The sequence below is a fragment of the Granulicella cerasi genome (assembly GCF_025685575.1).
GTDB classification, from domain to species: Bacteria; Acidobacteriota; Terriglobia; order Terriglobales; family Acidobacteriaceae; genus Granulicella; species Granulicella cerasi.
The window spans coordinates 1-57,671 of the sequence record NZ_JAGSYD010000001.1; the positions used below are offsets into that span (position 1 = coordinate 1).

The 57,671-nt window shown below is 61.0% G+C and carries 37 protein-coding genes, 2 tRNA genes and 3 rRNA genes (1 of these 42 running past the window's edge); 20 read left to right on the forward strand and 22 right to left on the reverse strand.

Translation table 11 applies throughout. From position 1 onward, the window contains the following. Window positions 1–52: 52 nt before the first annotated feature. The 7 genes from rrf to OHL11_RS00035 all read right to left on the reverse strand — a co-directional run bounded on the left by rrf (window position 53) and on the right by OHL11_RS00035 (window position 7,830). A 5S ribosomal RNA gene (gene rrf / locus OHL11_RS00005) occupies window positions 53–169 on the reverse strand. Window positions 170–336: 167 nt separating this feature from the next. Continuing rightward, window positions 337–3,276, reverse strand: a 23S ribosomal RNA gene (locus OHL11_RS00010). A gap of 343 nt (window positions 3,277–3,619) precedes the next feature. Further along, a tRNA-Ala gene (locus OHL11_RS00015) sits at window positions 3,620–3,695 on the reverse strand. A 41-nt stretch (window positions 3,696–3,736) separates the two neighbouring features. Further along, window positions 3,737–3,813 (reverse strand) — tRNA-Ile (locus OHL11_RS00020). 286 nt (window positions 3,814–4,099) lie between these two features. Next, window positions 4,100–5,601 (reverse strand): 16S ribosomal RNA (locus OHL11_RS00025). The 16S, 23S and 5S rRNA genes sit together here with 2 tRNA genes alongside, the layout of an rRNA operon. An 819-nt stretch (window positions 5,602–6,420) precedes the next feature. Further along, a complete protein-coding gene (locus tag OHL11_RS00030; protein ID WP_263369420.1) occupies window positions 6,421–6,975 on the reverse strand; it encodes a hypothetical protein in 555 nt (184 codons plus the stop codon). Between the two features lie 222 nt (window positions 6,976–7,197). After that, a complete protein-coding gene (locus tag OHL11_RS00035; RefSeq protein WP_263369421.1) occupies window positions 7,198–7,830 on the reverse strand; it encodes a MerR family transcriptional regulator in 633 nt (210 codons plus the stop codon). 197 nt (window positions 7,831–8,027) lie between these two features. Between OHL11_RS00035 and OHL11_RS00040 the strand changes: the two genes are divergently transcribed. Next, on the forward strand, window positions 8,028–9,104 hold the full coding sequence (locus OHL11_RS00040; RefSeq protein WP_263369422.1) for a site-2 protease family protein: 1,077 nt from the start codon (window positions 8,028–8,030) through the stop codon (window positions 9,102–9,104). Here OHL11_RS00040 and purN read toward each other — a convergent pair. Beyond that, entirely contained in the window at window positions 9,101–9,823 is a 723-nt protein-coding gene (gene purN, locus OHL11_RS00045) for a phosphoribosylglycinamide formyltransferase (protein ID WP_263369423.1), read from the reverse strand. The two genes, OHL11_RS00040 and purN, sit on opposite strands and share 4 nt — an antisense overlap. A 271-nt stretch (window positions 9,824–10,094) precedes the next feature. Between purN and hemL the strand changes: the two genes are divergently transcribed. Then, complete coding sequence (gene hemL, locus OHL11_RS00050; RefSeq protein WP_263370455.1) at window positions 10,095–11,405, forward strand: glutamate-1-semialdehyde 2,1-aminomutase; 1,311 nt, start codon at window positions 10,095–10,097, stop codon at window positions 11,403–11,405. A 109-nt stretch (window positions 11,406–11,514) separates the two neighbouring features. Here the strand turns inward: hemL and OHL11_RS00055 are convergent, their stop codons facing one another. From OHL11_RS00055 to OHL11_RS00080, 6 genes are all read right to left on the reverse strand, one after another. After that, window positions 11,515–14,820 carry a TonB-dependent receptor gene (locus OHL11_RS00055; RefSeq protein ID WP_263369424.1) on the reverse strand — a complete coding sequence of 1,102 codons (3,306 nt, stop codon included), beginning with the start codon at window positions 14,818–14,820 and terminating at the stop codon, window positions 11,515–11,517. Between the two features lie 410 nt (window positions 14,821–15,230). After that, on the reverse strand, window positions 15,231–15,638 hold the full coding sequence (locus OHL11_RS00060; protein WP_263369425.1) for a DUF2237 family protein: 408 nt from the start codon (window positions 15,636–15,638) through the stop codon (window positions 15,231–15,233). A gap of 56 nt (window positions 15,639–15,694) precedes the next feature. Continuing rightward, window positions 15,695–17,194 (reverse strand): hybrid sensor histidine kinase/response regulator, encoded by a 1,500-nt coding sequence (locus tag OHL11_RS00065; RefSeq protein ID WP_263369426.1) that lies wholly within the window; start codon window positions 17,192–17,194, stop codon window positions 15,695–15,697. 59 nt (window positions 17,195–17,253) lie between these two features. Continuing rightward, window positions 17,254–17,688: a response regulator gene (locus tag OHL11_RS00070; protein ID WP_263369427.1), complete on the reverse strand. Its 435-nt coding sequence runs from the start codon at window positions 17,686–17,688 to the stop codon at window positions 17,254–17,256. 37 nt (window positions 17,689–17,725) lie between these two features. Continuing rightward, a complete protein-coding gene (locus tag OHL11_RS00075; protein ID WP_263369428.1) occupies window positions 17,726–19,156 on the reverse strand; it encodes a sensor histidine kinase in 1,431 nt (476 codons plus the stop codon). A gap of 146 nt (window positions 19,157–19,302) precedes the next feature. After that, window positions 19,303–20,943 (reverse strand): ABC-F family ATP-binding cassette domain-containing protein, encoded by a 1,641-nt coding sequence (locus tag OHL11_RS00080; protein ID WP_263369429.1) that lies wholly within the window; start codon window positions 20,941–20,943, stop codon window positions 19,303–19,305. A gap of 68 nt (window positions 20,944–21,011) precedes the next feature. Between OHL11_RS00080 and OHL11_RS00085 the strand changes: the two genes are divergently transcribed. Continuing rightward, the gene (locus OHL11_RS00085) at window positions 21,012–21,428 is read left to right on the forward strand and encodes a VOC family protein (RefSeq protein WP_263369430.1); all 417 of its coding nucleotides are present in this window, start codon (window positions 21,012–21,014) and stop codon (window positions 21,426–21,428) included. A gap of 23 nt (window positions 21,429–21,451) precedes the next feature. On the opposite strand, the gene aroD is transcribed toward OHL11_RS00085, so the two are convergent. From aroD to OHL11_RS00115, 6 genes are all read right to left on the reverse strand, one after another. Further along, window positions 21,452–22,333, reverse strand: a complete 882-nt coding sequence (gene aroD, locus OHL11_RS00090) for a type I 3-dehydroquinate dehydratase (RefSeq protein WP_263369431.1) — start codon at window positions 22,331–22,333, stop codon at window positions 21,452–21,454. Between the two features lie 8 nt (window positions 22,334–22,341). Continuing rightward, complete coding sequence (locus OHL11_RS00095; RefSeq protein ID WP_263369432.1) at window positions 22,342–23,259, reverse strand: sugar phosphate isomerase/epimerase family protein; 918 nt, start codon at window positions 23,257–23,259, stop codon at window positions 22,342–22,344. 462 nt (window positions 23,260–23,721) lie between these two features. Then, on the reverse strand, window positions 23,722–24,471 hold the full coding sequence (locus OHL11_RS00100) for a glucose 1-dehydrogenase (protein WP_263369433.1): 750 nt from the start codon (window positions 24,469–24,471) through the stop codon (window positions 23,722–23,724). Window positions 24,472–24,688: 217 nt separating this feature from the next. Next, on the reverse strand, window positions 24,689–24,991 hold the full coding sequence (locus tag OHL11_RS00105; RefSeq protein ID WP_263369434.1) for an ArsR/SmtB family transcription factor: 303 nt from the start codon (window positions 24,989–24,991) through the stop codon (window positions 24,689–24,691). A gap of 121 nt (window positions 24,992–25,112) precedes the next feature. Beyond that, window positions 25,113–25,625 carry a VIT1/CCC1 transporter family protein gene (locus OHL11_RS00110; RefSeq protein ID WP_263369435.1) on the reverse strand — a complete coding sequence of 171 codons (513 nt, stop codon included), beginning with the start codon at window positions 25,623–25,625 and terminating at the stop codon, window positions 25,113–25,115. A gap of 312 nt (window positions 25,626–25,937) precedes the next feature. Beyond that, window positions 25,938–28,406: a glycoside hydrolase family 15 protein gene (locus OHL11_RS00115; protein WP_263369436.1), complete on the reverse strand. Its 2,469-nt coding sequence runs from the start codon at window positions 28,404–28,406 to the stop codon at window positions 25,938–25,940. 147 nt (window positions 28,407–28,553) lie between these two features. Between OHL11_RS00115 and OHL11_RS00120 the strand changes: the two genes are divergently transcribed. From OHL11_RS00120 to OHL11_RS00175, 12 genes are all read left to right on the forward strand, one after another. Next, window positions 28,554–31,766 (forward strand): DUF3857 domain-containing protein, encoded by a 3,213-nt coding sequence (locus OHL11_RS00120; RefSeq protein ID WP_263369437.1) that lies wholly within the window; start codon window positions 28,554–28,556, stop codon window positions 31,764–31,766. 198 nt (window positions 31,767–31,964) lie between these two features. Beyond that, on the forward strand, window positions 31,965–32,579 hold the full coding sequence (locus OHL11_RS00125) for a superoxide dismutase (protein ID WP_263369438.1): 615 nt from the start codon (window positions 31,965–31,967) through the stop codon (window positions 32,577–32,579). 143 nt (window positions 32,580–32,722) lie between these two features. After that, entirely contained in the window at window positions 32,723–36,010 is a 3,288-nt protein-coding gene (locus OHL11_RS00130; RefSeq protein WP_263369439.1) for an efflux RND transporter permease subunit, read from the forward strand. Then, window positions 36,010–37,686, forward strand: a complete 1,677-nt coding sequence (locus OHL11_RS00135) for an efflux RND transporter periplasmic adaptor subunit (protein ID WP_263369440.1) — start codon at window positions 36,010–36,012, stop codon at window positions 37,684–37,686. The genes OHL11_RS00130 and OHL11_RS00135 overlap by 1 nt, the downstream gene beginning before the upstream one ends. Next, complete coding sequence (locus tag OHL11_RS00140) at window positions 37,683–39,833, forward strand: TolC family protein (protein ID WP_263369441.1); 2,151 nt, start codon at window positions 37,683–37,685, stop codon at window positions 39,831–39,833. Before OHL11_RS00135 ends, OHL11_RS00140 begins: the two co-directional genes overlap by 4 nt. Window positions 39,834–40,139: 306 nt before the next feature. Next, entirely contained in the window at window positions 40,140–41,597 is a 1,458-nt protein-coding gene (locus OHL11_RS00145; RefSeq protein WP_263369442.1) for an excinuclease ABC subunit UvrC, read from the forward strand. Window positions 41,598–41,651: 54 nt separating this feature from the next. Next, complete coding sequence (locus OHL11_RS00150; protein ID WP_263369443.1) at window positions 41,652–42,398, forward strand: prolipoprotein diacylglyceryl transferase; 747 nt, start codon at window positions 41,652–41,654, stop codon at window positions 42,396–42,398. A 257-nt stretch (window positions 42,399–42,655) separates the two neighbouring features. After that, the gene (locus OHL11_RS00155; protein WP_263369444.1) at window positions 42,656–44,059 is read left to right on the forward strand and encodes a radical SAM protein; all 1,404 of its coding nucleotides are present in this window, start codon (window positions 42,656–42,658) and stop codon (window positions 44,057–44,059) included. A 12-nt stretch (window positions 44,060–44,071) separates the two neighbouring features. After that, window positions 44,072–44,749 carry a hypothetical protein gene (locus OHL11_RS00160; protein WP_263369445.1) on the forward strand — a complete coding sequence of 226 codons (678 nt, stop codon included), beginning with the start codon at window positions 44,072–44,074 and terminating at the stop codon, window positions 44,747–44,749. A 60-nt stretch (window positions 44,750–44,809) separates the two neighbouring features. After that, a complete protein-coding gene (gene rpe / locus OHL11_RS00165; protein WP_263369446.1) occupies window positions 44,810–45,484 on the forward strand; it encodes a ribulose-phosphate 3-epimerase in 675 nt (224 codons plus the stop codon). 128 nt (window positions 45,485–45,612) lie between these two features. Then, window positions 45,613–47,412, forward strand: a complete 1,800-nt coding sequence (gene bamD, locus OHL11_RS00170) for an outer membrane protein assembly factor BamD (RefSeq protein WP_263369447.1) — start codon at window positions 45,613–45,615, stop codon at window positions 47,410–47,412. Between the two features lie 130 nt (window positions 47,413–47,542). After that, complete coding sequence (locus OHL11_RS00175) at window positions 47,543–50,296, forward strand: valine--tRNA ligase (protein WP_263369448.1); 2,754 nt, start codon at window positions 47,543–47,545, stop codon at window positions 50,294–50,296. Between the two features lie 102 nt (window positions 50,297–50,398). On the opposite strand, the gene OHL11_RS00180 is transcribed toward OHL11_RS00175, so the two are convergent. Beyond that, window positions 50,399–50,575 carry a hypothetical protein gene (locus OHL11_RS00180; RefSeq protein WP_263369449.1) on the reverse strand — a complete coding sequence of 59 codons (177 nt, stop codon included), beginning with the start codon at window positions 50,573–50,575 and terminating at the stop codon, window positions 50,399–50,401. 70 nt (window positions 50,576–50,645) lie between these two features. After that, window positions 50,646–51,083 (reverse strand): hypothetical protein, encoded by a 438-nt coding sequence (locus tag OHL11_RS00185; protein WP_263369450.1) that lies wholly within the window; start codon window positions 51,081–51,083, stop codon window positions 50,646–50,648. On the opposite strand from OHL11_RS00185, the gene OHL11_RS00190 reads away from it, so the two are divergent. The 5 genes from OHL11_RS00190 to OHL11_RS00210 all read left to right on the forward strand — a co-directional run. Next, window positions 51,082–51,942: a biotin--[acetyl-CoA-carboxylase] ligase gene (locus OHL11_RS00190; RefSeq protein ID WP_263369451.1), complete on the forward strand. Its 861-nt coding sequence runs from the start codon at window positions 51,082–51,084 to the stop codon at window positions 51,940–51,942. The genes OHL11_RS00185 and OHL11_RS00190 overlap by 2 nt on opposite strands. 38 nt (window positions 51,943–51,980) lie before the next feature. After that, entirely contained in the window at window positions 51,981–52,781 is an 801-nt protein-coding gene (locus OHL11_RS00195; RefSeq protein ID WP_263369452.1) for a type III pantothenate kinase, read from the forward strand. Between the two features lie 95 nt (window positions 52,782–52,876). After that, window positions 52,877–53,599, forward strand: a complete 723-nt coding sequence (locus OHL11_RS00200; protein WP_263369453.1) for a hypothetical protein — start codon at window positions 52,877–52,879, stop codon at window positions 53,597–53,599. Further along, a complete protein-coding gene (locus OHL11_RS00205) occupies window positions 53,596–54,870 on the forward strand; it encodes a class I SAM-dependent RNA methyltransferase (RefSeq protein ID WP_263369454.1) in 1,275 nt (424 codons plus the stop codon). The genes OHL11_RS00200 and OHL11_RS00205 overlap by 4 nt, the downstream gene beginning before the upstream one ends. A gap of 78 nt (window positions 54,871–54,948) precedes the next feature. Then, window positions 54,949–57,671 carry the 5' portion of a ComEC/Rec2 family competence protein gene (locus OHL11_RS00210; RefSeq protein WP_263369455.1) on the forward strand. It continues 7 nt past the right edge of the window, so only the first 2,723 of its 2,730 coding nucleotides appear in the window; it begins with the start codon at window positions 54,949–54,951; its stop codon lies beyond the right edge, outside the window.

Genomic DNA, 57,671 nt, shown 5'->3' on the forward strand with positions numbered 1-57,671 from the left:
ACCTAAACGCACGAAAGCCCACCTTTTGGGTGGGCTTTGCGTTTGATTTTAATGCCGGCGATCACCTAATCTCCCACACACTTGCGCGTGCAGTACCATCGGCCCAACGAGGCTTAACTTCCGTGTTCGAGATGGGAACGGGTGGGACCCTCGCGGTAAACTCACCGGCAAAGTTTAGAAAGAAGAGCGCATCCCGCGCGGTCTTTCACAACTGAATAGATTGAGCAGACATTTCCCTAATTACATTTGCGTATTAGCTATATCTCTATAACTATCAAGGCTCGCCATTGTTGAATGCTCTAGAGCAGCTTTGTGAAGCTGCGCAGAGTAAATTTTATGGACAAGCCGAACGGGCGATTAGTACTGGTAAGCTGCATACATTGCTGCACTTCCACCTCCAGCCTATCAACCTGGTCGTCTTCCAGGGCCCTTCATTTCCCTTACGGGTTGGGAGATCTCATCTTAGAGCGTGCTTCCCGCTTATATGCATTCAGCGGTTATCACAACCGAACTTCGCTACCCAGCCGTGCCATTGGCATGACAACTGGAACACAAGAGGTTCGTCCATCCCGGTCCTCTCGTACTAAGGACAGCCCTCTTCAAATCTCCTACGCCCACAGCAGATAGAGACCGAACTGTCTCGCGACGTTCTGAACCCAGCTCACGTACCGCTTTAATAGGCGAACAGCCTAACCCTTGGAACCTTCTACAGCTCCAGGATGCGATGAGCCGACATCGAGGTGCCAAACCATTGCGTCGATATGAACTCTTGGCAATGATCAGCCTGTTATCCCCGGCGTACCTTTTATCCGTTGAGCGATGGCCCTTCCATACAGAACCACCGGATCACTAAGGCCTGCTTTCGCATCTGCTCGACTTGTAGGTCTCGCAGTTAACCACACTTATGCCTTTGCACTCGACGGTCGATTTCCAAACGACCTGAGTGTAGCTTCGCGCGCCTCCGTTACAATTTAGGAGGCGACCGCCCCAGTCAAACTACCCGTCTTACAGTGTCCCTCTTCCGGATGACGGAAGTAGGTTAGGATCACAACAATCGCAGGGTGGTATCTCACCGTTGGCTCCTCCGAACCCGAGAGTCCGGGATCAAAGCCTCCCACCTATCCTGCGCAGCAATTGCCGTAACCCACTGTAAAAGTATAGTAAAGGTGCACGGGGTCTTTTCGTCTAGCTGCGGGTAACCGGCATCTTCACCGGTACTACAAGTTCGCCGAGCAACTCGTTAAGACAGTCGAACGATCGTTACTCCATTCGTGCAGGTCGGAACTTACCCGACAAGGAATTTCGCTACCTTAGGACCGTTATAGTTACGGCCGCCGTTCACCGGGGCTTCAATTCGAAGCTTCGCATTGCTGCTAACCTCTCCTTTTAACCTTCCGGCACCGGGCAGGAGTCAGCCCCTATACGTCGTTTTAGACTTTGCAGAGACCTGTGTTTTTGTTAAACAGTCGCCGTTCGCATTTCGCTGCGGCCCACCAGAGGTGGGCGACCCTTCTCCCGAAGTTACGGGTCTAATTTGCCGAGTTCCTTAACAAGCCTTCACTCGAGCGCCTTTGGATATTCTCCTCGTCTACCTGTGTCGGTTTGAGGTACGATTCCCAACGTTTCTCCTTAGAGGTTTTTCTTGGCAGCATGAAATCAGCACCTTTCGTCTTTCGACTCTGCTTTACGCCTCATGGTTAATGCTCCAACGGATTTGCCTATCGGAACCCACTTCACGCGTATCAAACCACATAGCCATATGTGGTCGTGCTTATCCTTCTGCGTCACCCCATCGTAATAACGACTCGTTGGGAGGTCCGGAATATTAACCGGATGTCCATCGCTTACGCCTTTCGGCCTCAGCTTAGGATTACGCCTAACCCTGAGCAGATTAACTTTACTCAGGAAACCTTAGACTTTCGGCGGGGAGGGTTCGCACCTCCCTTATCGCTACTTATGCCGGCAGGGTCTCTTCTCTACCGTCCACGTATCTTCTCAGTTACGCTTCAATCGTTAGAGAATGCTCTCCTACCACGCACACTAATGTGTGCATCCGCTGCTTCGGTATACTGTTTTAGCCCCGTTGTATTGTCGGCACCGGACCTCTTGACCAGTGAGCTATTACGCTTTCTTTAAAGGATGGCTGCTTCTAAGCCAACCTCCTGGCTGTCTGAGAGTTCCGACTTCCTTTCCCACTTAACAGTAATTTGGGGACCTTAGCAGGCGGTCTGGACTGTTTTCCTCTCGACTGTGAAGCTTAGCCCCCACAGTCTGACTGCCGTGTATGTTGTGACTGGCATTCGAAGTTTGGTTAGACTCAGTAAGCCGGAAAGCCCCCTTATCTATCCATGTCTCTACCACCAATCCAATTCGCACGACGCTAGCCCTAAAGCTATTTCGGAGAGAACGAGCTATCACGGAATTTGATTAGCCTTTCACCCCTACCCTCAGCTCATCCGAGCTTTTTTCAACAAACACCGGTTCGGTCCTCCATTAGGTGTTACCCCAACTTCAACCTGGCCAAGGGTAGATCATCCCGCTTCGCGTCTATTCCTGCCAACTGAACGCCCTATTCAGACTCGCTTTCGCTGCGGCTCGCTCACGCTTAACCTTGCTGACAAGAATAACTAGCCGGCTCATTATGCAATAGGCACGCGGTCAGACATTCCTCATAAGAGGCATAGTCCTCCCACTGCTTGTAGGCACACGGTTTCAGGTACTATTTCACTCCCCTCTCGGGGTTCTTTTCGCCTTTCCCTCACGGTACTGGTTCACTATCGGTCAGAATCGAGTATTTAGCCTTACGGGATGGTCCCCGTGGATTCAAGCAGGGTTTCTCGTGCCCCGCCTTACTCAGGTATCGACTTCGAGTCTGGATCAATTTCGCCTACGCGCCTGTCACGCTCTGTGGGACGGCTTTCCAACCGTCTTCAGCTATCGACCAGATTGGTAACTCTACTGTTGTCGACCCTACAACCCCCGAGATACCGAAATATCACGGGTTTGGGCTAATTCCGAGTTCGCTCGCCACTACTATCGGAATCGAGGTTTCTTTCTTCTCCTGGAGGTACTGAGATGGTTCACTTCCCTCCGTTCGCTTGCACTCACCTATGTATTCAGTGAGGCATAACATGGGTTTACCATGCTGGGTTTCCCCATTCGGAAATCTCCGGATCAAAACCTGTGTGCGGTTCCCCGAAGCTTATCGCAGCTTGCCACGTCCTTCATCGCCTGATTCTGCCAAGGCATCCACCGTGCGCCCTTAGTAGCTTGACCATAAAATTTACTCGCACCCAGCTTTCACTGATCTGCGGCAAACTTATGTATATTTTAGTCCGCCTTTGTTAGTCACCCCTTCGGAGGATTAGCCCGAAGGAACTAACGAAAATTATCTAAAGACACTCAACAATTCATGAATCAATCAGCTTGTAGCGCGGAAACTACCCACGCATACTGATTGCTCAGCCTTGTAGTTATATTTACCCAATCTATTCAGTTGTCAAAAATCGTCGGGCTTCGCAATTTGCGTCGCCTACGCGCTCTGAAGCGCGCTTGAGACAAGCTCAAGAGCCAACCGCTGTGCGGCTCGTTCTTGAGTTCGTTGTACCTTAGAGAGGAATGGTGGAGCTGACCGGGATCGAACCGATGACATCCTGCTTGCAAAGCAGGCGCTCTCCCAACTGAGCTACAGCCCCATGCCTTCAACCAGTGTATCACTGATTGATCTCTTGAGAAGTGGTGGGCCTGGATAGATTCGAACTATCGACCTCACCCTTATCAGGGGTGCGCTCTAGCCAACTGAGCTACAGGCCCGGCTCGCTAGACTCGCGTCTTAGCAGCTTGCTCTGCANAGCCAAGGTTCCAAAGAACCTGGCGCTTGAGCTCTCTCGAAGGTTTTCGAGGACACAGTTGAACGTGCAAACCAGCTACGCTGGTCTTGACCATCGTTATTGATAAACAGTGATTAAAAGAGGGTTGAGTTCAGAATCTGACCTTCGATCCGAAGATCTCGATCAGTTGTCTGGTCTCGCACTCAACTCAGCCGAAGCTGCCTGCAATCGCAGGACGTTGAGAAGCTTACCAGAGCGTTCTCTTTTAGAAAGGAGGTGATCCAGCCGCAGGTTCTCCTACGGCTACCTTGTTACGACTTCACCCCAATCATGAATTACACCTTGGGCGGCTACTCCCTTGCGGTTAGCTCACCGACTTCTAGTGCAACCCACTTTCGTGATGTGACGGGCGGTGTGTACAAGGCCCGGGAACGTATTCACCGTGGCATGCTGATCCACGATTACTAGCGATTCCAGCTTCATGGAGTCGAGTTGCAGACTCCAATCCGAACTGAGGCCGGCTTTTTCCGATTAGCTCCCCCTCACGGGTTTGCAGCGGTTTGTACCGGCCATTGTAGCACGTGTGTAGCCCTGGACATAAAGGCCATGAGGACTTGACGTCATCCCCGCCTTCCTCCCCGTTATCCGAGGCGGTTCCGCTAGAGTGCTCAACTAAATGGTAGCAACTAGAGGTAAGGGTTGCGCTCGTTGCGGGACTTAACCCAACATCTCACGACACGAGCTGACGACAGCCATGCAGCACCTATATACAGACCCATTGCTGGGAGAACGTATTTCTACGCGTGTCCTGTACATTTCGAGCCCAGGTAAGGTTCTTCGCGTTGCGTCGAATTAAACCACATGCTCCACCGCTTGTGCGGGCCCCCGTCAATTCCTTTGAGTTTCAGCCTTGCGACCGTACTCCCCAGGCGGATTGCTTATCGCGTTAGCTTCGACACAGCAGGATTGGGTACCCGCTACATCAAGCAATCATCGTTTAGGGCTAGGACTACCAGGGTATCTAATCCTGTTTGCTCCCCTAGCTTTCGCGCCTCAGCGTCAGTAATGGTCCAGTGAGCCGCTTTCGCCTCAGGTGTTCCTTCCGATATCTACGCATTTCACCGCTACACCGGAAATTCCACTCACCTCTCCCATACTCAAGCCCGACAGTTTTCGATGCAGGCTATGGGTTGAGCCCATAGATTTCACATCAAACTTGTCAAACCGCCTACGCGCCCTTTACGCCCAATAATTCCGAACAACGCTTGCCCCCCTCGTATTACCGCGGCTGCTGGCACGAAGTTAGCCGGGGCTTCTTCTCTCGGTACCGTCATTATCGTCCCGATCGAAAGGAGTTTACATACCAAGATATTTCTTCCTCCACGCGGCGTTGCTGCGTCAGGGTTTCCCCCATTGCGCAAAATTCCCCACTGCTGCCTCCCGTAGGAGTCTGGACCGTGTTTCAGTTCCAGTGTGTCCGTGCGCCCTCTCAGGCCGGATACAGATCATCGTCTTGGTGGGCCATTACCCCGCCAACTAACTAATCTGCCGCGAACTCCTCTTCAAGCGCATTGCTGCTTTGACCCGTAGGTATTATGCGGTATTAGCCTCGGTTTCCCGAAGTTATTCCCCACTCGAAGGTAGATGATTCACGTGTTACTCACCCGTGCGCCACTTTACTCACAGACCGAAGTCCGCTTTCTCGTGCGACTTGCATGTGTTAGGCACGCCGCCAGCGTTGATTCTGAGCCAGGATCAAACTCTCGTTTAATCTTGGGTTGCATAGCCACCAGGACGGAGGTCCGATGGTTTCTACTATGCGCCTTACTCGCTCGAAACGAGTAAGGATATAACTAGTGAGATTGACTCAACCAAAGTCACGTCATCTCACGACTGGCACGTTCAACCATGTTGTCAAAGATCCTAAGTACTCTCGCCTAAGCGGGCACTTTTGGATCAAGGACGAAATCCGGGCAAAGCCACAGGATCGTGTCCTCGAACTTGATGCGCTGTTTTGTTGACTGTGGGAGAGACTTTATCGCTACTTGCGGGCTACTTCACCGCTTCGCTTCATCTCGTCGCTTCGTCTTGCGCGAACTTTCTAAGAGTATCGAACTCTCGTTCGCTTGTCAACCGCTTATTTTCTCAACCCCTTCAACCAACCTCCGGGCCAGCTCCTGCTGGTTTCTACCCGGCCATCATGGCCTCCTCAAGGCTGCAAAATCTCGCAGCAACAACAGCACAAAAACCTAAAGATCGCACTGCCGACAAGCGACAGCGGAGCACTCAGCTCCCTTAGCTATAAAACCTGCAGTGACTTGGGTTTGGTAAGGGTGGCTCGAAAGCTCTTATCCCACAAACACTTGGACTGCGCTCCGACTGGCCAATACTACACGGCGCGAAGCTCATCGCCGTCTCATACGCTCGCGCGCTTCAACGACTTTTTGAGAGTATCGCAAGCTGCACAACTTTGCAAGCTCACTACTTTCTCACCGTGTTCACTCGTCGTTGCCGACCTCGTGACCACTTGATCTAAGTTATCAGCGAGATCGGCTTTCGGCAAGTTTTGTCAGATTCCGCCCAAATTCACTCACATTCCCGGCATATTCATGCCTTCGCGGCCTCTGTGTGACGTAGTTATGCTCCGGCGATCCACAGGGCCTGAAGCCATCTGAATGCCATCCATCATGGACGGCATCCTTTGTTTCATCCAGATTCGCGCCTCAGCCCGCGTCACTTCCCTGCCATCCGGCAATCGCATCTTCCCACTGGCGAGCTGCAAAGGCATAGTGCAACCGAACCGCTTCATCTGCGCAGAGAGCGTCGCACTCACCGTCCCCGTATAGCAGTTCATGGACGACTGCTTCGTTTTCACGGGGTTTCCGCTGGCGTCCAGCGGAAGCACGTAGTGGTACGCCCCGCCCGGAAACTCCGGCGTAGCGCTGGTGATGCCATTACATGCGTCCAGAGTCACGTCGACGATGTTGCCGTTCACGTCGCGACCGCCGTAGATCGGGAACCCATCGAGCGCGATGCCAATGATGTGCGACGCACCGTAGTGCTCGTCGACGAACCGCCGCAGCTGGTAAAAGCCAAGGCGATGGCGGAAAGCGCAAGCGTCGTAACTACGCGACGAAGGACGCACAGCAACGATGACGCAGAGTGCATGGAAGCAGACCTCTTAAGAAGCTCAATAGACAGGCCCGATGTGGATGCTGCAACTCCTAAACGCTGAACCCACGCGGTTGATTACAGCCATACAGTCGTTGCAAGTGATTTCTGCAGAGGAGCTTAGTGCAGTGGACCCGCAAAGAACAATCGGCCCGAAGAGAAATCTTCGAGCCGACGGAGAATAGGTTCGCTTGCGTTAGCTGGCGACAGGATCGTCGTCGTTGCCAAAGCCGCCGAAGAGATCAGCCTGCGCCAGCAAACGCGGCTTCAGTACCGGCTCGAGCTTCGGCGCAACGGGTTTCTCCAGTACCAGTCGCGGGCGCATCGCCTGCACCTTGCTTTCGCTCGCCGCGGGTCCCACAGGCTTCGAGAGCATCTTCACCAGTTCGCGCATCTCGTCACGCAGCGCCGTCAAAGCACGCAGGCGATCGAGGTCTGTGATCGGTGTCTTCGGAGCAGCGGGAACAACAGGTGCTGTAACGGCAACAGGTTCTGCACTGGCGATCGGCGAAGGCGCAGGAGCCATCGCGGTTTCGGCAACGCGGGCATCGTTCTTGAATGCCTGGCGCGCGCCAGCGATCGTGTAGCCCTGGTCGTAGAGCAGGCCCTTGATGCGCAGCGCCATCTCTACATCCTTGCGGCGATACAGACGCTGGCCGGTGCCGCCCTTGTTGGGCTTCAGTTGCGGGAACTCAGTCTCCCAGAAGCGCAACACATACGCCGGAACCTGGCAGAGCTTCGCCACATCGCCGATGCGGAAGTACAGCTTGTCCGGGATCTCGGGAGTAGCGGGCGTGACCTGCTTGCGGATTGGATGATGCGTGGCCATAGAGCGACTTGAGGCCAGTATAGGCGGGCTACTTGCCGTAGCAACAGTATTTTCCAGGGTTCCCCGGCCAAATAGCTGCCTCCCGGGTGAACCAAGGGAGTAAACATCCCGGTGAAGCGTTACTTGAGGTTTCGCCCCCGAGCGCGCACAGACCATGCGCGGCAACACTGCCTCTTCGCCCTACAATGGAGCAGACCATGGCAGACGAAGTACTCAACGCAGAGGCAGCAGAAAACGGCATTACAGACCCGGCGGCGATCCATAATTGCCCTTCCTGTGAAGTATGGCTCGGCGACGGCGAAACGCTCGCTTGTCCCGAGTGCCAGACGCTCGTCTACGGCCAGCACGTGGCAACGCTTGCACAGGCCGCACACACCGAGCAGCAGCAAGGCCACTTCGCCGCCGCGCGCGAGCTCTGGCTGCGCGCTCTGCAGTGGCTTCCGCCGGAAACGCAGCAGGCTGCAACCCTGCGCACTCACGTCGAACAGCTCACCCAGCGGATGGAACTTGAGCAGCAGCGCGAGGCGAAGTGGAAGAAGCGCCTCGGTCCCTTGGCGCCGGTCGCTCTCTTTCTGTTCAAGGCCAAGTCCGCGATCTTCATCCTCTTCAAGGCGAAGTTCCTGCTCGGCTTCCTTAGCTTCTTCGGCTTCTACTGGCTGCTCTTCGGATGGAAGTTCGCGCTCGGCTTTGCGATCTCGCTGCTCATCCACGAGATGGGCCACTTCATCACGCTCAAGCGCCGCGGCTACCAGCCTGAACTGCCGATCCTCATCCCGTTTGTGGGCGGATATGTTCGCTGGTTTTCGAACGGTGTGTCGCGCGAAGAACTTGCTGCCGTCTCACTCGCGGGCCCGCTCTACGGCCTCTTTGCGGCGATCGCCTGCCTGCTGCTCTGGAAGCTCTTCGGTTTACCGGTATTCCTTGTACTCGCCAACGTCGGCGCGTGGATCAACCTGTTCAACTTGCTGCCCATCGGCGGTTTGGACGGCTCCAAGGCCGTCTATGCACTCGGCTACCTCCAGCGACTGCTGCTGGCATCGATCTGCTTCCTCTTCTTCGGGCTGACGGTGTATGCGTCCGGCGGACATTTCTTCTCGCCAACGACACAATGGATGTTCGCCATCGTAGGCGCGGGCCTGCTCTGGCGCTGCTACACGCACGATGCGCCGGAAGAACCACACACGGGCACGATGATCTATTTCGCGGGCCTGCTGCTTGCGCTCGGTATCATGCTGCTCGTGACGCTCGCGCCGGTCAACCTGCTGACGAGCTAAGCCTGCATCGGCGCAGACTCCTGTTCGAACCCGGGCACAGCGCCTTCATGCGCTTCATGCTCCTGCAAGGCGCGGCGACGGAACTTGCGTCCGACGATCTCATACTCGCCGGAGAGCATGTTGCCGATCGCGTTGATGTAGGCTTCGTGCTCCTCCACCAAAAGGCGCTCCGTAACGCTCTGCACCGTGTCGTCGTCTTCGATCGGCACGGCGCGCTGCGCGAGAATGACGCCACCGTCCAGCGCATCTGTCATCAGGCTGACGGTGCAGCCTGTCACCTGTGCACCGTACTCCAGCGCCTGCGCCACCGGCTGCGAACGTGGAAACGCCGGTAGCAGCGAGGAGTGGATGCTTAGGACGCGATCCGGCCACTTGCGAAGGAAGGCCCCGCTCAGCGTGCGCAGATATCCTGCCAGGCAGATCAGGTCCACGCGCATTCTGCGCAGCAATGCGTCAATCGCTTCTTCGTGATCGCGCTGCTCACGCCCGCGCCCTTCCATGGTGACGGTCTGCAACCCTGCCGCGCGGGTCGCCTCGGCGCCATGAGCGCCAGGAATGTTGCAGAGAATGATGGCAACTTCACAGTGCGGAAGGCGCCCCTGGCGCACCGCCTCTGCGACAGCGAGCACATGCGAGGCTCCAGAAGAAATGAGAAACGCCAGACGGACAGGACGGTCCGCACTGCCTTCTGCATCGTGTTCGTTCATCAACGAGTTCACAGGCCTCCTCTTGCTTGCAAGACCGCGGAGAAGAAATGCAATGACAGAGCCCGCTACTCCCAGGCCGCTTCATTGGCGGCCGGTGGAGTCCGCTTCGCACCTCCGAAAACAGCCGGGAGGCGCGAAGCGTGATAGAAGCCGAGAGTAGCAGAATGCACCGCGTTTGCAACAACTTTGCGGAAAGATGATTCAAATTTCGACTCAATTTTCTATCGCATCACGCCGCAGCGAATTGCCGCTCCACGCCGTGCCCGACTTCTATACTGACCGTATGCCGTTTTCGCTTACCCGGTCTGAAGCCCTGCAACGCCGCGCCGAGTCCCTGCTCGCTGGTGGCGTCGACTCCCCCGTCCGCGCCTTCCGCGCCGTCGGTGGACATCCGCCCTTCGTCATCTCTGCCGAAGGTGCTTACCTGACCGACGCCGATGGCAACCGGTACATCGACCTCTTCGGTTCCTGGGGACCGATGCTCTTCGGCCACGCCTTCGCGCCGGCGGTCGAAGCGATCCAGCAGGCGGCCACGCGCTCGGCCTCCTTCGGAGCGTCGACACCCGCCGAAGCCGAACTCGCAGAACTCGTGCAGCGCTGCGTTCCTTCGATGGAGAAGATGCGCTTCGTCTCCTCCGGCACCGAAGCCTGCATGTCGGCGATCCGCCTCGCGCGCGGCTTTACTGAGCGCCCGTTTGTGATCAAGTTTGAAGGCTGCTATCACGGCCATGCCGACGCACTGCTCGTGAAGGCCGGCTCGGGTGTCGCTACGTTTGGCATTCCCGGTTCCGCTGGCGTGCCGAACGAGACCGCGATGCACACGCTTGCGCTGCCCTACAACGACCTCGCCGCCGTAGAGGCCGCATTTGCGGCGCACCCCGGCCAGATCGCCTGCATCATCCTCGAACCGGTCGTCGGCAACGCGGGCACCATCGCTCCGGCGGAGGGCTTCCTGCGCGGTCTGCGCGAGATCACGCGCCGCGAAGGCGCGCTGCTGATCTTCGACGAAGTGATGACCGGCTTCCGCCTCGCCGCCGGCGGCGCGCAGGAGCACTTCGGCTTCACCACGCCGGAGCTCAAGCCCGACCTGACGACGCTCGGCAAGATCGTTGGTGGCGGGCTGCCCGTCGGCGTCTTTGGCGGCCGCGCGGAGATCATGGACAAGCTCGCGCCGCTCGGCCCGGTCTACCAGGCCGGTACGCTGAGCGGAAACCCGCTCGCGATGGCTGCAGGTATCGCCACGCTGGGCTATCTGCTGTTGAACAAAGCGACGATTTACCCGCAGCTCGAGCGCACAACAGCGGCGATCACCGACGGCCTTGCGCGGATTGCTGAAGAGGCGGCCGTCCCGCTTACGATCAATCGCGTGGGCTCGATGTTTACCTGCTTTTTCACCAGCGAATCGGTGACGGACTTCGACGGTGCAGCGACCTCCGACACCGCGCGGTTCGGGCATTTTCACCGCGCTATGCTGGAGCGCGGCGTGTGGCTGCCGCCAAGTCAGTATGAGGCGGCCTTCGTCTCAACGGCCATCGGCGAAGCCGAAATTGCCGCGATTCTCGCTGCAGCGCATGAGGCTTTTTCGGCCCTGTAAAGAGGCCCTTTTGAGCAGTTTTGAGGTGTTTTAGAGCGGTTTTGTGCAGTTTTGGAAGAAAAGCAAAAAGCCCGGACAATGTCCGGGCTTTTTTGCGGTTGTGGTTCGGTTAGAAGGTGACGCGAGCGCCGAGCTGTACCTGGCGAACCTGGTAAGCGTAGTTGCTGTTCACACCCGAGGTGGAAGGCGTTCCGAAGTTCGTGTTCGGAGCCAACGTGTTCGTACCGCTGTTGAACGTGAACGCGGTCGTGTTGATACCGGTGACGTTCTGGTGGTTGGCCAGGTTGAAGCCTTCCGCCAGCAGCTGCAGGCTCATGCCTTCACGAAGACGGAAGTCCTTCTGCACACGCGCGTCGACAACGATGGCGCGCGGAGCATACAGGGTGTTGCGTCCGAAGTAGGGGATGTACGAGGTAACGCCCGTACCACCAACGCCCGAGCTATAGGGAGCAAGGCAGGTCGTTGCCGCGCACTGGTTCTGCGGGGTGCCCGACACGCCGTAGGAGTACGGCAGACCGCTCTGCATCTGGACCAGCGGCTTCACCGACCAGCCGTTCGTCAGGTAGCTCAGGTAGTTCTGATGGCTGATGCCGGGCAGGTTGATGTTCGCCCAGCCCACCACACGGTGACGGATGTTCAGGCTCGAGTTGCCGTAGTTCGAACGGCCGTTCGCGTACGGATCGATCCAGTTGTTCGTACCAGCACCCGTGAACTGGGCCACGTTGTAGTCGAGAGCATGCGCCCAGGTGTAGTTCGCGTCGAAGGTGATGAACTTCCAGGAGCGGTTGGTGATGTCGACCGACATGCCGTGGTAAGCCGAGTTCGCATTCGAAATCACGTCGGTGATCGCGTTGAACGAGGGGTTCACGGTGTTGTAGACGTTACCGACCGAACGGTTCGAATACACACGGTTGGTGAAGGTGGTGCCGCTCGCCACGCCGTTGCAGGTCGTGACGCCGGTTCCGCAATTCACGGTGTAGGTGGTGTTGTAGTAGTTCGACGGATTGAGGTTGAGGTTCAGGTAGTTCGGCAGTTCACGACCGAGCGCACCGATGTAGGAGATCGAGAGCACGTTGTGCTTGCCGAGGTCCTGCTGGAGCTGAAGGTCAAACTGCTCGGTGTAGGGGTTCTGCATGTGCGAATCGAGGTACTGGATCGACGGAGCCGAGGCCGAAGCCGCCGGAGCCGCAGTGAGCACCTGCGGGAAGCGCAGGTTCGCTGTACCGCTCGAGTTCGTCACAGCCGACGAGTTGTAGGTGGTGTAGGCCGACTGACCCGCCGTCGAACCGGTCGTGATGTACGCATTCATGATGACAGCGTTCGGGATACGGCCGTAGTACATGCCGAAGCCACCGCGCACGACGGTCTTGCCCTGCGAGAACGGATCCCAGGCGAAGCCGAGGCGCGCCGAAACGTTGTTCTTGTCCGAGGGGAAGCTGGCTGTCTGCGAAGCGGTCTGCAGCGCCTTATACGGCGACGGCAGCATTTCGTAGTCGTAACGGACACCCAGGTTGAGGGTGAGGTTCGAGCTGACCTTCCAGTCGTCCTGTACGAAGTACGCGGTATCCAGCGTCGCCAGATCGAAGGTGGTCGGTCCAAACTCCTGCGACTGGTTGCTGTAGCAACCAAACGTTCCGGTTGCGCTGATGGTCGGGGTAGCACCGGTGCTCGACAAGCAGGCGCCGGTCGGCTTCACGATGTCGGCGATGTAGTTGAACACCGAACCGTAGGTGTAGGAGCCATTGCCCTGATAGAGGGTGTTCTGCAGATCGTAGTTGTGTACGAAGTCCACACCGAAGCGGATGGTGTGACGACCCAGCGTGTACGAAGCCGTATCGCCGATCTGCCACTTGCGCTCATCCGGGTATGCCGTGCGGTAGCTGTAGTACGGCGAACCAGCATAGAAGCCATAGCTACCGGCGTAAATGTTCGCGTAGGTGGCCACACCGTTGGCAGCCATCAGGTGGTTGGCGCTGTAGGTGGTGTAGGGCTGCTGACCTTCGTCGTTCAGTTCGCGAGCGTACTGATAACGGAGTTCGTTGGTCATGCGGCTGGAGATCTGCGAATCGAGGATCGCAACGCCGTAGTCGAGCTTTACGAAGTCCGTACCGAAGGCGTCACGCGCGTAAGCGAGAGCAGCCTGCGTCTGTACGCCGCCGGGCGAATCCCAGCGCAGACGGTGGTAGAGGACGTTCAGCACGTTCTTGTTGTTGATCTGCCAGGTGAGCTTCGGCGTGTTGATGAGCTGGTTGCCGAAGCGCGGCACGATGCCGAGGTCGGTCGAGAGGTCCGTGAGGGCCGTAGCGCAGGCAGCCTGTGCAGCTGTCGTCGTGGTACCCAGCGCAGCAGCGAGGTTCGTGATGAAGGTCGCGTTCGCTGTAGCGTACGTCGGGGTGCAGGTGTTGTAGAACTGGCTCGGGTTGGCAGGAACAGCCACGCCGGGGAAGTTACGACGGAAGGCGTCGAAAGCGTAGAACCAGAAAAGCTTGTCCTTGATCAGCGGTCCGCCGACACCGAAGCCGTACTGGTTACGCTTGTCCTTCGGACGGAAGGGGTTCGAAACGTAAGCGCCGGTAGAGTTCTGCGTCGTGAGCTTGACGTTGGGGTTCAGCGAGCTGAACTCATCGCCACGGTGCTCGAAGTACACTTCGCCGTGAAGCTGGTTGCCACCGGACTTGGTGACCGAGTTCACGACGCCGCCGACGGCGCGACCGAGTTCTGCCGAATAAACGCCGGTGTTCACCTGGAACTCACGCACTGCCACCTGTGCGGTGGAGTAGCCGGCGCGGGTACGACCACGCTCTTCCGAGAAGAACGCCTGGTTGTCGTCCGTACCGTCGATCTGCACGTTGTTCAACACGGCCGGGATCGCGCGGAAGCTCAACAGACCGAAGCCTGAAGCGTCATTGGTAACGCCCGGCGTGGTGAGAGCCAGCGAGGACCAGCGGCGGTTGTTGATGGGAATCGCCTCAATTTCCTTCGTCTCGAGGTGGCCGCCGAAGGCCGGGGAGTCAAAGTTGATCGTGGGAATCTCTGCGGAAACTTCTACGGTTTCTGCACTACCACCGGTGGTGAGGTGCGGTTGCACTTCAGTGATCTGGTTCACGAGGACGACGACGTCAGTACGCTTCTGCGTGGTGAAGCCGTTGGCCGAGATGGTGACGGTGTAGCTGCCCGGGGGCAGCAGCGGCGCGCTGTATGCGCCAGAACCGCTGGTGGTCAGCTTGCTTTCCGCACCCGTGGCATTGTTGTGAATCAAAACGGTTGCGCCGGGAACGGCGGCATCGGTTGCGTCAAACACGGTGCCCGAGATGCCACCCTGCGTCATTGACTGGCTGAACGCGGGCAGGCTCAACGAGGCGGCTACAGCCGTACAGGCCGCCAGGTAACGGAAATTACGGAACATTGCTTTCATGCGAGAGCGGTCTCCAAAAAGGTGATGCAAACTAACTTGCGAACAGCTCGTAGGCTGTTCGGTTTCTTGTGAACTTAGTATCAAGGGTACAGTTCTTTGGTTACAGAAGTGTAACGAAGAGTCCCCCGGGAACCAATACATTTACGAGCCACGCGCGAAACACAGCGTCAGGAAGCCAACAAGAAATGTATCCGATGGAAAGACTCCATCACTGCAGGTGAGCATGCGCCGGGACGCGCTCGAGCGCCACGGAAGATGCATCACGTTCAGGTTTCGGTCCCGGTCGCTGCATGGATGCTGCGCAGCGCTCCGTGCCAGAGTTACAGACTGTTTGCTCAGGTGTGTCTCTTTGAGACTCGCGCGGGGGTGCGCGATTGTCAAGGAATTAGTGCGTCGGCAGGCGATGCCCTCTAGTGCAATGTCTTTGGAATCACCGCGTATTGCAGCAGCACTTCGAACGGCACGACCTCGAGTGTGGCTTCGTGCGTGGCCTCGAGCACGATGGGGCAGGCGGCGCCGGCCTGCTGCACCTGGTACCAGCGCGCGGCGCAGATGCACCAGCGGTCGCCGGGCTTCAGGCCTGCGAAGCCGTACTGCGGCATCGGGGTGGAGAGGTCGTTGCCGAGACGCGCCGATGCGGTGAGGAACTCCTCGGTGACCACGGCGCAGACCGTGTGCACGCCGAGATCCTGCGGGCTGGTGTTGCAGCAGCCGTCACGGAAGAAACCTGTCAGCGGATCGTAGCCGCAGGGTTCAAGCGGCTGTCCCAACACGTTGCGAGAGGGCGCCTGGTCCGGCATGGGAGAAAAGGAGGACATGCGGCGATTGTAGACGACGAGGCTGCGCCCGGAGCGGGAAGGCTATGCCGACGCCGCTATTGCACGATGGCTGTCGGCACGTTGTCGCGGCTCTCGATGGGCAGGCGGATGCGGATCGTCGTACCGTGCTTGGGACCGTGGGTGCAGGAGCGCAGTTGCAGCACGCCGCCCTGCTCCTCCACGATGCCGCGCGTGACCCACAGGCCGAGGCCAGTGCCCTTCTCGCCCTTGGTGGTGAAGAAGGGCTCGAAGACGGCACGCATGTGCTCGCGCTCGATGCCGTGGCCGTTGTCGGCTACGGTGACGGTGACGTGGTCGCCGGAGACGCGGCCGCGAATGTAGATGCGTCCGCCGGATTGCTCCATGGCTTCAAGCGCGTTGCCCACGACGTTCGCGAAGACCTGGCGCAGCGAAGGGTCGTAGCGCACGATGCGGATGGAGTCGTTGTAGCGCGGGAGCAGCTCCACGCCGTGCTGTTGTGCGCGGCTGGCGAAGAGCTGCAGCACCTCGTCGAGGATCGCGTGGAGGTCGAGCGTTCGGCCTGGCACCTTGCGGTAGAAGCTCAGCGTTGAACGCGTGATGTGACCGACGCGCTCGAGCTCGCGCGCGGCGACATCGAGCAGCTCGATCGCTTGCGAGGAGAGAGTCTGCGTCTGCAGCAGGTAGACGATGTTCGTCAGCGCTTCGAGCGGGTTGTTGATCTCGTGCGCGAGCGTGTTGGCCATGCGGCCGGCGGCGGCGAGGCGCTCGGAGTTGATCAGGCGCGTCATCAGCTCGGAGGTTTCACGCTCCGCTGCCTTGCGCGCCGAGATGTCTTCGATGACCCAGAGCAGCGTGGATTCGCCGCGGTCGTCATACGTCAGCGCAGAGACCGTGAGCTGTGCCGGGAATGTCGCGCCGTCGGTGCGCAGCAGCGTCACTTCGATGCGGAAGCCGGAACGCTTGCCTTCGAGCATTTCATTCAGCAGCGCGCGTTTGGTGACGCGGTCGCTGGGCAGGATGAAGTCGCCGAGAATGAGTCCGCGGAAGCCGCTCGGGTCCACCATGAGCAGGTCCGCGAGACGCCGATTCGCCAGCAGGAAGTTGCCGTCGGTCGTCGTGTGGGCCATGCCCACGGCGGCCTGGTTGAAGGTGGCTGAAAAGCGCTGCTGAGCGAGCTTTAGCTCCAACTCGGTGGCGAGACGCTCTTTGCGGCGGGCCGAGTCGGCGAGCTCGCGCTCGATGGCGGGCATCAGGCGCTCGAGATGGCCTTTGAGTACGTAGTCGTGCGCGCCGGCACGCATCGCGTTCACGGCGGAAACTTCGTCGACCGTGCCGCTGACAATGATGAACGGAATGTCCAGGCCGGTCTGCTGCAGCAGGGCCAGCGCATCGCGCGCGCCGAAGCTCGGCAGCGTGTAGTCGGCGATGATCAGGTCCCACGGCTCTGCTTCATCGAGCGCGGCCTTCAAGTCGATGGCCGTCTCGATGCGACGCCAGTCGAGCTTGTAGCCGCCGCGCGTCAGATGACGGGCGAGCAACAGCGCATCCTCTTCGTAGTCCTCAATGATGAGCACACGCAAAGGACGCGCTTTTGCTGCGGATGCCTCGTTGGAGGCAGATCCTGCGACCGGATTTAGGGCGTCGGCGGGCATTGATTCAGGAGCAGCCAATACATGCCGAGCTGCTTGGTGGCCTCAGCAAAGTCAGTGAAGTTGACGGGCTTACGGATGTAGCTGTTTACGCCCAGGCGATAGCTGGCCACGATATCGCGCTCTTCGTCCGACGAAGTAAGCACGACGACGGGCAGCAATGCGGTCTTGTCGGCTGCGCGGATCGCGCGCAGCACGTCGAGGCCTTCCACCTTGGGGAGCTTCAAGTCCAGCAGCACGAGCTGCGGCATCGCGTTGACGCCGGAGGCAATGCCGTTCATGTACTCGATGGCTTCGGCGCCGTCGCGCGCTACCTTGATCTCATTCGCCACGTTTGCCTTGCGCAGGGCGCGAATGGCAAGGGCTTCGTGATCTGGATCGTCTTCCACCAGAAGGATCATGTTCTCTGCTGTCGGCATGATGAAGTCGTCCTGTTTCTAAAGAGGGTTCGCGGCCTTATGCGCCGAGGGAAAAATAAAACGTTGCGCCCAGGCCCACCTGGCTCTCGGCGGAGATGTTTCCATGATGCCGCCGGATGATGCGCGACACCGTGGCCAAACCAATTCCTGAGCCCTTGAAGTCGCGATCGCCGTGCAACCGCTGGAAGGCGGTGAAGAGGCGATCGACGTAATACATGTCAAAGCCCGCACCGTTGTCCCTGATGAAGTATACGGTTTGCTCATCGCGGAGACTACTGCCGAACTCGATGCGCGGGCTGGGCGTACGCGAGGTGAACTTCCATGCGTTGCCGATCAGATTTTCAAGCGCGATGCGGATCAAGCGCGGGTCAGCCAACACCTGCACACCGGGCTGCGCCACCCACTGCACTTCGCGGTCCGGCTCGGCCGCCTGCAGCTCGTTGAAGACATTGGTCGCGAGCTGCGAGAGGTCCACGCGTTCGCGTTGCACCTCCGACCGCGTGACGCGCGAGAGCTGCAGCAGAGCGTCGATCAGCGAGCCCATGCGCTGCACGCCGTTGCGCACACGGTTGATGTAGTCCTGACCTTCTTCGTTCAGAATCTCCGAGAAGTCTTCCTTCAGCGCGAGCGAGAAGCCGTCGATGGTGCGCAGCGGCGCGCGCAGATCGTGCGATACGGAGTAAGAGAACGCCTCAAGCTCCTGATTCGAAACCTGCAACTCGCGGGTGCGCTCCTGCACGCGCTCTTCGAGCGTGGCGTTGGTCGCCTGCAGGTCCGCATTGAGCTTCGCGATCACCTCGGCGCGGTCTGCCAGTGCCAGACGCGAGCGCTGTGCGCGCACCATCAGCTCGAACGCGAGCAGCAGCAGGACGATGTCGAGCACGGTGGCGCTGATGACAGAGAAGATCACGTTGCGCCGCGCGCTGCTGGCATCGCGGGTGCGCTGGTCGAGTAGACGACGCTCTTCATTCTCAATCTGCTGCAAAGCGTAGCGCACGGAGATGCCGCCGTCGGGACTCTCGTTGAGTGCGGGGGCGACCAGCGACTGGTCCAGCGTGGAGCCGTTCACGCGGCGATGCAGGTTGATCACCGACTCCATCGCCTCCATGCGCACGGCCACGCGCGAGCGCAGGGTGCGAATGCGCGCCTGCTGCGTTTTGCTGTCGCTGGTGTCGGCCTGCAGACGGTCGAGGTCTTCCTCGAGTCCCTTCTGCGCCTTGGCGAAACGCTCGCTGTACTGGGGGTCGCCGGTGAGCATGTACGCGCGGACGTTGTTGTTTGCCGACGAGACCTCAAAGAGTGTGGCCTGCGTCTGCGTCAACACCTCGAGCGTGTGCGCCAGCCAGTGCTCTGCCTGAAAGAGCGTCGCCACAGCGCGACCGGCGATCCAAGTATTGAGCAGCACAACAAAGAGACACGCCACAGTGGCGATGCGATAGGTGGCAATTTTCCGGCGTGCTTGTTGCATAGTCTTGTCTTCTGAGTGGGTTTAGAGCGATTGCCGTGGCCTGAGGTTGCCTGCAGCAGATGAATTTCCGCCGCGCCTTCGAATTCCACGGGTCATGAAAAGGCCCACGCTGATCGCGTGGGCCTTTTTGTGACGGTGATGGAGCGCTAGGCCTTCTTCGCCTGCTCGCGCTTCTGTTCGTACTCTTCGTACGGTCCCTTGTAATCAGTGATCTGGAAGTTGCTCGGGCCGCCTTCGAAGTGCCAGATGTGCGTGCCGGCTTCTTCGATGAGGTCCTGATCGTGCGTGACTAGGAAGACCGTGCCTTCGTACTTCTGGATCGCCTGGTTCAGCGCGTTGATGCTTTCGAGGTCCAGGTGGTTCGTCGGTTCGTCGAGCACCAGCACGTTCGGCTTCTGCAGCATGATCTTGCAGAACAACAGACGCGCCGCTTCGCCACCGGAGAGAGCATCGGTCTTCTTGTTGCCCTCTTCGCCGCGGAAGAGCATCTGTCCGAGGATGCCGCGGATGTCTTCCTTGGTCGCCTTCGGGTCGTACTGATGCAACCACTCAGCGGCGGTCATGCCGAGCTGAATCGAGCCCTTGTGGTCCTGCGCGAAGTAGCCGATCTGCACCTCGTGGCCCCACTTCACCTTGCCGGAGTCGATCGAGACGTCCGTCTCTTCGACGCCGGGGCCGTTGGCCAGCAGCGCCTTGAGCAGCGTGGTCTTACCCTGACCGTTACGGCCGATCAGGACGACCTTCTCGCCGCGCTGCACCATGCCGGTGAAGTTGTTGACGACGTGCTCGACCTTGCCATCAGGCTGCGTGTAGCTCTTGTTGACGTTCTCGAACTCGAGCACCGTCTTGCCCGACGGGCGCTCCAGCTTGAACGAGATGAACGGGCGCGCGATGTTGGAGCGAGCCAGTTCGCTCGTTGCGAGGCGCTCGACTTCCTTCTTACGCGAGTTCACCTGCGAGGAACGCGTACCGGCCGAGAAGCGGGCGATGAACTCGTTCAACTGCGCGATCTTCTTTTCGCGCTGCTCGTTCTGGCTCTCGATGCGGCTGCGGACTTCGGTCTTCTGCAGCACCATGTCGTCGTAGCCACCGGTGTAGGTGATGATGGTCTCGTAGTCGATGTCGGCGATGTTCGTGCAGACGTTGTTGAGGAAGTGGCGATCATGCGAGATCGTGATCACCGTGCCCTTGTAGCGCACGAGGAAGTCCTGCAGCCAGTGGATCGACTCGAGATCGAGATAGTTCGTCGGTTCGTCGAGGAAGAGCGCGCCGGGGTTGCCGAAGAGCGCCTGCGCGAGCAGCACGCGGACCTTCTGGCCGCCCTGCAGCTCGCTCATCTTGCGCTCGTGCAGCTCGTCGGGAATGTCGAGGCCCTGCAGCAGCACGGCGGCGTTGGCTTCAGCTTCGTAGCCATCTTCGTCGCCGACGATGCCTTCGAGTTCGCCAAGGCGCGAACCGTCTTCGTCGGTCATCTCGGCCTTGTTGTAGATCACCTCACGCTCTTCGAGCGCGGCCCACAGGGGCTTGTTGCCCATGATGACCGTGTCGAGCACGCGGTAGGCGTCGAACTCATACTGGTCCTGCTTGAGCACGCCGAACTTGCGGGGGCGAACGACGGTGCCCTTCTGGGCATCGATCTCGCCGGTGAGGACCTTCATGAAGGTCGATTTGCCCGCGCCATTCGGCCCGGTGAGGCCGTAGCGGCGGCCATCGGTAAAAGTCACGGAGACGTCCTCGAAGAGCAGCTTCGAGCCGTAGCGCATAGTTACATTGGAAACAGAAATCATGGTCAATCCCTATTTTATCGGACGCGCGGAAATCTCCGCTGAAAGCGGCTTGAGATAGGCTGGAACGCATGAAAACCGGCTTCCATCTCGTGTTTCCCGGAACCTGCCGAGCCGCCTTCGCGCTTTATGCGAAAACCTTCGCCGTGGAACCCAGCTTCACGATGACCTTCGGCGAAGCTCCGCCGGAGGCGCATGTGGGCGGGGATAACCCGAACCTGATTCTGCACACGACGCTGGCGGTCGGCTCCATCAACCTCACCGGATGCGACGCCCCACGCGGCCGTGAAGAAACGCTCGGCGGCTTTCAACTGACGCTGGCCGTGCAGGACGAAGCCGAAGTGCAGCGACTCTTCGCGGCGCTGAGCGAAGGCGGCAACGTCGGCATGGCGCCGCAGAACACTTTCTGGTCGCCGCTCTTCTGCATGTTCCGCGACCGCTTCGGCGTGGGCTGGATGATCAGCGTCGCAACGCCGGCCGAAGCGTAGCCCGGCCGAAGCGTAGCCCGGACCTAGCCGTGCAGTGAGCGATGCAGCGTTTCCACCGAGGCCTGCAGTGACGCGACGGGCATCTGCCCCGGCGCGGAGATACGCCCGACAGAGCCGAAGCTCATCGAAGATCCGAAGATTTCACCCGACAGGCGGGAGACTGCGCCGATGCCGTTCATCGACATCGTGATGAGCGGACGGTCGGCGTAGCGGCTGCGCATCGTCCATGTGGCAGAGAGCAGACGCAGCACGTCGCCTGCGTCGTGCGGCATGACTGCGAGCTTGCAGATGTCCGCACCCTGCGCCTGTTGTGCGCGTAGCAGATGCAGCATCTCCGCCTCGGATGGCGTGCGCTGAAAGTCATGATGCGAAAGGATGACGCGACGGCCCGCGGCCTGCAGGCGCTTCATCGTGTCTGCGACCTCGGGTGCATTCAGCATCGCCGCCTGAATGTCGAAGAGGTCGCCGACATTCGCAGCCGCGATCGCAGCGTAGAGCGACGCATAGGCACCAGGTTCGATAGCCTTCTCGCCGCCTTCCGCTTTGGTGCGGAATGTGATGATCAGTGGTTTCGGCGCAACGGCCTGCGCCACGGCAGAGGACAAGCGAGCCACCTCCTGCTTGTCGTCTACCGCGTCGAGATGGTCGAGGCGGAACTCCACGACATCGACCTCGGGCATGGCGGCCAGTTTCTGCGCCTGAGCCAGCGTGGCCTTCACGTTGCGCTCGATCAGCGACACGATCGTTTTCGTGGCGCCGTCGCCGATCACGATGCCGCGAATCTCAAGGGTCGCGGGCTTCGACGCATCCCTGGGTGCTGCAGGCAGCATGGCCTTCCCTTCCGCCGGCAGGGAGAGGCTTCCCACCGCGCCTGACATCAATGCGATCGCTTTCCTGCGGTCCATGCGCTCTCCTAGGCCCTGGCCTGCTGCAATGCAGCTTCCACGCCGCGTTTGCAACGCTTCACCACGTCGTTCATGTCCTGCGACCAGAGCGAGTCGGGCACGCCTTCAGAGAAGAGCTCGACGACGAGAGGGCCGCGATAGTGAAGCGCGTGCACGCGACGCAGGAAGTCCGCGAGCGGAATCTGGCCCTCGCCGGGCACGCGACGATCATGGAAGTTGCGTGGGCGCTTCCAGTCCGCAATATGGACGAGGAAGAGCTTGTCGCCGCAGAGCGAGACCTGCTCGAGCGCGTTGCTCTCCCACAGGTTGTACGCGTCAGCCGTGAGCCCGAGGTTGGGGTGATTCACCTCGTGCAGCAGCTCGAGCGCCTGCTCCATGTTGAACACCGTGGTGCTGCGGTTCATCAGCGAGGCGCCGAGCGGCTCAAACGCTACACGGACTCCGCGCTCGGCGGCGTAGTCGGCAAGCCGCTTGTAGGCATCTACCGAACCTCGCCACACGCGGTATTCGTTGCCGGTGAAGTCCGCACCGGTGTTGGTCGGGAAACACTTGCCCTTCAACACGCTGCCGAAGAGGTCGATGGTGCGACACATGCGCGCCACGCGCTCTGCGGGGTCCTTCGGCTCCAGCACGGACATGGACGGAAAGACCGTGAGCACCGCAGGTTGCAGCGAGCTGACAGAGATGTTTTGCTCTTCAAGCCACGCAAGCTGTTGCGGGATCTTCGCAGGATCGAACTTCGACTCCCAGAGCTCGATGCCGAGACCCTGCTGTTTGTAGGCAGCAACGTCCTGCTCAAGCGTCCACGGCTTCGTCGTGATCTCGCTGATGTGAATGCGCGAGCGGCTGTCGTGATCGCTCGCAGGCTGTGCGTTTCCTTCAGGCAGCCAAGTGGCGGCGAGTGCCGCTCCGGCTCCTACCAACAACTCTCTTCGTCCCATACTCACTCGGCGCCGATCCTCTCAAGGCGCTACAGAAGCACCTATACAGATAGACGAACGGAGAGCGTGGAGTGCTGCCCGAAGGTTGATCGCATCTCTGCATGGTGGCGATCACGTTTGGTGATCGGACCGCAGGGCGACCGCGAGAGGCAGAAGCTCTTGAAAGGGAAAGAGGGCGAACACGGAAAGCCGATCCGCCCGGGGTGTCATCGTCGACGCGCGTTAGCGAGTACAGCCATCGAGGTCGGAATCAGCAGCGCCGCCCAGCAGGTACTGTCCGACGACTACGGCGACAGGAAGCAAAAACATAACGATATTCATGGTCGTCTCCTTCTTCAGTTGCGGTTCTTGCGAACCGTTGGGTTGTGAGCAAATGCTCTTGTGGGTAATGACGCAGCGGAGCGAGAAATATTGCGCTCCGCTGCGCAAAATTTATGTTGAAACTTCTTAGCGCGCGCCGCCAGCAGCCTGCAACAGCGTGCCCGTTACCCAGCGTGCGTCTTCGGAAACCACGAACGCGACCGCATCAGCGATATCGTCCGGCTGGCCTGCACGCTTGAGCGGTGTCTGAGCAACAGCCCAATCCTCAAACTGGCCGCCTGCAAAGCCTGCGGTCTTCGAGCCTTCGGTGACCACGAAGCCCGGGTTCACCGAGTTCACGCGGATTCTGCGATCGCCGAGTTCCTTGGCGAGTACACGCGTGATCGCGTCCACTGCGCCCTTCGTTGCGGTGTACACCGACGATCCCGGAGGCGTGATTTCGCTCACCAGCGAGCCGATGTTCACGATGTTGCCGCCCTCGGCCGGGAAGTGCTTCAGCGCGGCCTTGGTGGTCAGCAGCAAGCCCTTCACGTTCGTGTCGAAGATCCAGTCGATGTGCTCTTCGGTGACTTCACCAATGGGCTTCATCTCATAGACGCCGGCGTTGTTCACCAGGACGTCGACCTTGCCGAAGGCCTTCTTCGCGGCATCAAAAATCGCGTCGATCTCAGCAAGCTTGGCGACCGAACCACCCGCGACGATGGCCTTGCCCCCTGCGGCTTCGATCTCCTTCACAACCTTCTCCGCGCCTGCCTTGTCCGACGCGTAGTTGACCACAACGCTCGCGCCTTCTGCGCCGAGCTTCTTTGCAATCGCTGCGCCAATGCCCTTCGACGCGCCCGTAACCACTGCGACCTTACCTGTAAGCTTTGCCATCGTAATTTCTCCTTTTCGGTCTGCGTCGAATTGTTCGACGTACATCGAAATGGATGGGGCAAGGTGCAGTGGAGATTCAGAAATATTTCGACAATCGTCGAAGTGTTGGAAAGACAGTCGTAAGTGAGGAGTGGTGTATGTGAAAAGTGGACGACGCGCTTGCGATGCAAGCAAAACACTTATGACTTACGACTCTTCACTTATGACTCAAACCGCCTTACAGCGTTTGCAGTTCCGAGACGTACGCGTCCCAGACTTCGCGACGCAGCGTCAGCTTGGCGGTGCGGCCTTCGCGAGCGACGTCGATCAGGCCCGACTCCTGAAGTTCCTTCAGGTGGTGCGAGATCGTCGCGGGCGATAAGCATTCATGGGCCTTCAGCGCGGAGCACGGCGTGTAGCCGGTCTCACACTTGCACTGTGCCACCTGTTGCAGAATGCTGAATCGCTTCGGGTCGGCCAGCGCGCGGGCGATCTGCTCGAACTGTTCCTGCGAGAGTCGATTTTTGCGCGCCGTAGCCATGACTTGCTCTTCATGGTAGATGAGCTGCGGCCCCAGAAGGGTGCAAAATCTGGTGCGCGCTCCCCGTGCCGACGGCGCAGGGCTCAGCGCTTCGGCTCATGGGACCTGGAGAGACAGCTGGCTAGCTGGAGCCGATGATGACACCGGCGGCGAAGACGAGCGCGCCGCCCAACACGACTTGCACGAGCGACATGGCGAAGGATGAGCTGAAGTACTTGTAGCGGATCCACGCGATGATCATGAGCTCGACGCCGACGACGATGTACGCGGCGATGAGCGCGTGGTGCACATTGGGGAGCAGGAACGGAAGCGTGTGCAGGAAGCCGCCGAGGAAGGTCATGCCGCCGGTGACGAGCCCGCGCACGACAGGACTGCCGCGGCCGGTGAGCTGGCCGTCGTCGGAGAGGCCTTCGGAGAAGGCCATGGAGATGCCCGCGCCCACCGCGGAGGCCGCGCCGATGAGGAAGACGGTGTGCGAGTTCTTCGTCGCGAACGCTGTGGCGAAGATCGGCGCGAGAGTGGAGACGCTACCGTCCATGAGTCCCGCGAGGCCGGGCTGTACGACGCGCAGCAGGAACGCGCGCTCATCGCCAAAGCCCGCGGCCTGGGAGGCCTGCTCAAGAATGTCGCTCATGAAGGCCATCGTACGATGTGGCGGCGTGGATACTTCAAGTCCGAGTTCGCAGCATCTTTGCTGGACGCCATCGACGCCGTGGCGAACCTTCGCGCTCGTGGCGCTCTTTGCGTCGAGGTCTTCCGCGTGCCTCGTTGCAGATGCTGGGTGAGAACTTCGACGCAAAGAGCGCGAAGGACGCGAAGGTACGCCACGGCTTTTGAGGCGCGGCTGTTGAAGTACTCAGGCGAACGGTCGCGCGGTACAACTGAAAACACGAACGCCCCACTCAAGCGCCGACTGCGCGCATGAATGGGGCGTTCGGCTGACGACTTAGCTTTGCGGCTTGGACGCGGCGGCTTGTTGCGGCTGCTGCTTCTCGTAGATGTTGACCACCTGATTGCGGCCGAGCCACTCGTCGCGCTGCGGGTAGTAGAGCGTGAACTCGATCTTGCCGGTCTGGTCCGGTGCGGTTTGGATGTCCGCGTAGGAGCCGGGCTTGCCGACGACGCGCGACTCGAGCGTGTTCGTCGTGGCCCAGTTGTCGGCGGTCCACAGCACGCGGAAGCGGCGCTGGTCGGTGATGCGCAGCGTGCCGCCCTGCACCATCGCGGAGATCGGTCGGCCGGTCTGGAAGATCTCCATGCGGCTTTCGAAGGTGCGCTTCTCCTTGGGCACGGCGTAGCGTTGTTCGACGACGGAGATGCGGTCGAAGACGCGGCCATCGTGCACGGAGCGCAGCAGCTTGATGTACTCCGCGTGCGCCCAGACGAGCGGCTGTGCGGAGCCTGCGGAGCGGCCGAGGTACATGCCTTCGCTGGGCATGTCGGCGTAGTCCCACACCTGCTCGGGCAGCATGCCGCCGAAGCTGGAGAAGCGCTCGAATGCGGTGATGTGCTTCTTCACGTCCATGCCGGCTTCGAGCTCGTAGTGCGCGCGTTCGCCGGTGAGGATGGGCCATGCGCGGCCCTGGCCGAAGTGGATGAACGGGCCGCCGTCCTTACGCTGGCCGTAGCCGTCGTGGTTGTAGCGGCGCCAGCAGGTGCCGTAGGGCGTGTCGATCTTCAGCACCTGGTCGGAGACCTTGATGGTGGACTGGATGAGCGGATCGTCCCAGCGGCGAATGCCGTAGCGGACGAGTTCGAGGAAGCCGCCATCGACGACTTCGCGGGCTTCGAAAGCGTACTTCTCGCCCGGCGCGCGGTTGGCGATGTTGATCATGCCCGGCGGGATGGTCGGGTTATGGAACGGCTCGCCTTCTGCCGGCGGACGGATGCGCATGTAGTGGTACGGGATGTCGGGGTCGAGCACGCCGCGCGTCGTGGTGGTCCATTCGTCGAGGTGCGCTTCGATCCAGTCGGCGTAGTCCTCGAGGAACTTTGCGAGCTCATCGGAGCCGTGCGCGTGGATGATGTCGCTGGCGCAGATGAGCGCGGAGATGACCGCGGCGAGCGTCGAAGGCGAGTAGCCTGCGTTTTCTTCCCAACGCTCCTGCTGCGTGACCGGAGCGTAGCGCGTGAGGAACGCGGCTGCGCTTGAAACGAACGGCAGGACGTCGAACTTGCCGAGGCCGCCGAGCTTCCAGATGCGCCACGCGAGGATGATGGGGAAGGCCACTTCGTCGAGCTGAATGCCCGACCAGTAGGGTGTTCCGTCGATCCAGAAGTTCTGCGCGAAGCCGCCGTCGGGCTTCTGGGTACAAGCGAGGTAGACGAGGGCGCGCAGCGCGGTCTCGACGCGGCCGCAGGCGAGCATCGCGCCTGCGGAGTGGCACATGTCGCGCGTCCAGACGAGGTGATAGCCGCCGAGGTCGTCGTCGCTCTTGGCGTTGCCCCAGGGGATGGAGGCCGAGGCGATGAAAGCGCCGGAGTACGTCTTGTCCTCATGCGCGAGGATCATGTTGTGCGAGATGCGCATGAGGCGGCCGCCGTCGGTGGAGGCGTCGGCGAGCTCTTCTGGCGCGGAGGCGCGCTGCCACTGCGTGAGGAAGCGCTTGAGGTGCTGCTCGAACGGCGTGGAGAGCGACTGCATCATGCCGGCGACGGCGGAGTGCGGGCCTTCGCCGAGCGAGATGGCGATGGTGAACTCGCGGAAGCGCGCGACGTCAATTTCGCCCATCACGGCGACGTTTCCGTCGATGGCCTGGCCGTACTCCCAGGTCATCGCCATGTGCGAGGTGAGGTCCTGGTAGCCGTCGCTGTTGCCGACGAAGCCGCAGGAGGAGCGCGTGAAGCCGCAGTCGGCACCGAAGCAGAGGTAGGAGTTGTTCTTCCAGGCCATGACGCAGCGGCGTCCGGAGACATCGACCGAGCGCGCGGAGTTGCCTTCGCCGCCGCCGTCGAGATGCGGCGCGAGCAGAGCGTAGCACTTCAGGCGCGAGAGGATCGCTTCATCGCCCTCGACCTTGACGCGCATGAGCACGACCGGGTGATGCGGGTCGGTGATGAACTCTTTGGTGACCGTGTAACGGCCGCCGAGGTCGTTGGCGACGACGCGCACCGCGAGGGCGCTGTCATCGATGTAATGAAAGTCGTATTCGAAGTCGCGCTTCTCTTCGTGGCAGAAGGTTTCGCCGTCGGAGAAGAGCAGTTCCATGTCGCGCGTCTGCGGGCGATCGATGGTCGGAAAGTAAATCTCGTTGAGCGTGCCGTGCGAGACCGTCGCCCAGATGCGGGAGGACGCGGCATACGCGGTAAGCACGGCGTCCTTCTTTGAGGAGGTCCAGCGCGGTTCAAGCCCAGGGCCGCCGAATGCGGGGCCGCCATCTTCCAGCCAACGATAAGTGCCGTTTAGCAATGCCATACCCCATTCCACCACAAGACGCCGCCGGACTGTATGAAACGAAATGGGTACGGGCGTCGCGTTGTGGCGCAATCACAACGGAATAGGGCGGCGGCTCAAAAGCGACATCGCTTTCCAGCAGCAAAACCTGCTATACAGGCTTCACCCATGCGTCTTCTTTCTCTGAGCACTTTGCCCGTGGCTTTGCTGTGGTTGCTGTCGCCTTTGGCGGTGGCCCAGAACGCTCCTTCGGCCCCGCAGTCGCCCTCCCGCACTCCTGCCAGCAAGGGCGATGCCCTGCCGCGCCCTACAGCTTCAGCCGCTGATGCCGCCAAGGCCGCGGTGACGACCGCTGGCAGCAAGGACAGCTATGGCGCGGAGTCCTTCGTCGTCATGAAGTCCTCGTGGGTCTACAGCTTCAACGCGGACGGCACCGGATATCGTGATCACACCGTCGCCGTGCGTCTGCAGTCCGAGGCTTCGCTGCGGACCTTCGGCGTGGTGAGCACGCAGTTTGCCTCTGCCAGCGAGCACGTGGAGATGCACTACGTTCGCGTGCACCACCCCGATGGCTCCGTCACCGAAACGCCCGTGAAGGACGTGATCGAGCAGCCTGAGCAGGTGACACGCGAAGCACCGTTCTACAGCGATTTGAAGCAGGCGCAACTGCCCGTGAAGAACCTGCGCGTGGGCGACACGCTGGAGTGGGAGATTCGCGTGGTGACCACGCGCGCCGAAGCGCCGAACCATTTCTGGGGCGCTTCCAGCTTCATCGGCGAGGAAGTGGTGTCACTCGATGACAACCTCGAGCTGCGCGTGCCTGCCAGCAAGAAAGCCACCGTCTGGACGAACCCCAGCGTGAGCGATCAGCCCAAGGTGACGACCGAAGGCGACACGAAGATTTACCACTGGCACCACGTTCAACTGAAGGCCACGACCGGCGATGAAGCCGCGAAGGCAAAGAAGTTGAAGCAGGAAAAGGTGCTGACCGCCGACGAAGAAAAGGACGATGAAGAAGGCAAGCTCCCGGACATTTCATGGACGACCTTTGGAAGCTGGGCCGAAGTGGGTGCCTGGTATCGCAGCCTGGAAGGCCAGCGCACGCAGCCGGACGACGAGGTGAAGGCCAAGGCCGCCGAACTGACCAAAGACATGAAGACCCCGGCCGAAAAGGCGCAGGCCATCTATGCGTTTGTGGCGACGAACCTGCGCTACATTGGCGTGTCGTTTGGTGTAGGCCGCTTTCAGCCGCACGAAGCTGTCGACGTGCTGCACAACCAGTATGGCGACTGCAAGGACAAGGCCACGCTGCTGATCGCGATGCTGCGCGCAGCGGGCTTCACGCCGGACGCCGTGCTGATCGGCGCGAACATCCGCATCAACGAAGCGGTTCCCTCGCCCTCGGCGTTCAACCACGCGATCAATCGTGTGAAGGTGGGCGACGAGGAGGTTTGGCTGGACTCCACGCAGGAGGTCGCGCCGTACAAGGCGCTGCTCTTCGTGCTGCGCGACAAGCAGGCGCTCGTGATCCCCGACAAGGGCGACGCCGTGCTGATGAAGACGCCGAAGGACCTGCCCTTCCCGTCGATCGATACGTGGACCGCGAAGGGTTCGATGAACGCCGATGGCATCAGCGAATCGCACATCCACATGAGCTTCCGCTCGGACAACGAGATCTCGATCCGCGAGGCGATCCACTCGGTTGCGCCCGCGCAGTATGAAGAGGTCGGCAAGCGCATCATGAACTCGCTGGGCTACTCCGGCGAGGCGACGCACACGCAGTTCAGCCGCCCCGAAGATACCTCTTCGCCCTTCACGATCGATGTGGACTACCACCGCGAGAAGGCCGGCGACTGGGAGCATCTGAAGACGATTCCGCAGCTGGCGCCGGTGTCTCTGCCGCGCGTCGATGACAAGGACCCGCCGACGCGTTCGATCAACCTCGGCGCGCCTGCGACCTCGAAGTCGAGCTCGGAGATGAAGCTGCCCGCAGGCTGGACGGTGGAGCTGCCCGAGGCGATCCACCAGAAGGCGCACTGGGGAAGCTATGACCAGACGTATCGGTTCGACGATGGCGTCGTGTACTCCGAGCGCATCGTGCAGACCTTTGAAACGCATGTTCCGGTGAGCGAGTGGAAGGCTTACAAGAAGTGGCAGGACGACTGCGACCTCGGCTTCGATCGCTACATCCAGCTCATCCGCCCCGGCGCTGATGGCAAGGCCCGCGCGGCGGGTGCGGCCAGCGGTCACGTCACCGCGAAGGAAACCGAAGACCTCGTGCAACAGGCCTTTGACGCTGCCCGCAAGATGGATGTGAAGGGCGCAGAGTCCTTGTTGAAGCAGGCGAAGGAAGCTGATCCGCAGGCACGACGTCTGTGGCTCGCCTATGGTTTTGTCGCCATCCTGCGCGGCAAGAACAACGAAGCCGTGGAGAACTATCGCAAGGAACTCGCGCTGTATCCGAATGAGACGTTTGTCTACGGCGCGATCGCCGAAGCGCAATGGCCGAAGAGCCACGAAGATGCGATCGCCACGATGCGTCAGTACACCGCTGCAGACTCCACGAACGCGAATGCGTGGGCGGGCCTGACGAACTACCTTTTCCAGGACAAGCAATATGCCGAGGCCGCGAAGACCGCGCAGAAGTCCATCGACAACACCCCGGAGGACGCGAAGGTTGAGCTCAAGCAGACGCGTCGGCTCGTGCTGGGCAATGCGCAACTGAAGGCTGGCCAGAACGCCGAGGGCGAGAAGACGATGCTCGCACTGCTGAAGGAAACCGACGATCCGGGCCTGATGAACGACGCCGCCTACTCGCTCGCCGATGCCAAGCTGGACCTTCCGCTGGATGACGAGAAGGTGCGCCTCGCGCTGAAGCGCATGGACGAGGAGACGCAGTCGTGGACGCTTGACGAGAACCCCGCGACGCTCAACCAGAAGAGCTCGCTGCTCTCCGCCACGTGGGACACGATGGGCTGGATCCTTTACCGCGAAGGCAAGGTGAAGGAAGCGCGGACCTACATCCTCGCGGGCTACATGGGACAGCACCACGAAGAGGTGCGGAAGCATCTCGACGAGCTGGACGATGCGCTGAAGCAGCCGCATGTCGCAACCGGCCGGAAGGCCGAACAGGACGATCGCACCTTCCCGCTGGGCAGCTACAACGGGCCGAAGATGACGGCGGAGTATCGCCTGCTGCTTTCGCACGGCAAGGTGGAGCGCGATGAGCCGACGACCGCCAAGGCCGTGGGTGGGGCCGATGGCATGTTGAAGGCGGCGGACTTTTCGAAGCTCTTCCCCGAGGGCTCGAACGCGAAGCTCGTGCGCACCGGCATGGTGAACTGCGGCAGCGGCAAGTGCGAGATTGTGCTTGAGCCCTAGCCTGGAGCCTTAGCCCGCGATTTCCGGCGTTGTCATCAACGCCCTCAGCCACTTGCGATACCCTCAACCTTGTTGCGTCGCGGAATGCGGAACGTGCATCCAACCCTGACGAGAAGGTTTTGGGTCGCGACGCGCTCGGGCCCCTTAGAGACAGCTCCGCTGTCACAACCTCTGAACCGACGAGAAGGAGTCACCACGATGGCGTTTGAACTGCCTGCACTGCCTTACGACTACACGGCGCTGGAGCCGACGATCGACGAAGCGACGATGAAGCTTCATCACGACAAGCACCACCAGACCTACGTGACGAACCTGAACGGCGCGGTGGAGAAGCACCCTGAGCTCGGCAAGCTGACGCCCGAAGAGCTCGTGAGCGACCTCGCTGCGGTGCCCGAAGATGTGCGCACCGTCGTTCGCAACAACGGTGGCGGCCACGTGAACCACACCATGTTCTGGGAGATCATGGGACCGAACGGCGGCGGCGAGCCGACGGGCGCGGTCGCTGAGCAGATCAAGGCCGACTTCGGCACCTTTGAAGAGTTCAAGACGAAGTTCAACGAGACGACCGCCAAGCAGTTCGGCTCGGGCTGGGGCTTCCTCGTGTTCAAGGGCGGCAAGCTGGAGATCGTGACGAAGCCGAACCAGGATTCGCCTCTCTCGGACGGCCTCTACCCCATTCTCGGCAACGACGTTTGGGAGCACGCGTACTACCTGAAGTACCAGAACAAGCGCCCCGACTACCTTGCGGCATGGTGGAACGTGGTGAACTGGGCAGAAGTGAACAAGCGCTTCGAAAAGGCCAAGAAGGCCTAGTTTTCGCGCTCGAGCAGCAACGGCCGCCAGCTTTGGCGGCCGTTCTGTTTTACCGATGAGACACATCTGAAAATTCGGCGCGACTTGTATGTCTGGTTTTGCGTCTCATCAAGCAGTATTTTCTTTCTCTTGAGGCCTGCTGGATGTGGATCGTACGACTGGCGCTACGCCGTCCCTACACCTTCGTTGTCCTGTCCCTGCTGATTGCCCTGCTGGGCATCGGTTCGGCTATTGAGACACCGAAGGACATTTTTCCGTACATCAACATCCCCGTCGTCTCGGTGGTGTGGACCTACTCCGGTCTGACACCCGATGAAATGCAAGGGCGTATCGTTACGGTCGCCGAACGTGCGTTGACCACCACGGTCAACGACATGGAGCACACCGAAAGCCAGAGCTATCAGGGCGTTTCGATCATCAAGGTCTTCTTCCAGCCGAACGTGAAAGTAGAGCTGGCCTTCTCGCAGGTGACTGCGATCATGCAGACCGTGCTGCGCACACTGCCGCCGGGAAGCTACCCGCCGTTCGTGCTGAAGTATGACGCGTCCTCGGTGCCGATTCTGCAGATGTCGCTGAGCGGTGAAGGCCTGAGCGAGGCTGACCTTTACGACGATGGCCTGCAGTTCGTGCGTCCTCGTCTGGCGAACGTAAAGGGTGCCAGTGTTCCGCTGCCCTTCGGCGGCAAGGTAAAGCAGGTAATGGTCGATACCGACCCGAACCTGCTCTTCGCGCACCATCTTTCGGCCACCGATGTTTCGACCGCGATCTCGCAGCAGAACCTGATTCTCCCCGCGGGTACGGCGCGTCTCGGCTCGCGTGAGTATGTCGTCAAGACGAACTCCAGCCCCGATGAACTTTCTGCGCTGAACGATCTCCCCATCCGCGCCAGCAACGGTGCTCTGGTCTACGTGAAGGACGTCGCGCAGGTCCACATGGGCTATGCGGTGCAGACGAACATCGTGCGCGAGAACGGCAAGCGCGCCGCTCTGCTCACGGTGCTGAAGAACGGTCAGACCTCCACACTCGACATCGTTTCCAACACGAAGAAGATGATTCCGCAGCTCACTGCGGGCCTGGGCAATCTGAAGATCACACCGCTCTTCGATCAGTCGCTCTTCGTGCGTACATCGATTGAAGAGGTCGTTCGTGAAGCCTGCATCGCCGCTGCGCTGACGGGCTTGATGATTCTGCTCTTCCTCGGCTCGTGGCGCTCGACGCTGATCGTCTGCACCTCGATTCCGCTTTCGATCGCGACCTCGCTCATCATCCTCTCCGCGCTGGGCGAAACGATCAACGTGATGACGCTCGGCGGCATGGCGCTCGCGGTCGGTATCCTCGTCGACGACGCGACGGTAGAGATTGAAAACACGCACCGCAACATGGAAGAGAAGAAGCCGCTGACGCGCGCGATTCTCGACTCCGCACAACAGGTAGCGGCGCCGGCGTTTGTTTCGACGCTCTCCATCTGCATCGTGTTCATCCCGGTTGTGCTGCTCACCGGCGCGGCAAAGTTCCTCTTCACGCCGCTGGCGGAAGCTGTGGCGTTCGCGATGATGGCCAGCTATTTCCTCTCGCGCACTATCGTGCCGACGATGATGCACTTCCTGCTGAAGAAGGAAATTCATCTTTACCAGACGCCGGGTGAGAGCGAGCGCGAGGCCAAGCGCAACTTCGTCTGGCGCTGGCACATGAAGTTCGATCACCAGTTCGAGCGCATGCAGCGTCAGTACATGCGTGGTCTGAACTGGTGCCTCGAAAACGCGAAGCTCACGCTGGTGCTCTTCGCTGCGCTCGTTGTGATTTCACTGCCGATGATCTTCTTCATCGGTCGCGACTTCTTCCCTTACGTGGACTCCGGCCAGATGAACCTGCACGTGAATCCGCCGCAGGGTATGCGTATTGAAGACTCCGAGCAGTACTTCGCGAGCATCGAAGCGGAGATTCGCCGCGTCGTTCCTGCAGAGCGCGTCGAGTTGATCCTCGACAACATTGGCTTGCCGAACTCGGGCATCAATCTGGCGTTTACGAACTCATCCACCATCTCCAACGGCGATGGCGATATTCAGATCGCGTTGAAGCCCGGCAAGAAGGACACGCAGGAGTACATGCGCAAGCTGCGTGACGACCTGAAGGTGAAGTTCCCTGATGGCGAATTCTTCTTCACGCCTGCGAACATCACCAACCAGATTCTCGACTTCGGCCTGCCCGCGCCGATTGACGTTCAGGTGACCGGACACGGTGAAGGCAACTACAAGATCGCGCTCGAGCTGAAGAACAAGATCGCCGAGATTCCGGGTGCGGTGGACGTCCACATTCACCAGCGCGTCGCGTTCCCCACGATGCATATCGATGTGGACCGCTCGCGCTCGCGACAGCTCGGGCTGACGCAGCAGGACGTGGCGCAGTCCACGTTGATCTCGTTGACGGGTACAGGCCAGACCGCGCCGAACGAATGGCTGAACCCGAAGAACGAAGTGAACTACCAGATCGTGACGCAGACGCCGCAGTATCGTATCGACTCACTGCCTGCGCTCTCGCAGACGCCTGTGACGACGGCGGCTGGCAACTCATCGCAGCTGCTGGGCAACCTCGCGAAGTTTCGCCGCGACCTGACGCCGATCGTCGAGAACCACTACAACATTCAGCCGACGTATGACGTTTACGCGGATGTGGACCGTCGCGATCTCGGCGGCGTTGCCGATGAGATCAACAAGATTGTGGCGGACACGCAGAAGACGCTGCCGAAGACGACGACGATCACGGTGCGCGGCGAAGTGGCGACGATGAATGAGTCGTTCATCCGCCTCGGCGTTGGCATCATCTTCGCCATCGGCCTGGTTTACCTGCTGATGGCGGTGAACTTCCAGTCGTGGCTGGATCCCGTCATCATCCTGATGGCGCTGCCGGGCGCGTTCTGCGGCATCTTGTGGATGCTCTTCATTACGCAGACGACCTTCAGTGTGCCGTCGCTGATGGGTGCGATCATGACCATCGGCGTGGCGACGGCAAACTCGATTCTGATGGTCGTGTTCGCCAACGATGAACGCCTTGCGGGCAAGAGCCAGTACGACGCGGCGCTGAATGCAGGCCATACGCGCTTGCGTCCGGTGCTGATGACTGCGTTGGCGATGATCATCGGCATGTTGCCGATGGCGCTGGCCTTCGGCGAAGGCGGCGAACAGAACGCGCCGCTGGGTCGCGCTGTGATCGGCGGCCTGCTGTTTGCGACCGTCAGCACGCTCTTCCTGGTGCCGACGATTTACTCGCTGCTGAAGGGCGCGCCGCCGAAGGATTACACGTATCTGGTCGAAGAGGAGTATCACGAGAACGATCCCGACCACATGCCTCCGCATGTGCCGCTTGATCCCTCCACCGGCCAACCGCAAGTGACTCGTAACGACAATCAAGGACCGCAGGAGCAGCACGCCTGATGAGCAACGAACAGAACATGCATGATGACGAAAAGAAGCTGCCCTGGCCGGAAGAGACTGATCCGGCGAAGGTCGGAGAAGCCTTTGCCGATCCGAATTCACTCGACGATCGCCGCGTCGGCCACAACTTTGAAGACGCGAACTCCAGCGCGAAGAAGCACCACAAGCCGCTGCGTGAAGAGATCCATCCGCCGAAGAATCGACGCCCGCTCTACGTTGGCATCTTCCTCTTCGTGGTGCTCTTCCTCATTGTGCTGCTTATAGGTGGCATCCCTCGCCTGCTGCGCAATCACGAGATCGACAAGCGCGCGAAGGATGAGAAGAACGACAAGCCGATCGTGGATGTGGTGCAGATCAAGCACGACACCGCAGCGAACGGTCTCTCGCTGCCCGGCACCAGCATTCCGCTGAACCAGGCGTATGTCTACGCGCGTGCCAGCGGTTATCTGCGCAACTACAAGGTCGACATCGGCGACCACGTGAAGAAGGGCCAGCTGCTCGCGGTCATCGATGCTCCTGACCTCGATGCACAAGTGGCCCAGGCGCGCGAGCAGCTTCAGCAGGCGCAGCAGCAGTACGAGAACCAGAAGGCGCAACTCGCTCTCGACACGGTTACGGTGGAGCGCTATCGCGTGCTGGTGAAGAAGGGCGTCTTCTCCCGTCAACAAGGCGATCAGCAGGAAGCAGCGTACTCGCAGTCGTTGGCGAACGTGGCCGCTGCAGCGCGCAACATCAACGCGTTCCGCGCAAACCTGCAACGCATCGTCGCTCTGCAGGAGTATGAGAATGTGCGCGCTCCGTTTGACGGCGTAGTGACGCAGCGCAACGTTGATACCGGCGCACTGATCAGTGCAGGAGGCAGCGCTTCGGGCGCAGCTTCCTCGGCGCCTCCCGTTGGGCAAAACTCGTCCGCAGGTGGCACGTCGCAGGCCGCAAGCTCGAACAACGGCGGCTCCAGCGGCAGCGGCAGCACCGCTGCGACGTCGGCGCAGTCGCCGGGTCAGGGTGGACCGCTCTTCACCATCGCGCAGGTGCAGCGTTTGCGCGTGCTGGTCAGCGTGCCAGAAGGCTATGCTCCTGCGGTGCATGTGGGTACCAAGGCGAAGTGCACCTTTCAGGAGTTTCCCGATCGCATCTTCGAAGGCGACGTGACGCGCACGGCTTCGTCCATCGACCAAAACACGCGCACGATGCTGACCGAGGTGCAGGTCGACAACTCGCAGGGCAAGCTGCTGAGCGGCATGTACGTCATCGCGACGTTCCCGCCGGTATCTGGCGCGCAAACGCCGCTGATGGTGCCGGGTGAAGCGATCATCATTCGTAAGGACCGCTCGATGGTGGCCGTAGTGAAGGATGGCAAGATCCGCATGACGCCCATCGTGATCGGCCGCGATCTCGGCACGGCCGTGGAAGTGCTCGGCGGCCTGAACGATGGCGATCTCGTCGTTGCGACGGTGACCGACGACGTGACCGATGGCCGCGAAGTGAAGGTGCACCAGAACAACAGCACCGAGCAGAAGGCACTCACGCCGCAGCCCACCAAGCCGCAGAGCAACAACTCGCAGTACGGCAACCAGGGGCTGGTGAACAACGGCGTGGAAGGACAGGAACAGCAACAACAGCAGGGCCAGCAGGGTAAGGGCAAGTCCGGCCAGCAGAGTGAGGCCAAGCCATGAGTCCACGCGTTCGTCTCCCGCTCGCGGCGCCGGTCCTTGCGACGTTAGCGCTTGCGCTGCCTGTGGCAGCGTTGGCGCAGAACCCTTCGCCTGCGTTGCCACAGCAGCAAGGCAACTTCCCCGCGCTGAGCCCCGCACCGACGCAGCGTAGTGTGCCTCCCGGCCCTGACGCTGCGGCCACTTCGTCGACACAGGCGAAGGAGCCGACGGTATCTCCGCTGGCGGCGCCGGCGAAGACGCCCGATGCGCCTTCTCCACAGGTCACCGCAGTGAGCAACAACGGCACGCTGCCTGCGCGTGACAGTGCGAGCGGTCTGCTGCCGAAGACGCTCGGTTTCCTCGGTCCGTATCACGCGCCCGTGGTGCCGCCGCTCTTCGCAGGCGATGGCACGCGTCTGCAGTCGTTGATCCGCGACAGCAAGCTCTATCTCTCGCTTGAAGACGCCATCGCTCTCGCGCTGGAGAACAATCTCGACGTCGAGACAGAGCGCTACAACCTCGTGCTCGGCGCTACGGATGAAGTACGCGCCAAGGGCGGCGGTACGTTGCGCGGCATCGACTACACCGTGAACGAAACGCCTGTGGGCGTGGGCGGTCCGGGCTCGCCGCTGCTCAACGCAGCTACGGCGAACAGCAATCCCACAACGCCGACTGTCACCGACCTGACGAGTCTCAACTCGACAACGCAGGCATCGAAGTCACTCTCCCAAAGCACCACAGGCTTTGCATACTCTGCGGGCGCGAACCTTCCGCTCTTCGATCCGCAGTTCATTGCGACGGGTGGTTGGCTGCGTCGGCAGAACACCGTTACGCTCACGAGCACAACCGGCACAACCTCCACGGCGAGCACCACGCAGCCGGGTTCGCTCGACTATACCGCGCTGAACATCGCGTACATGCAGGGCTTCTCCACCGGCGGCCAGCTCACGGCCATCGGCAACAACGACTCGTCAGTCATCTACGGCTCCACGTCGAACTGGGATCCGTTCAGCCGTCCGAGCACCTCGGTGACCTTCACGCAGCCGCTGCTGCGCGGCGCGGGCACGGGTGTGAACCGCCGCTTCATTCGCATCGCGCAGACGAACCGCAAAATTTCACGCCTTGTGTTTGAGCAGCAGGTGATGGACACGATCTACGGCGTATCGCGTTTGTACTTCGATCTCGCCTCGCTCGGCGAGAACGTGCTGGTGAAGCAGGAGTCGCTGCGTGCAGCGACGAAGCTCCGCGAAGACGATGAAGCGCAGGAGCAACTCGGTACGCTTGCGCCGATCGAGCTCACGCGTGTGCGTGCACTTGAAAGCTCGAGCCGCTTCGATCTGGTGCAGGCACAGGGCCTTTACAAGCAGCAGGAGATCATTCTGCGGGATCAGCTTTTGCGCACAGCATCGCCGGTATTCCAGCAGCAGTTCGACAGCATCGTGCCGACCGATCACATCCACGTGCCCGATGCGGATGACGATCTCGATGTGCCCAGCATGGTTGCTGCGAGCATCGCACGTCGCCCGGACTACGCGCAGGCGCAGTTGCAGGTGGACGCCGGCCGGCTTGCGCTGAAGGGCAGCCACAGCGCTGCGCTGCCGCAACTCAATCTCTACGGCAACGTGGAGACGCGTGGCTCCAGCGAGCAGACGTACGATGTGCTCGGCTCCGCAGGCACGGGTATTCCGACGACACCGACGTCGCTGGCGACAGGCGGCTTGCGCGTCGCAACGATTTATCAGGCGGGCGTGCAGTTGACGTTGCCCCTGCGCAATCGTGTGGCCGAGTCCGACGCTGCTCGCGATGAGATTCAGCTTCGTCAGGTGCAGGCTCATGTGGAGAAGCTGAACGCGCAGGTGCGTGAGCAGATCGAGACTTCGGTCGTCGCTCTCGACACGGCCCGCGCGGCGTACCAGGCGGCGACATCGAGCCGTCAGTATCAGGAGCAGCTTCTTGATGCCGAGAAGGACAAGCTGAGCGTAGGTCAGTCGACCGACCTTGCGGTGCTGCAGAATGAAGCGTATCTCGCACAGGCGAAGTCGACGGAGATTGCAGCGCGTTCGAACTGGATGAAGGCGCGCATCGAGCTGGATCATGCACTCGGCGATTTGCTCGACAAGAACCACATCACGCTGGACGATGCGATTCGCGGACAGTTGCCGCGGTAACGCAGCTGCATAGCCGATTTCTGCGTGAGGTATGAACGGTAGGGTACGGCTTCAGCCGTGCCATGAAGAGCGGGGATCAAGGACGGCTTCAGCCGCTGAGGTGCATGTCAACGTGACCTCAGCGGCTGAAGCCGATTCTTTTTCGCCATGGATGGCATGGCTAAAGCCATGCCCTACCGTTCATGCCTCACCGATAGTTTCGGCAGGCTTGCCGAGCGTGAATGACATAGCCCCGCTGTAGAAACAACCACGACGAACATCGGTTGAGACTGCGAATCAGCAGCAGCAACCGCTAAAATCCTTGCTGTGGCTGCGGAGTTTCATTTCGAGCATCGCGTAGAGTTCACGCCGGAGACGGCCATCGAAGTGCTGCGCCCCATCGTGGCAGGCCCGGGCGTGTTTGCGCTGCGCGGCGAAAGCGGCGAACCCTATCTGACACGCGCGGCGGATGTACGTCGGCGCTTGAAGCGCCTGCTCGCGCCGCCTGAAACGACCTTCGCTGCTGATGGCTCTGAGCAAGTCGTTGCCTCGAAGCGACTGAACCTGCGCAATCGTGTGCGCTTCATTGAATGGACCGCAACGGGGTCGGAGTTTGAGTCCACCTTGCTGCTCTATTGCGCGACGCGCGCGACCTTCGGTGAAGAGCAAGCACGCAAGCGTCTGCGCTTGTATGCGCCAGCGTTTCTTCGCGTCACTCTCGCGCACGAACATCCGCGTGTGTACGTGACGAACAAGCTGAGCGCGAAAGCACTGGCCACCACCTTCGGCCCCTTCCCTTCGCGGGCCGCCGCAGAGCGCTATTGCGATGGCGTGCTCGACCTCTTCAAGCTGCGGCGTTGCCATGAAGATCTGCAGGTGCATCCGGACCATCCTGGCTGCGCGTACGGCGAGATGAAGAAGTGCATGGAGCCTTGCAAGGCCGCGTGCACCGCAGATGAGTATGCGGCTGAAGCCGAAGCGGTGCGCGCGTTTTTCGCCACGCGGGGCGAGTCGATGCTCGCAGAGATCGCAAAGGAGCGCGATGCCGCGAGTGAAGACATGGACTTCGAGCGCGCAGCGGAACTCCACGCAAAGTATGAGCGCGTGAAAGCGGCTGCCATACAAGCCGATGAACTCGTGCGCCCTGTGAACATGCTGCGCGTGCTCGTGCTGCAGCAAGCCGCAAGCGAAGGTGCAGACGCGTCGCATGAACAAGCCGCGGTCTTCCTGCTGGAACACGGCGAGATCGTCGGCCCGCAGCGGCTCTCCACGCTGGGCGTACGCGCTGTTCGCGAGCAAACGGCGGTGGGTTCTTCACTGTTCGCACAACCGCTGATGCTCGCGGCTGTTCCTCTCGTAGAGGAGGGCCCAGGGCCCAAGGCTCAGGGCTTAGAAGGCGAAGCTGTGGTTTCGCTCTCGCCAGAGGAGCGCGTGCGTGCGCTGCTTGCAAAGCTCGAAGGCGAGGCAAACGCGGAGGTATCGATCGCCGTGATGTGCGACTTCCTCGCGCTCTTTCGCCGTTGGTATTACCGGCCCGAGAAGCAGCGTGCAGGCGAAGTCTTTTTGCCGAACGCGGATGGCTCGTGGCCGGTGCGTCGCATCCTGAACGGTGCGGCGCGCGTCGTGCTAGGTCCGCCGAAGGAAGCGGCGCCCGTAGATCGCGAAGCCGCTGCTGCGATGAAGACCAAGGTACTGCATGAAGGACGCGAAGACGTGGAGCGTGTTGTGCCTGTGCTGCCGAAACGCAAGCGCACACGCAAAGCTACGGACGCGCCGCAGCCATAGTGCCGATCCCGCATCTCTCCGCGAGATGTGCGATGCTAACGAACAACCCTCGTGATGTCTTTCCTGCCGAAGCCTGAGCTGCACCCGGTGTTTGAAACGCTCGCCTACGTTGTGGGCTATCGCGTCTACAAACACCTGCGCGCGCAGCAAGGTGATCGCCTCAACGACGAACATCGGTGGCTGATTATCGCGGCTGCAGCCGTCGGCGCGCTTGTTGGCGCGCGGCTCCTCGGCATCGCAGAAGACGCTCCGCAGCTTGGCTTTCATGGGCGCGCGTTCTTCGCGATGAGCGGAGGCAAGACGATCGTGGGCGGTCTACTCGGTGGGTGGCTTGTGGTCGAAGCCGCGAAGTGGATGCTGCACATTCGCTCGCGCACTGGCGACCTCTTTGCCGTGCCGCTCGCGCTCGGCATTGCGATCGGACGCATCGGCTGCTTCTTCGCCGGGCTCGCTGACGACACGTATGGCAAGCCGACATCGCTACCGTGGGGAGTCAACTTCGGCGATGGCATTCCGCGGCATCCCACACAGCTTTACGAGCTCGTCTTTCTGCTCGCGCTGGCGTGGGCGTTGCATCGCTTCAACGCAAAGCCGCATCGCGAAGGACGAACCTTTCGCCTCTTTCTGCTCGCGTATCTTGCATGGCGATTCGCCATCGACTTCCTCAAGCCGCGGCCCATGGCCGGCGCTCTCAATGTGATTCAATGGGCGTGTCTCGCAGGCGTGATCGCACTCGCGCTTGGAGAGTTCGGCCACAAGCAACAACCGCACGCACACGCTACTCAGGAGCTTGATGCATGACGACACCACCGCCAACGGCCTATACCCCTCCTCCGGAGAGGCGATCCTCTGCAATGCTTCCTGCGATTCTGATCGCGGCTTCAATTGCAGCTTTCCTCGTTTCCTTCGGACTCTGTGGTGCAAGCGCTCGCGACCCAAGCAGGATAGGAGCATGGGCCGTTCACCTGGGACTCTTCCTCTTCTTTGCCTCCATCCTTGGCTTCATCATCGGAATACTTTGGTTGGTTATCGCGCTCATTATGGATAGCAGGAAGTAAATGGCACAGACACGTCCTTACCTCTACTACGACTCCGCGGTCTCGCTCTGCACCACGTGCTATCGCCGCGTGGACGCGAAGATCGTCTTTGAAGACGAGAAGGTCTTCATGCTGAAGCGCTGCCCCGAGCATGGCTTCGAGCGCGTGCTCATGGCCGACGACATCGACTACTACAAGCGTTGCCGCGAGGTCTTCCTGAAGCATCCTGAGATGCCACAGCACTACAACACGCCGATCAAACACGGTTGCCCGTACGACTGCGGGCTCTGCCCCGATCACGAGCAGCACTCGTGCCTGTCGCTCATCGAGATCTGCGATGCGTGCAACCTCACCTGCCCCGTTTGCTATGCCGACAGCGGACCGCATCGGCCAACCTTCCGCACGATGGAGCAGATTGAAGCGATGCTCGACGCCGTGGTGAGCAATGAACTCGAGCCGGACATCGTGCAGATCTCCGGCGGAGAGCCGACGCTGCATCCTGAGTTCTTTGCTGTGCTCGATGCGGCGAAGAAGCGGCCCATCAAGCACCTGATGGTGAACACCAACGGCATTCGCATCGCCACCGAGGAAGGCTTCGCCGAACGCATCGCCGAGTACATGCCGGACTTCGAACTCTATCTGCAATTCGACTCGCTGCAACGCGATCCGTTGATGCAACTGCGCGGCGCGGACCTGCGCCACATCCGCGAGAAGGCGCTCGCGAAGTTGAATGCCCTCGGCGTTTCGACAACACTCGTCGTCACCGTAGAGCGGGGCGTGAACGATGGCGAGCTTGGCGCGATCATCGACTTCGCCCTGCAGCAGCCTTGCGTGCGCGGCGTTACGTTTCAACCGGTGCAGCAAGCCGGTCGCCTCACGCAGTTCAAAGCCGCCGAGCATCGCCTGACGTTGACCGAAGTGCGTCGGCGCATTCTCGAACAGAGCCCGGTCTTCGCGCCGGAGGACATCATCCCCGTGCCGTGCCATCCTGACTCACTCGCGATGGGCTATGCGATGAAGCTCGGCGATAAGGTCGTGCCGCTCACGGGCATGGTGCCGCCGGAGGTGCTGATCAACGCCGGGCGCAACACGATCATCTACGAGCAGGACGCCGGCGTGCATGAGGCGATCTTCAAGGTCTTCTCCACGAACCACTCGCCGCAGGCGCAGGCCACGAAGCTGCACGATCTGCTCTGCTGCCTGCCGCAGGTGGCGGCGCCGGAGTTGAGTTACGCGAACCTCTTCCGCATCCTCATCGTGAACTTCATCGACGCACAAAGCTTTGACCTGCGCTCGATCAAGAAGACCTGCGTCCACATCGCACATCCGGACGGCAAGCGCCTGATTCCGTTCGACACCTACAACATGTTCTATCGCGATGATCTGGAACATACGCGGTTAGCGAAGCTGCGGGAACTCTTGTAGGAGCAACACGTCATGATGGATTCATTGGATACACCGGCTCCTGCCCCTGAGAAAAAGCTTCACGAAAAGATACGGCCGAGCATTGTCGCATTTGCTATTCCGCTCGCACTCGTTCTTCTCTTCAAAGGTCTGGGAGTTCTTGCTGACAACACCACTGAACTCGCTCCGAGCCACGATGATGCATTGAAAGCCATTTTTTGGATTGCTGGGATAGCAGCAATCGCTGGCATCAGTTTCGCGATTCATGTCTGGAGGGCGGTGCGTTGGTGGAATATCGTCAGGGCTGCCTTTGCATGTGGCATGCTCTGGGCTCTTGGCACGTTCATGTCCCTCTCGACATTGACCAACCTATGGTTTGGATGGCGGGACTTCCCTAGATCTCAAACTCACACGGGACCGGGTTCATTTCCGATCTCCCGCGCTTATGCGACCCACGGGAAGAATGCCTCCTTCAATATCCAGACCATGTACCTTTGGTCGGACATGAAGATCACGGAAAGCGACTATACGTTCATGCAGGCTCATCGTCGTGCGGATGACCCCGGGAAAAACCCTGATGAAATTTTCAGTCAAGGATACTTTTGCGCCCGAGTCACAGTAGAAGTGGCAGGGCAAGCCGTCCGTATTTTGCATGCAGGCGAAACGACTCTACCTCGCGGGACTGTAATTCTCTGCCCTCAGAAGAAATAGCCTGCCAAGAGCCAAGAGACGGCTACGCGCTGAAACATCCGCTTGCTAAACTGAACGCCTATGGTTGAACTGGCGTTTTCGATTCTCGCAGCGGACTTTGCGCATCTGGCCGACGAAATCAAGCTGGCCGAAGAGGGCGGCGGCACCATCGTGCATGTCGATGTCATGGACGGACACTTTGTGCCGAACATCACCTTCGGGCCGCCGGTCGTGAAGGCCGTTCGCGCCGTTACCAAGCTGCCACTCGACTGCCACCTCATGATCGAGAACCCCGACGCGTTCATCCCCGAGTTCGCCAAGGCGGGCGCAGACATGATCTCCGTGCAGGTGGAAGCCTGCCCGCACCTCAATCGCACGCTGCAGCACATCATCGACCATGGCTGCCAGGCCGGCGTGGTGCTGAACCCCGCAACGCCCATCGGCATGCTCGCCGAGGTGCTTCCCATGGTGCACCATGTGCTCGTCATGAGCGTGAACCCCGGCTTCGGCGGGCAGAAGTTCCTGCCGCGCGCCGTGGACCGCATCCGTCTGCTCGCGCATATTCGCGAGGAGCAGGGCCTGAACTTCCGCATCGAGGTCGACGGCGGCGTGGCGAATGATACGGTTGCGTCCGTCGTGGACGCGGGCGCGGACATGCTCGTGGCCGGTTCGGCGATCTTCCAGCCCGGTAAAACGGTCGAAAATGCGCGCGAGTTTCTGAAGATTGCCCGCGCGGCGGCCGGGGAATCGGCCTAAATCCTTCCGATACATTTCTGCGCCTCGCTTCGTCCAACTCTCAGCGCGAATTTCCGCCGCGATTTAGAATGGAACGAAGCGTCGTGCGTGCATTTTGCCGCCCGTCCGATTTTGAGGTTCTTCCGCAGATGATGTTTTCCTCCCCGATCTTCCGCCGCTCGGCCATGGTGCTGACGCTCGCTTCCGGTTTTGCGCTGCTGCCCGTGGCGCTCCACGCGCAGGAAGCCACGACACCCGCGCCTGCACAGCAGTCCACCGACACCCCGGCGAAGCCCACCCAGGAGACACGACTCTCTGCCGGTGGCCCCAAGCAGCCGAAGAAGCAGAAGGCCGCCAAGGTCGCCAAGGAAGACCGCGTCCAGCAGACGAAGGACACTAAGAAGGAGCTCCGCAAGACCGACAAGTTCAATCCGCTTGCGGCCAAGGACTCGACGCTGCCCGATAAGCAGCTGTATGACAAGGCGCTTGTGCTCGAGAAGAAGGGCCACTTCGAAGTGGCGCGCCTCGACCTGCAGACCCTGCTCAACACCTACCCTGATTCGCAGTACCAGATGCGCGCCAAGCTGGCGATCGCCGATAGCTGGTACCGCGAAGGCGGCTCCGCTGCTCTGGCTCAGGCCGAGCAGGAGTACAAGGACTTCATCACCTTCTTCCCGAACGTGCCGGAAGCCGCCGAAGCGCAGATGCGTGTGGGCGATATCTACTTCAAGCAGATGGATGTGCCGGACCGCGATTACGCGAAGGCCATCTCCGCTGAAAACGAATACCGCAACATGCTGAAGCAGTACCCGGACGCTCCCGCGCCGATCCTGAAGGAAGCGCGCCAGAAGCTGCGCGACGTGCAGGAAGTGCTGGCGACGCGCGAGGCGAACATCGCGGCGTTCTATGGAATGCACGATAACTTCTCGGCATCGATCGCCCGCTACGAGACTGTAGTTGACACGTATCCGCAGTACAGCCACATGGACGACGTGCTGATCGGCATCGGCGACGCTTACTCGGCGCAGGCAAAGATTGTGCGCGCGCACCCGGTTTGCGCGCCCGGCGTGAAGGAAGCCTGCCTGCCCGAGGCTGCGAAGTCCAAGCTGGAACAGGCTTTTGACAGCAAGGCTGCAGCGGCTTACACGCGTGTGGTGACCGAGCACGCGGCGGCGCCGCACGTCGAAGACGCGAAGGAGCGCCTGGTTGGCATGGGCGTTCCGCTGCCGACGCCGACCCCGCAGCAACTGGCCGCCAGCGAAGAGCTCGAAGGCAGCCGCGCGCAGTACAACCTGCGCAACCGCCTCGAACTGCTCGTGCTGCGTAAGCCGGACGTCGTGACCGCGGCGCAGATCGGCGAGCCGCCACTGGAAGATGCTCCGGCAACGACCGCGCCGACGGTGCAGAGCGATCTTGAGCACGAGTACGCGATGGCGTTGAACCCCAACGCTGCGGCCGCCGCTGCAACGGCGAAGCCGGCGGCATCCGCAACCGAAGGCGAGGCCCCGGCAGAGACGCCGAAGGCAGCGCTTCCGACGGCAGGCGGCACGCCCACGCTGGAAGATGTACCCGCAGCAGGCGCGGGCAACTCCACCGGCGGCTCCGTCGAGATGTCGCCCTCGACCCCGGCTGCTTCAGGCGGCGGTGGTGCTGGCGTCGGGGCGGAGATCATCTCCACCGGCGGTGGCGATACCGGTGCGAAGCCCGCAGCGGCCGACAACTATGGCCTGCCGACGGTGAAGCCGAAGAACACCACGGACCTCGCACCGGTTGAAAAGCCTGAAGTGGCTCCCGACCAGGTGAACGAGCTGGCGGGCAAGAAGACGGACCCGGCTCAGGCAGCGGACCCGAACAAGAAGAAGCAGGCCTCGCCTTCGTTCGACAAGGACGAAGAAAGCTCCAGCAAGCACAAGCCGAAGAAGGGCTTGAAGAAGCTGAACCCACTCTAAAACAGGGTGTAGGGCCCAGGGTTCAGGGTCCAGAAAACACAGGCGGGACTCTTCGGAGTCTCGCCTCTTTCTCTGCCTCTGGGCCCTGGATCCCAACCCCTGGGCCCTGCTCTTGCTACCCTGTAAGAGCATGAATCACGAACTTCCCAAGGCATACGACCCGTCCACCATTGAAACCAAGTGGGCGAACTTCTGGGTCGACGAAAAGATCTTCGACGTCCCCACCCCTTCCACCGCGGACAACGCGACGAAGTCCTTTGTACAGCTGCTGCCGCCGCCTAATGTCACCGGTCGCCTGCACATGGGCCACATGCTCAACCAGACCGAGATGGACATTCTCGCGCGCTGGCACCGCATGAAGGGCGAGCGCAGCGTCTGGGTGCCGGGCACCGACCACGCCGGCATCGCCACGCAGATGATGGTTGAGCGCGCGCTGAAGGCTGAAGGCAAGCAGCGCACCGACTTCACGCGCGACGAGTTCGTCGAACGCGTGTGGAGCTGGAAGCAGGAGTACGGCGGCTACATCACCGGCCAGATGCGCCGCCTCGGCGCGTCGGTGGACTGGTCGCGCGAGTACTTCACCATGGACGACAAGCTCTCGCACGCCGTGCGCGAAGTCTTCGTGAAGCTGCACGAGCAGGGCCTCATCTATCGCGGCGCGTACATCGTGAACTGGGACCCCGTGCTTGGCACCGCTGTCTCCGATGTCGAAGTGGAGAACGAGGAGAAGCTCGGCTCCATCTATCATCTGCGCTACGAACTTGCTGACGGCTCGGGTTCGATCACCATCGCGACCACGCGCCCTGAGACGATGCTCGGCGACGTGGCTGTGGCCGTGAACGCAGAAGATGATCGCTACAAGGCCTTCATCGGCAAGAAGCTCGTGCTGCCGCTGGTGGGTCGTGAGATCCCCGTCATTGCTGACGATTGGGCGAACCCTGAGTTCGGCACCGGTGCCGTGAAGGTGACGCCCGCGCATGATCCGAATGACTTCGCGATCGGCCAGCGCCACAACCTGCCGCAGCCGCTCATCATGGACGCGCAGGCACGCATCGCCAACACCGGCACGAAGTACGACGGGCTCGACCGCTTTGAAGCGCGCAAGCAGATCCTCGCGGACCTGGAGGCGCTTGGCCAACTCGTCGCCATCAAGGACCACACGTTGACGCTGCCCGTTTCGCAGCGCACCGGCTCGGTGATCGAGCCGCGCTTGTCGATGCAGTGGTTCCTCGCCGTGAACAAGAAGCCGACGACCGGTGGCGACAGCATCGCTGAGACGGCGATCTCCGCTGTGCGCGACGGCCACATCAGCTTCGTGCCCGAGATGCACTCGAAGGTCTACTTCGAGTGGATGAACAACCTGCACGATTGGTGCATCTCACGCCAGCTCTGGTGGGGTCATCGCATTCCCGCGTGGCACTGCACGAAGTGTGGTGAGACGACCGTTGCGCGCGAGACACCGACCGCATGCAGCAAGTGCGGTGCGACTGAAATTACGCAGGAAACCGACGTGCTCGACACCTGGTTCTCCTCCGGGCTGCTGCCCTTCACCGTCTTCGGTTGGGACGGCTCGAACAAGCTCACCGATGATCTGAAGGCGTTCTACCCGACGAACCTGCTGGTCACCGGCTTCGACATTCTGTTCTTCTGGGTCGCGCGCATGATCATGCTCGGCTCGCACTTCATGCTCGACGTGCCGAACGCCGATGGCTCGCAACGCACGCTTGCCGATGCGGTGCCGTTCAAGGACGTCTACATTCATCCGCTGGTGCGCGACGCGAACCGCGAGAAGATGTCGAAGACCAAGGGCAATGTGATCGACCCGATCTCGATTGTGGAGAAGTACGGCACCGATGCTGTGCGCTTCACGCTCGCCTCGCAGGCGTCGCCGGGCACCGACATCGCCTTCAACGAGGCTCGCACGGAAGGCTACCGCGCGTTCGCGAACAAGATCTGGAACGCTGCGCGCTTCCTGCAGATGAACATCGACCGTGGTGCAGAAGCTGGCTACAAGGTCGCGTTGATCGACGACCTCAACGCTGCTCCGCTGGAAACGCGTTGGCTCTACTCGCGCCTCTCCGCCGTTGCTGCTGAGGTCGAGCGTTCGCTCACGGACTATCGTTTCGACGAAGCTTCACAGGCTGTCTACGCGTTCTTCTGGAACGAGTTCTGCGACTGGTATCTCGAGCTCGTGAAGTTGCGTCTCGACTTCAACGCGCCGCAGAACGCGACGACCGCACTTACGCTGAACGCGCTTGTCACGGCATTTGAAGCCGCGCTGCGCTTGCTCTCGCCGTTCATGCCGTTCATCACCGAAGAGCTTTTCCACGCGCTCTATGCGTCGATCGGCCTCGAGGTTCCGGCGAAGTCGATTGCGCTCACCCGCTATCCGCAGGCGAAGGACTTCCCCTTCGATGCAGAGGCCAACGACGCGATGACGACGTTGCAGGAGTTGATCGTGACGGTGCGCGGCCTGCGCAAGGAACTCGGTGTGCCGGAGAAGGAGGCCGCGCCGATCGAGGTCTTCTCCAACGGCAACGCGGCGAAGCTCGCCGTTGAGAACGCCGACATGCTCGCCAAGCAGGCGCGCGTGAGTGAAGTGGGCATCGCGACCGTCGCACCGAGCGGCACCAACGCGCGTGCGACCGCGAGCTTCGATGTGGCCGTGATCTACGAACGCCAGATCGATGTGGCCGCCGAGCGCGAGCGCCTGACGAAGGAGATCGCGAAGCTGAACAAGGGCCTGGAGGCCGCAGGCAAGCAACTCGGCAGCGAAAGCTTCCTCGCCAAAGCCCCGGCGCACATCGTCGATGGGTTGAAGAAGCAGGCGGCTGAAAATCAGGCGTTGCTCGACAAGGCCGAAGCTCAACTCGCACAGCTCTAACGAGCACTACAAACAGAAAGGCCGCCAAGCGTATTCGCTTCGGCGGCCTTTCTGCTTCGCGTCATGTCATCGCGCTACTTCTAGAGCGATGCGCGAAGAAAGTTAGTGCCCTCGTGTGGCCTCGCCGCGAAACGCGCTATGCGAGTCTTCCTTGTCCGCCACGTCTCGCAGATCTCCTGCGGGCTTGGTGTGTTCATGCACAACGCTCTTGGAGGACTTGGCGTTCGCCACGCCATGCTGATCGTTCTGCTGCATCGCCTCTTCGTTGGACTTCGACATCTTCACTCCTTCGCGCGGGCGGTTGAACTCGCGCAGACACAACTTCAGACGGCCTGCATCACTCCGCGCGTTATCTCGCGGCGCCATTGCCTGCTGTGTTCACTTCGATGGCCTCAATCTCTTTTTGCGTGGCAGCAATCTCAACATTTTCGTGCTTGATGTCGAGCCGCAGACGATTGAAGAAGCTCATATACACGTTCGCCAGCCAGACCAACGAGAACCATGCGATCAGATAACCGCGCCAGCCTGCGTAGAGCAGTTGAAACTGAAACAGCCACAGCGCCAACGCCGAGACGTAATGCGAGAAGCAGTATTCGCAGGTGAAGAGGTAGAAGAACTTTCGCTTGGGCAGCGAGAGCGAGGACGCGGCGCGGTCTTTGCAAAACTCGCGCGGCTCGCGGAAGACCTCTTCGTGCGTGACGGTCCACGCCACGCAGGCCACCGGCGCGGCGAGCAACAACAGCATCGCGGCCTGATGCGTGAGCGGCGTGGAAAGTTCAGTCACCATGCACCGGTTGGATGCGCGTAGCATCGAAGGCGAGATGTCCGTTCACGACAAAATCGACCTTGCCGCAGCGCAGCATGGCCTGGCCGGCACACGCTTCGCCGCTGGCGTCACGCACTTCGGCACCATCGGCTCCACGAATACCGAACTGATGCGTGCCGCGGGCGAGGGCGCACCGGAAGGCACCGTCTACGTAGCGGACGAGCAGACCGCAGGACGCGGTCGCGGAGGCCACCAGTGGCACTCTGAGCCGGGCTATGGCCTGTACGTCTCTGCGCTGGTTCGCCCCAAGCTCAAGCCCGACGACGGCCTGCTGCTCTCGCTCGCCGCAGGCATCGCGGTGCAGCAGGCGATCGAGCAGACCTGCGGGCTCACGCTCGACATCCGCTGGCCCAACGACCTGATGCTCACCGTGGAGCATGATGGCGGCACGCGCAAGTGCGGCGGCATTCTCGTCGAGAGCGCGATTCAACCAGGCGAGCAGCCGACGATGCGCCATGCCGTGATCGGCATCGGACTGAACGTGCATCACTCGGCGTTCCCCGCAGAGCTGAAGATGCTTGCCACCTCACTGCGCTTGAACACCTGCGAGCCGCTGCATCGCACCTCGCTGCTGATCGCTCTGCTGCGTGCGCTGGACCGCGAAGTGACGATGCTTGAGCGCGAGCCAGCATCGCATCGCGGGCTGTTGCATCGCTTCACGATGGCCTCCTCCTGGGTGCTGGGCAAACGCGTGTCCGTGCCCGAAGACGGCGGCTATACTGGAACCACTTCCGGGCTGGACGCGCGCGGCTATCTGCAGGTTGCAGGAGACGATGGCGTCGATCGAACCGTACGCTCCGGAGGCGTTCGCGCACTGTAAGCGAGCACTTCACCATAGACGAGGCAGGCAGGCACACGATGCTACTGGCACTCGATGTAGGCAATAGCAACACCGTCATCGGACTCTTCAACCCCGCCAGCGAAGGCACTCCCGCCACCATGGTTGCGGACTGGCGCATCACCACCCCGTATGAGCAGACGCCTGACGAACTCGGCGTGCTCTTCCGTACGCTCTTCTCCATGCGTGGGCTCGATGCCAACATCGTCACCGGCGTAGCGGTGTCGTCGGTTGTGCCACCGCTGGACGCCGGTCTGCGTAAGCTCTGTGAGAGCTACTTCAAGGTGAAGCCGCTGTTCATCGAGCCGGGCGTGAAGACCGGCCTGCCGGTACTTACCGACAACCCCAGCGAGGTGGGCGCAGACCGCGTCGTGAACTGCGTTGCAGCGTTCGACCAACTCGGTGGACCGACGATCGTCGTCGATATGGGTACGGCGACGACCTTCGACGTCGTCTCGCGCAAGGGCGAGTTTCTGGGCGGGGCCATCGCACCGGGCCTCGGCATCTCGGCGGACGCACTCTTTTCACGCGCGGCACGCCTGACGCGCGTGGAGATCAAGAAGCCTGCGAAGATCATCGGCACCTCCACCACAGACAACATTCAGATCGGTCTTTACTACGGCTACATCGGCTTGATCGACGGCATCCTCGAACGCATGATCGCCGAGCTTGGCCCGGAGACGAAGGTCATCGGTACGGGCGGGCTGGCGAAACTCATCTCCACCGACTGCAAGCATCTGCATCGCGTCGATGACATGCTCACACTCAACGGCCTGCGGTTGATCTGGGAGCGCAACCAGGATCGGCATCGTCGCAGGTAACAAGAGAACAGAGTGTAGAGATAAGAGATCAGCAGGAGCGTGAAAGCGTTCTGAGTAGACTCCATCTCTTATCTCTGATTTCTGGTCTCTCTCCCATGAACTACTTTGAATATTTCTCTGAAATTGAAGACCGCTTCAACGCGCGTCGTGGCTCGCTGCTGATGCTCTCCACGCTCGACTGGGCGTTGATTGAGACGTGGCGCGAGGCGGGCATTCCGCTTGAAGCGGTGTTGCGCGGCATCGATCGCGCCTTCGACAAATACGACGCCAAAGCCGCACGCGCCAAGGGCCGTACCCGCAAGGTGAACGGGCTCGCATGGGCTTCGCAGGCCGTGATGGAAGCCGCCGAAGAAGCGGTGGAAGCCGCGACGGGTGCGCCTTTGGCGGCTTCGAAGCATGAGGCTGCCGAGAGCGGTTTTGAGCATGAGCGAGTAGCCGCGTTCCTGGAGCGCAACGCTGCTGCGCTCCAGGCAAGTAAGGCCGTGCAGCTTGCAGGCTCGAATGAAGTGGTGAGCAGCGCGGTACTCAAGCTGCGCGCAATCGCCGCAGAGCTGCGCAGTGATGCAGCGGCACCACTCGATGAGTTGGACCGTACGTTGACCGTAATGGAAGAGCGCCTTGTCGCTGCTGTACGACAAGCGGCCAGCGAAGACGATCTCGTGCAACTGCGCGAGCAGGCGGAGCGCGAGCTTGCGCCGTATCGTGCGAAGATGGCGGCACCGCAGTTGAAGCAGATCGTTGCGCAGTTTGAGCAGAAGCGCTTGATGGAAATGTACCGCCTGCCGCGTCTGAGTCTTTTCTATATGGGGCACGAATGAGCCACACGATCACCATGACGACACCGCTCTATGGCGGCGAAGTACAAAGCGCAGACGCCGCGCTGCGACTGCCGTTCGTGCTGCGCGACGAAGTCGTCGATGCTGGAACGCACCGCGTGATCACGGCGTCTGCAGCGCGCACGACGCCGCAGTGCCAACACTTCATGCGCTGCGGCGGTTGCCAGTACCAGATGCAGCGCTACGACGCGCAGGCGGAGGACAAGCGCAGCATTTTGCGCGGCCTGCTCGTGGATGCTGGCGTGAAAACCGTGCCCGCGGAGATCGCGATCCTTGCAGGCGAGCCCTACGGCTATCGCAACCGCATTCGCCTGCGCGTGCAGCGCGTGGATGGCGAACTGCGCTTCGGCTACAACGTGCGCGCGACGACGCAGTTTTTGCCGATCAACGAGTGCCCCATCGCGGCGCCGCTGTTGTGGCAGATCGCGGAGACGCTGCTACAGATAAGCGAGACGAACATCGATGCGGCCGCCTGGCTTGATGCGGCCAACGAAGTTGAGCTCTTCACGAACGACGCGCTCGACAAGGTGCAGATGACGCTGCTCTGCCCGCCGCGCACGAAGCAGGCGCAAGGCTCTTTCGCACGCATGATGAACGCGGTGCACGAAGCGGCTCCTGCCATCATCGGCGCAGGTGCGATTGCGGTGGATGCGAAGATCGGCCCTACCGGCAAAGTCTTCGAGGCGTGGGGCGCGGATGGCCTGCAGTATCACGTCGGCGAGGAGACGTACTGGGTTTCGCGTGGCGGCTTCTTTCAGGTGAACCGCTTCCTGCTGCCGCAGTTCGTGAAGCTTGTGACCGATGGGCTCAGCGGCAACATCGCGTGGGACCTCTTTGCGGGCGTTGGCTTGTTCTCGCGCGTGCTGGCGAAGAGCTTCGCACAGGTCACCGCTGTCGAGGCCAGCCCGCTCGCCGCGCAGGACCTCGCGGCAACGATGAAGAAGCTCGGCAAGCAACATCGCGCCGTTGCCGCCACAACGCTGGACTTCCTGAAGCGCGCGAAGCTTGAGCGCGAACGCGCCGAAGTAGTGGTGCTCGATCCTCCACGCGCGGGTGTGGGCGAAGAAGCCTGCACGCTGCTGGCAGCGATGAAGCCGCGCGAGATCGTCTACGTCTCCTGCGACCCCACTACGCTTGCGCGCGATTGGCGCGTGCTGGAAGTGCATGGCTACACGGCTACGTCGGCGCACCTCGTCGATCTTTTCCCGCAGACCTTCCACATGGAAACCGTGGTGCGCTTTACCCGCGCTTAGGTACATGCACGATACATAGCGCATCCGCGCAAAGCATGACAGACTAGCCATACCGTTCCACGTTTTTGGCGCTTCGTCATGCTGAGTTCAAGTGCCCGTCGTTACTGGATGAACCATCGCCCTGTCGTCGAAGCTTTGCGCTTTCGACAGGCGCCGATGCTCGCTGCACTGCTCGCGTTCGCAGCGGGCGAGGTCGCAGCACGTCATGCGTGGATCGCGCCGGCACGACTCTACGCGGCGCTGATGCTGCTCCTGCTGCTCTCCGTTACATCGCTCGCAGGGGCGCGACGCATCGCGCTCGTACCGGTGCTCGCGCTGTGGGCTGCGCTGGGCGCGGTTGCGTTGCAGATCGAGCGGCCGCCACTTACCCAGACCACGCTGCGGCCCTGTGCCGATGGCCTTAGTCGCAAGGTGGAAGGCGAAGTGGTGAGTGTGCGGCCGCTGCAAGAGCACACCGCGGTGAACAACGCCGACGGTGCCGAGCTGCAGCCGTGGGAGGTCGAGCCCGGCGGATGGGAGCTCAGCACCGAGCCTGCGCGTTATCTTGTCGACCTTCGCGTCCGCGCCATCGAGCAGGTGACGCCCGATGCCTCTCGCATGGTGCCGCTGCAAGGCGGCGTGCGTGTCTTGCTGATGGGCGATGCGCCTGCGTTGCGTTGCGGCGACGTGCTGCAACTGCCTCTGCGCATGCGCGTGCCGGAGGAGTATCGCGATCCTGGCGCGTGGTCGCGACGCGAGTATTTGCTGGAGCAAGGCATCGGCCTCGAAGGCTCGGCGCGCGGTCAGCGCATCCTGCTGGTGCAGCACGCAGGTGCATCGTGGCGATGCCAGCTGCAACACGCGCAGACGTGGGCTTCGCAACGTCTACGCACCTTCCTCGCCACACCCGCGAACGATGCGCTTCCTGCGTGGCTGCGTTTCGATGCCGAAGATACCGCTACGGTCGAGGCGATGCTTACTGGCGATCGCGGTGACCTGAGTCATACATGGCGCGAAGAGCTGGAGCGCACCGGAACGTTTCATCTCGTCGTCGTTTCCGGACTCCACGTCACGATGATCGCCGGCGCGCTGCTTTGGCTGCTGAAGCGTCTGCGCTGTCCCGATTGGATCGCCGTGCCTGTCATGGTGTCCATCGTAACGGCGTTTGCCCTGCTCACCGGCTTCGGCGTGCCCGTGCAACGCGCGTTGATGATGACCGCCGCGTACGCGATGGCGCGTGCGCTGCGACGCGAGCAATCGGGGCTCAACGCACTTGGCATGGCGGCGCTCATGGTGTTGACGCTTGACCCGCGCGCACTCTTCTCCGCCAGCTTTCAGATGACCTTCTGCGTCGTCGTCGCGGCAGCGGGTATCGCTGCGCCGATCACGCACAGGCTCTACAGCGAGCGTCGGCGCGCGCTCAGGAAGCTCGACCGGGCCGAAGGCGATGTGGCGTATGCACCTGCGCTTGCCGCGTGGCGTGTGCGACTGCGACTGTGGCGAGCGGTGCTGCGTGATGCTATGGGCGCGTGGGCCGCGTGGATCATGTTGCCCGCGCTCTGGCTCTTCTTCGCGGTTTGCGATGCGCTCGTAGTCTCTGCGGCGATCGAGCTTTGCATGGCGTTGCCGATGGCGCTCCACTTTCATCGCGTCGCCTTGCAGTCGCTCGCGGCAAACGTGCTTTCGGTTCCGCTGATGTGCGTGGCGCTGGGTGCGGCGGTGGCGATGTTTTTCACCGCTCTGCTGAGCCACGCGATCGCCGCGCCGTTTGCGATGCTCACCGCGTTCGTACTGCATCTGCTGCGTTGGATCATCGGACATCTTGGCCACGCGTCCTTCGCGGAGTGGCGTGTGCCTGCGCCGCTACCGCTCTGCGCGTTGGGGTCGTGCATCGCGATCGCTGCGGCCATTCTGCTGCTGCGTATGCGACAGCGAGCGTGGGTGCTTGCGGGTGCGGTATCGCTGGCGCTCGTGCCGCTCTTCACGTTGCTCAGCGTGCCTCCGCAGCTCGCCCAGGGAGAGCTTGAGCTGAGCGCGCTGGATGTCGGCCAGGGCGACGCATTGCTGCTGGCCACGCCCGATGGCCGCACGCTGCTGATCGATGCGGGTGGGCCGTCGGGATACGCGGCGCGCGCGAAGTCCAGCTGGGATGTGGGCGAGGAGGTCGTGTCGCCCTATCTGTGGTCGCGCCAGTTGCGCCGACTCGACGCGGTGGCGATTACGCATGCACACACCGACCATCTCGGCGGCATGAGCGCGGTGATGCGGAACTTCCGTCCGCGCGAGCTCTGGCTCAGTGTGCAACCGGCGCAAGCGGGAGAGCTGCGTTCGTTGCTCGTGCTCGCGCAGCAGCTTCATGTGCAGGTGCGCTGGTTCCGCGCAGGCGATCAGTTCGATTTCGGCAGCGCGCACATACGCGTGCTGGCGCCGCAGCGAAGCTACACCAACGATCGCAGCGCGAAGAATGATGACTCACTTGTGCTCGAGGCCGACGCGGGCCGCGCGAGCGTGCTGCTGGAGGGCGATGCCGAGCGCGCCAGCGAAGACGCGATGCTCGCCGCGCAAGATCTACATCCTGTGACGTTGCTGAAGGTTGCGCATCACGGCAGTCGCACATCGACGACCGTAGAGTTTGCCAACGAGGTGCGTCCGCAGGTAGCCGTCGTCAGTGTCGGCGCGCAGAACACCTTCGGGCATCCTCGTGCAGAGACACTCACGACGCTGGAGAGCGAAGGCACGCGGATTTACCGCACGGACCGTGGCGGCTTGCAGCGCTTTCTGCTCGATCCGGTGACCGGCCGCTGGCAACAAAGCAACGGACC

What these genes read in the sequence shown, in the direction of transcription:
- OHL11_RS00035 (WP_263369421.1), bottom strand. Translation starts at nt 7,830, where the DNA reads ATGGCCACGCATCATCCAATCCGCAAGCAGGTCACGCCCGCTACTCCC.
- OHL11_RS00040 (WP_263369422.1), top strand. Translation starts at nt 8,028, where the DNA reads ATGGCAGACGAAGTACTCAACGCAGAGGCAGCAGAAAACGGCATTACA.
- hemL (WP_263370455.1), top strand. Translation starts at nt 10,095, where the DNA reads ATGCCGTTTTCGCTTACCCGGTCTGAAGCCCTGCAACGCCGCGCCGAG.
- OHL11_RS00055 (WP_263369424.1), bottom strand. Translation starts at nt 14,820, where the DNA reads ATGAAAGCAATGTTCCGTAATTTCCGTTACCTGGCGGCCTGTACGGCT.
- OHL11_RS00060 (WP_263369425.1), bottom strand. Translation starts at nt 15,638, where the DNA reads ATGTCCTCCTTTTCTCCCATGCCGGACCAGGCGCCCTCTCGCAACGTG.
- OHL11_RS00070 (WP_263369427.1), bottom strand. Translation starts at nt 17,688, where the DNA reads ATGCCGACAGCAGAGAACATGATCCTTCTGGTGGAAGACGATCCAGAT.
- OHL11_RS00075 (WP_263369428.1), bottom strand. Translation starts at nt 19,156, where the DNA reads ATGCAACAAGCACGCCGGAAAATTGCCACCTATCGCATCGCCACTGTG.
- OHL11_RS00080 (WP_263369429.1), bottom strand. Translation starts at nt 20,943, where the DNA reads ATGATTTCTGTTTCCAATGTAACTATGCGCTACGGCTCGAAGCTGCTC.
- OHL11_RS00085 (WP_263369430.1), top strand. Translation starts at nt 21,012, where the DNA reads ATGAAAACCGGCTTCCATCTCGTGTTTCCCGGAACCTGCCGAGCCGCC.
- aroD (WP_263369431.1), bottom strand. Translation starts at nt 22,333, where the DNA reads ATGGACCGCAGGAAAGCGATCGCATTGATGTCAGGCGCGGTGGGAAGC.
- OHL11_RS00100 (WP_263369433.1), bottom strand. Translation starts at nt 24,471, where the DNA reads ATGGCAAAGCTTACAGGTAAGGTCGCAGTGGTTACGGGCGCGTCGAAG.
- OHL11_RS00105 (WP_263369434.1), bottom strand. Translation starts at nt 24,991, where the DNA reads ATGGCTACGGCGCGCAAAAATCGACTCTCGCAGGAACAGTTCGAGCAG.
- OHL11_RS00110 (WP_263369435.1), bottom strand. Translation starts at nt 25,625, where the DNA reads ATGAGCGACATTCTTGAGCAGGCCTCCCAGGCCGCGGGCTTTGGCGAT.
- OHL11_RS00115 (WP_263369436.1), bottom strand. Translation starts at nt 28,406, where the DNA reads ATGGCATTGCTAAACGGCACTTATCGTTGGCTGGAAGATGGCGGCCCC.
- OHL11_RS00120 (WP_263369437.1), top strand. Translation starts at nt 28,554, where the DNA reads ATGCGTCTTCTTTCTCTGAGCACTTTGCCCGTGGCTTTGCTGTGGTTG.
- OHL11_RS00125 (WP_263369438.1), top strand. Translation starts at nt 31,965, where the DNA reads ATGGCGTTTGAACTGCCTGCACTGCCTTACGACTACACGGCGCTGGAG.
- OHL11_RS00130 (WP_263369439.1), top strand. Translation starts at nt 32,723, where the DNA reads ATGTGGATCGTACGACTGGCGCTACGCCGTCCCTACACCTTCGTTGTC.
- OHL11_RS00135 (WP_263369440.1), top strand. Translation starts at nt 36,010, where the DNA reads ATGAGCAACGAACAGAACATGCATGATGACGAAAAGAAGCTGCCCTGG.
- OHL11_RS00140 (WP_263369441.1), top strand. Translation starts at nt 37,683, where the DNA reads ATGAGTCCACGCGTTCGTCTCCCGCTCGCGGCGCCGGTCCTTGCGACG.
- OHL11_RS00150 (WP_263369443.1), top strand. Translation starts at nt 41,652, where the DNA reads ATGTCTTTCCTGCCGAAGCCTGAGCTGCACCCGGTGTTTGAAACGCTC.
- OHL11_RS00155 (WP_263369444.1), top strand. Translation starts at nt 42,656, where the DNA reads ATGGCACAGACACGTCCTTACCTCTACTACGACTCCGCGGTCTCGCTC.
- OHL11_RS00160 (WP_263369445.1), top strand. Translation starts at nt 44,072, where the DNA reads ATGATGGATTCATTGGATACACCGGCTCCTGCCCCTGAGAAAAAGCTT.
- rpe (WP_263369446.1), top strand. Translation starts at nt 44,810, where the DNA reads ATGGTTGAACTGGCGTTTTCGATTCTCGCAGCGGACTTTGCGCATCTG.
- bamD (WP_263369447.1), top strand. Translation starts at nt 45,613, where the DNA reads ATGATGTTTTCCTCCCCGATCTTCCGCCGCTCGGCCATGGTGCTGACG.
- OHL11_RS00175 (WP_263369448.1), top strand. Translation starts at nt 47,543, where the DNA reads ATGAATCACGAACTTCCCAAGGCATACGACCCGTCCACCATTGAAACC.
- OHL11_RS00180 (WP_263369449.1), bottom strand. Translation starts at nt 50,575, where the DNA reads ATGTCGAAGTCCAACGAAGAGGCGATGCAGCAGAACGATCAGCATGGC.
- OHL11_RS00190 (WP_263369451.1), top strand. Translation starts at nt 51,082, where the DNA reads ATGCACCGGTTGGATGCGCGTAGCATCGAAGGCGAGATGTCCGTTCAC.
- OHL11_RS00185 (WP_263369450.1), bottom strand. Translation starts at nt 51,083, where the DNA reads ATGGTGACTGAACTTTCCACGCCGCTCACGCATCAGGCCGCGATGCTG.
- OHL11_RS00195 (WP_263369452.1), top strand. Translation starts at nt 51,981, where the DNA reads ATGCTACTGGCACTCGATGTAGGCAATAGCAACACCGTCATCGGACTC.
- OHL11_RS00200 (WP_263369453.1), top strand. Translation starts at nt 52,877, where the DNA reads ATGAACTACTTTGAATATTTCTCTGAAATTGAAGACCGCTTCAACGCG.
- OHL11_RS00205 (WP_263369454.1), top strand. Translation starts at nt 53,596, where the DNA reads ATGAGCCACACGATCACCATGACGACACCGCTCTATGGCGGCGAAGTA.